This is a genomic window from Streptomyces sp. NPDC127190, from assembly GCF_042672505.1.
Taxonomy (GTDB): Bacteria; Actinomycetota; Actinomycetes; order Streptomycetales; family Streptomycetaceae; genus Streptomyces.
This window is the reverse complement of the sequence record NZ_JBHXVE010000015.1, coordinates 1-57,671: the sequence shown is the minus strand read 5'-3', so window position 1 is coordinate 57,671 and position 57,671 is coordinate 1. Positions and strand designations below refer to the sequence as shown.

General features: G+C 71.8%; 45 protein-coding genes and 2 tRNA genes (1 of these 47 running past the window's edge). 9 read left to right on the top strand and 38 right to left on the bottom strand.

The features are described 5' to 3' along the window. From ACFVIU_RS22875 to hrcA, 9 genes are all read right to left on the bottom strand, one after another. Positions 1-844 carry the 5' portion of a ribonuclease Z gene (locus tag ACFVIU_RS22875; protein WP_385844638.1) on the bottom strand. It extends 62 nt beyond the left edge of the window, so 844 of the gene's 906 nt are visible here — the first part of the coding sequence; the start codon lies at positions 842-844; its stop codon lies beyond the left edge, outside the window. Positions 845-850: 6 nt separating this feature from the next. Then, on the bottom strand, positions 851-1,204 hold the full coding sequence (locus ACFVIU_RS22870) for a histidine triad nucleotide-binding protein (RefSeq protein ID WP_385844637.1): 354 nt from the start codon (positions 1,202-1,204) through the stop codon (positions 851-853). A 75-nt stretch (positions 1,205-1,279) separates the two neighbouring features. Further along, the gene (locus tag ACFVIU_RS22865; protein WP_385844636.1) at positions 1,280-4,498 is read right to left on the bottom strand and encodes a S41 family peptidase; all 3,219 of its coding nucleotides are present in this window, start codon (positions 4,496-4,498) and stop codon (positions 1,280-1,282) included. Positions 4,499-4,559: 61 nt separating this feature from the next. After that, positions 4,560-5,081 carry a hypothetical protein gene (locus ACFVIU_RS22860; RefSeq protein ID WP_385844634.1) on the bottom strand — a complete coding sequence of 174 codons (522 nt, stop codon included), beginning with the start codon at positions 5,079-5,081 and terminating at the stop codon, positions 4,560-4,562. A 95-nt stretch (positions 5,082-5,176) separates the two neighbouring features. Beyond that, positions 5,177-5,569: a VOC family protein gene (locus ACFVIU_RS22855; RefSeq protein ID WP_385844633.1), complete on the bottom strand. Its 393-nt coding sequence runs from the start codon at positions 5,567-5,569 to the stop codon at positions 5,177-5,179. Positions 5,570-5,585: 16 nt separating this feature from the next. Continuing rightward, positions 5,586-6,332 carry a 16S rRNA (uracil(1498)-N(3))-methyltransferase gene (locus tag ACFVIU_RS22850; protein WP_385844631.1) on the bottom strand — a complete coding sequence of 249 codons (747 nt, stop codon included), beginning with the start codon at positions 6,330-6,332 and terminating at the stop codon, positions 5,586-5,588. Further along, on the bottom strand, positions 6,329-7,417 hold the full coding sequence (locus ACFVIU_RS22845; RefSeq protein WP_385844630.1) for a nitronate monooxygenase: 1,089 nt from the start codon (positions 7,415-7,417) through the stop codon (positions 6,329-6,331). The genes ACFVIU_RS22850 and ACFVIU_RS22845 overlap by 4 nt, the downstream gene beginning before the upstream one ends. 146 nt (positions 7,418-7,563) lie before the next feature. Beyond that, on the bottom strand, positions 7,564-8,700 hold the full coding sequence (gene dnaJ, locus ACFVIU_RS22840) for a molecular chaperone DnaJ (RefSeq protein WP_385844629.1): 1,137 nt from the start codon (positions 8,698-8,700) through the stop codon (positions 7,564-7,566). After that, complete coding sequence (gene hrcA / locus ACFVIU_RS22835) at positions 8,701-9,717, bottom strand: heat-inducible transcriptional repressor HrcA (RefSeq protein WP_385844628.1); 1,017 nt, start codon at positions 9,715-9,717, stop codon at positions 8,701-8,703. 162 nt (positions 9,718-9,879) lie between these two features. On the opposite strand from hrcA, the gene ACFVIU_RS22830 reads away from it, so the two are divergent. Together ACFVIU_RS22830 and ACFVIU_RS22825 are read left to right on the top strand one after the other, a co-directional pair. Continuing rightward, positions 9,880-10,602 (top strand): MBL fold metallo-hydrolase, encoded by a 723-nt coding sequence (locus tag ACFVIU_RS22830; RefSeq protein WP_385844626.1) that lies wholly within the window; start codon positions 9,880-9,882, stop codon positions 10,600-10,602. A gap of 34 nt (positions 10,603-10,636) precedes the next feature. Next, positions 10,637-11,500, top strand: coding sequence for a DUF3097 domain-containing protein (locus tag ACFVIU_RS22825; RefSeq protein WP_385844625.1), 864 nt, complete (start codon positions 10,637-10,639; stop codon positions 11,498-11,500). Positions 11,501-11,528: 28 nt separating this feature from the next. Here ACFVIU_RS22825 and hemW read toward each other — a convergent pair whose 3' ends face one another. The 4 genes from hemW to lepA all read right to left on the bottom strand — a co-directional run bounded on the left by hemW (position 11,529) and on the right by lepA (position 18,787). Next, a complete protein-coding gene (hemW, locus tag ACFVIU_RS22820) occupies positions 11,529-12,761 on the bottom strand; it encodes a radical SAM family heme chaperone HemW (RefSeq protein WP_385844624.1) in 1,233 nt (410 codons plus the stop codon). Positions 12,762-12,788: 27 nt separating this feature from the next. Beyond that, positions 12,789-14,600: a SpoIIE family protein phosphatase gene (locus ACFVIU_RS22815; protein ID WP_385844811.1), complete on the bottom strand. Its 1,812-nt coding sequence runs from the start codon at positions 14,598-14,600 to the stop codon at positions 12,789-12,791. A gap of 167 nt (positions 14,601-14,767) precedes the next feature. Continuing rightward, entirely contained in the window at positions 14,768-16,642 is a 1,875-nt protein-coding gene (locus ACFVIU_RS22810; protein WP_385844623.1) for an AMP-dependent synthetase/ligase, read from the bottom strand. Positions 16,643-16,912: 270 nt separating this feature from the next. Then, positions 16,913-18,787, bottom strand: a complete 1,875-nt coding sequence (lepA, locus tag ACFVIU_RS22805; protein WP_385844621.1) for a translation elongation factor 4 — start codon at positions 18,785-18,787, stop codon at positions 16,913-16,915. Between the two features lie 226 nt (positions 18,788-19,013). Here lepA and rpsT point away from each other — a divergent pair, with 226 nt between their 5' ends. Further along, positions 19,014-19,274, top strand: coding sequence for a 30S ribosomal protein S20 (gene rpsT / locus ACFVIU_RS22800; RefSeq protein ID WP_208900914.1), 261 nt, complete (start codon positions 19,014-19,016; stop codon positions 19,272-19,274). Positions 19,275-19,796: 522 nt separating this feature from the next. On the opposite strand, the gene holA is transcribed toward rpsT, so the two are convergent. The 9 genes from holA to leuS all read right to left on the bottom strand — a co-directional run bounded on the left by holA (position 19,797) and on the right by leuS (position 31,927). Next, entirely contained in the window at positions 19,797-20,786 is a 990-nt protein-coding gene (gene holA / locus ACFVIU_RS22795; RefSeq protein ID WP_385844620.1) for a DNA polymerase III subunit delta, read from the bottom strand. Between the two features lie 87 nt (positions 20,787-20,873). After that, the gene (locus tag ACFVIU_RS22790) at positions 20,874-21,119 is read right to left on the bottom strand and encodes a hypothetical protein (RefSeq protein ID WP_385844618.1); all 246 of its coding nucleotides are present in this window, start codon (positions 21,117-21,119) and stop codon (positions 20,874-20,876) included. A gap of 42 nt (positions 21,120-21,161) precedes the next feature. Then, entirely contained in the window at positions 21,162-22,043 is an 882-nt protein-coding gene (locus ACFVIU_RS22785) for a YceI family protein (RefSeq protein ID WP_385844810.1), read from the bottom strand. 126 nt (positions 22,044-22,169) lie between these two features. Beyond that, on the bottom strand, positions 22,170-23,009 hold the full coding sequence (locus tag ACFVIU_RS22780; protein ID WP_385844617.1) for an arylamine N-acetyltransferase: 840 nt from the start codon (positions 23,007-23,009) through the stop codon (positions 22,170-22,172). Between the two features lie 10 nt (positions 23,010-23,019). After that, on the bottom strand, positions 23,020-25,668 hold the full coding sequence (locus ACFVIU_RS22775) for a ComEC/Rec2 family competence protein (RefSeq protein ID WP_385844809.1): 2,649 nt from the start codon (positions 25,666-25,668) through the stop codon (positions 23,020-23,022). Between the two features lie 335 nt (positions 25,669-26,003). After that, on the bottom strand, positions 26,004-27,098 hold the full coding sequence (locus ACFVIU_RS22770) for a helix-hairpin-helix domain-containing protein (protein WP_385844616.1): 1,095 nt from the start codon (positions 27,096-27,098) through the stop codon (positions 26,004-26,006). Positions 27,099-27,260: 162 nt separating this feature from the next. Then, positions 27,261-28,106, bottom strand: coding sequence for a DegV family protein (locus ACFVIU_RS22765; protein ID WP_385844614.1), 846 nt, complete (start codon positions 28,104-28,106; stop codon positions 27,261-27,263). Between the two features lie 72 nt (positions 28,107-28,178). Continuing rightward, positions 28,179-28,838 carry a hypothetical protein gene (locus ACFVIU_RS22760; RefSeq protein ID WP_385844613.1) on the bottom strand — a complete coding sequence of 220 codons (660 nt, stop codon included), beginning with the start codon at positions 28,836-28,838 and terminating at the stop codon, positions 28,179-28,181. Between the two features lie 215 nt (positions 28,839-29,053). Then, positions 29,054-31,927, bottom strand: coding sequence for a leucine--tRNA ligase (gene leuS, locus ACFVIU_RS22755; RefSeq protein ID WP_385844611.1), 2,874 nt, complete (start codon positions 31,925-31,927; stop codon positions 29,054-29,056). Positions 31,928-32,292: 365 nt separating this feature from the next. Here leuS and ACFVIU_RS22750 point away from each other — a divergent pair, with 365 nt between their 5' ends. Next, complete coding sequence (locus tag ACFVIU_RS22750) at positions 32,293-33,573, top strand: cytochrome b/b6 domain-containing protein (RefSeq protein WP_385844610.1); 1,281 nt, start codon at positions 32,293-32,295, stop codon at positions 33,571-33,573. Then, complete coding sequence (locus ACFVIU_RS22745; protein WP_385844609.1) at positions 33,570-35,180, top strand: NADH-ubiquinone oxidoreductase-F iron-sulfur binding region domain-containing protein; 1,611 nt, start codon at positions 33,570-33,572, stop codon at positions 35,178-35,180. Before ACFVIU_RS22750 ends, ACFVIU_RS22745 begins: the two co-directional genes overlap by 4 nt. Before the next feature lie 118 nt (positions 35,181-35,298). On the opposite strand, the gene ACFVIU_RS22740 is transcribed toward ACFVIU_RS22745, so the two are convergent. From ACFVIU_RS22740 to ACFVIU_RS22700, 9 genes are all read right to left on the bottom strand, one after another. Beyond that, positions 35,299-35,371: transfer RNA gene (locus tag ACFVIU_RS22740), tRNA-Ala, on the bottom strand. A 155-nt stretch (positions 35,372-35,526) separates the two neighbouring features. Next, a complete protein-coding gene (locus tag ACFVIU_RS22735; protein ID WP_006136074.1) occupies positions 35,527-35,760 on the bottom strand; it encodes a hypothetical protein in 234 nt (77 codons plus the stop codon). Positions 35,761-36,087: 327 nt separating this feature from the next. Further along, positions 36,088-36,160, bottom strand: a tRNA-Ala gene (locus ACFVIU_RS22730). Between the two features lie 93 nt (positions 36,161-36,253). Next, positions 36,254-36,922, bottom strand: coding sequence for a histidine phosphatase family protein (locus tag ACFVIU_RS22725; protein ID WP_385844608.1), 669 nt, complete (start codon positions 36,920-36,922; stop codon positions 36,254-36,256). Continuing rightward, positions 36,922-37,365 carry a ribosome silencing factor gene (gene rsfS, locus ACFVIU_RS22720; protein ID WP_385844606.1) on the bottom strand — a complete coding sequence of 148 codons (444 nt, stop codon included), beginning with the start codon at positions 37,363-37,365 and terminating at the stop codon, positions 36,922-36,924. Before rsfS ends, ACFVIU_RS22725 begins: the two co-directional genes overlap by 1 nt. A gap of 101 nt (positions 37,366-37,466) precedes the next feature. Then, positions 37,467-39,182 carry an LCP family protein gene (locus ACFVIU_RS22715; protein WP_385844605.1) on the bottom strand — a complete coding sequence of 572 codons (1,716 nt, stop codon included), beginning with the start codon at positions 39,180-39,182 and terminating at the stop codon, positions 37,467-37,469. A gap of 16 nt (positions 39,183-39,198) precedes the next feature. After that, entirely contained in the window at positions 39,199-39,903 is a 705-nt protein-coding gene (gene nadD / locus ACFVIU_RS22710; RefSeq protein WP_385844604.1) for a nicotinate-nucleotide adenylyltransferase, read from the bottom strand. 56 nt (positions 39,904-39,959) lie between these two features. Then, positions 39,960-40,115, bottom strand: coding sequence for a hypothetical protein (locus tag ACFVIU_RS22705; RefSeq protein WP_385844602.1), 156 nt, complete (start codon positions 40,113-40,115; stop codon positions 39,960-39,962). Between the two features lie 144 nt (positions 40,116-40,259). Beyond that, positions 40,260-40,424, bottom strand: a complete 165-nt coding sequence (locus ACFVIU_RS22700) for a hypothetical protein (RefSeq protein ID WP_385844601.1) — start codon at positions 40,422-40,424, stop codon at positions 40,260-40,262. A gap of 103 nt (positions 40,425-40,527) precedes the next feature. Here ACFVIU_RS22700 and ACFVIU_RS22695 point away from each other — a divergent pair, with 103 nt between their 5' ends. Continuing rightward, the gene (locus tag ACFVIU_RS22695) at positions 40,528-41,616 is read left to right on the top strand and encodes a M48 family metallopeptidase (protein WP_385844600.1); all 1,089 of its coding nucleotides are present in this window, start codon (positions 40,528-40,530) and stop codon (positions 41,614-41,616) included. A gap of 4 nt (positions 41,617-41,620) precedes the next feature. Here ACFVIU_RS22695 and ACFVIU_RS22690 read toward each other — a convergent pair whose 3' ends face one another. The 7 genes from ACFVIU_RS22690 to ACFVIU_RS22660 form a co-directional block, all read right to left on the bottom strand. Beyond that, the gene (locus ACFVIU_RS22690; protein WP_385844598.1) at positions 41,621-42,688 is read right to left on the bottom strand and encodes a hypothetical protein; all 1,068 of its coding nucleotides are present in this window, start codon (positions 42,686-42,688) and stop codon (positions 41,621-41,623) included. 112 nt (positions 42,689-42,800) lie between these two features. Beyond that, positions 42,801-43,397, bottom strand: a complete 597-nt coding sequence (locus ACFVIU_RS22685; protein ID WP_385844596.1) for a hypothetical protein — start codon at positions 43,395-43,397, stop codon at positions 42,801-42,803. 94 nt (positions 43,398-43,491) lie between these two features. Continuing rightward, the gene (locus tag ACFVIU_RS22680) at positions 43,492-44,778 is read right to left on the bottom strand and encodes a glutamate-5-semialdehyde dehydrogenase (RefSeq protein WP_385844595.1); all 1,287 of its coding nucleotides are present in this window, start codon (positions 44,776-44,778) and stop codon (positions 43,492-43,494) included. Between the two features lie 70 nt (positions 44,779-44,848). After that, positions 44,849-45,277 carry a hypothetical protein gene (locus ACFVIU_RS22675; protein WP_385844593.1) on the bottom strand — a complete coding sequence of 143 codons (429 nt, stop codon included), beginning with the start codon at positions 45,275-45,277 and terminating at the stop codon, positions 44,849-44,851. 121 nt (positions 45,278-45,398) lie between these two features. After that, positions 45,399-46,526 (bottom strand): glutamate 5-kinase, encoded by a 1,128-nt coding sequence (proB, locus tag ACFVIU_RS22670; protein ID WP_385844591.1) that lies wholly within the window; start codon positions 46,524-46,526, stop codon positions 45,399-45,401. 104 nt (positions 46,527-46,630) lie between these two features. Next, positions 46,631-46,855, bottom strand: a complete 225-nt coding sequence (locus ACFVIU_RS22665; protein ID WP_385844590.1) for a hypothetical protein — start codon at positions 46,853-46,855, stop codon at positions 46,631-46,633. A 126-nt stretch (positions 46,856-46,981) separates the two neighbouring features. Next, on the bottom strand, positions 46,982-53,341 hold the full coding sequence (locus tag ACFVIU_RS22660) for an RHS repeat-associated core domain-containing protein (RefSeq protein ID WP_385844588.1): 6,360 nt from the start codon (positions 53,339-53,341) through the stop codon (positions 46,982-46,984). A gap of 455 nt (positions 53,342-53,796) precedes the next feature. Here ACFVIU_RS22660 and ACFVIU_RS22655 point away from each other — a divergent pair, with 455 nt between their 5' ends. From ACFVIU_RS22655 to ACFVIU_RS22645, 3 genes are all read left to right on the top strand, one after another. Then, positions 53,797-54,900 (top strand): Tat pathway signal sequence domain protein, encoded by a 1,104-nt coding sequence (locus tag ACFVIU_RS22655; RefSeq protein WP_385844587.1) that lies wholly within the window; start codon positions 53,797-53,799, stop codon positions 54,898-54,900. Positions 54,901-55,158: 258 nt separating this feature from the next. Beyond that, positions 55,159-57,462 carry a CDP-glycerol glycerophosphotransferase family protein gene (locus ACFVIU_RS22650; protein WP_385844586.1) on the top strand — a complete coding sequence of 768 codons (2,304 nt, stop codon included), beginning with the start codon at positions 55,159-55,161 and terminating at the stop codon, positions 57,460-57,462. Positions 57,463-57,492: 30 nt separating this feature from the next. Further along, positions 57,493-57,671, top strand: a 179-nt coding sequence (locus ACFVIU_RS22645) for a sugar phosphate nucleotidyltransferase (RefSeq protein ID WP_385844808.1), incomplete at its 3' end; no start/stop codon positions are given.

Genomic DNA, 57,671 nt, shown 5'->3' with positions numbered 1-57,671 from the left:
AGCCGGCCGCCCGGGCCTGCCGCTCGAACTCCTCCGGTTCGGAGTACCGCTGGCTGAAGTGGGTCAGCACCAGGTGCCGTACCCCGCCGTCCCGCGCCACCCGCGCCGCCTGGCCCGCCGTCAGATGACCGTGCTCCACGGCGAGTTCCTCGTCCTCGTCGAGGAAGGTGGACTCGATGACGAGCAGGTCGCACCCCTCGGCCAGCGCGTACACCCCGTCGCACAGCCGGGTGTCCATGACGAACGCGAACCGCTGCCCGCGCCGCACCTCGCTGACCTGCTCCAGGGTGACGTCCCCGAGCCGGCCCGCGCGCTGGAGCACCCCCACGTCCGGACCCGTGATCCCGTGCGCGGCGAGCCGGTCCGGCAGCATCCGGCGGCCGTCGGGCTCGGTCAGCCGGTAGCCGAAGGACTCCACCGGATGGGACAGCCGCCGGGCCTCCAGGGTGTACGACGGCGTGTCCGCGAGGACGCCGTCGGCCGCGACCGGGGCCTCGGTCAGCGAGACCGTCTCCCGGTAGGCCGTCGCGTACCGGAGCCGGTCGAAGAAGCGCTGCCCGGACCGCGGGTAGTGCGCGGTGACCTCGTGCGGCACCTGGTCGAGGTTGATCCGCTGGATCACCCCGGCGAGGCCGAGGGAGTGGTCCCCGTGGAAGTGCGTGACGCAGATCCGGTTCAGGTCGTGCGCGGCCACCCCGGCGCGCAGCATCTGCCGCTGGGTTCCCTCGCCGGGGTCGAAGAGGATGCCCTCGCCGTCCCAGCGCAGCAGATAGCCGTTGTGGTTGCGGTGCCGGGTCGGGACCTGGCTGGCGGTGCCGAGGACCACCAGTTCACGTACGGACACGCAGGCTCACCCGGGAGGCCATTCGAGGCCGCGGCCGCCGAGGACGTGCGCGTGGGCGTGCCAGACGGTCTGGCCGGCGCCGCTGCCGGTGTTGAAGACGGTGCGGTAGCTGTCCAGCTTTTCCTCGTCGGCGACGGCCTGGGTCTCGGCGAGAACGTCGGCGGCGAGCTGCGGGGCCTGCGCACCGAGTTCGGCGGCGTTCGCGTAGTGGGCCTTGGGGATCACCAGGACGTGGGTGGGGGCCTGGGGGTTTATGTCGCGGAACGCGATGGTCGTCTCGGTCTCGCGGACGACCGTCGCGGGGATGCTGCCTGCGACGATCTTGCAGAACAGGCAGTCGTCCTGGGGTTCGCCTGGCATGCGCGCCTCCTGTTGATCAAGTCCGTGGGCATCGTAGTCGTTCGGCGGCGGGCCGCACACGGCCGGCCGCGCCGCTCAGTCGGGCATTCCCGGCGGAGTTTTCGCGGGCCGCTCCTCCAGCGCCTCCAGCGCGAGCGCGACCGCCGCGTCCAGCTGGGTGTCCCGGCCCGCCGCCCAGTCCTGAGGCCGCTGTACGACCTCCACGTCCGGGTCCACGCCGTGGTTCTCGACGTCCCAGCCGGCCCCCTCCAGCCACATCGCGTACTTCGGCTGGGTGACCAGGGTGCCGTCGACCAGGTGGTAGCGGCTGTCGATGCCGATGATGCCGCCCCAGGTGCGGGTGCCGACGACCGGGCCGATGCCGAGGGCCTTGATCGCCGCGTTGACGATGTCGCCGTCGGAGCCGGAGAACTCGTTGGCCACGGCGACGACCGGTCCCCGGGGGGCGTCGGCGGGATAGCTGGTGGGGCGCATGCCGCGCGGGATGTCCCAGCCGACGATCCGGCGGGCCAGCTTCTCGACCACGAGCTGGGAGGTGTGGCCGCCGCGGTTCTCCCGGACGTCGACCACCAGCCCCTCGCGGGCCACCTCGACGCGCAGGTCGCGGTGGATCTGGGCCCAGCCGGGGGCCTGCATGTCGGGGACGTGCAGGTAGCCGAGGCGGCCGGCGGAGGCCGCGTGGACATGGGCGCGGCGGTCGGCGACCCAGGCGTGGTAGCGCAGCGGTTCCTCGTCGGCGACGGGGACGACGACGGTGTGCCGGGGTTCGCCGCCGCCCGCCGGGGAGATCGTCAGCTCGACGGGGTGGCCGGCCGTGCCGACCAGGAGGGGACCGGGGCCGAGGACCGGGTCGACGGGGTGTCCGGCGACGGCGATGACGGCGTCACCGGGGCGGACGGCGGCGCCGGGCGCGGCCAGCGGGGAACGGGCGTCGGGGTCGGAGGTCTCCGCCGGCAGGATCCGGTCGATGCGCCAGCTGCCGTCGGGGTGCCGGGAGATGTCGGCGCCGAGCAGACCCTGCCGGGCGCCGCCGCCGGCGCCGCCGCGCGGGATGACATAGGCGTGCGAGGTGCCGAGTTCGCCGTGCACCTCCCACAGCAGATCGACCAGGTCGCTGTGGGTGGCGAGGCGGCCGAGGAGCGGTCGGTAGCGGTCGAGGACGCCGGACCAGTCGACACCGCCGAGGTCGGGGCGCCAGAAGTGGTCCCGCATGAGGCGGCCGGTCTCCTCGTACATCTGCCGCCACTCCACGGCCGGGTCGACCGTCTGGCGGACCCGGGCGAGGTCGACGGTGATGCTGCTGTCGCCGTCGTCGTCGGTGCCGGTGCGGCGGTCGCTGGGGACGACCCGGAGCCGGCCGTCGGTCCACAGCAGGACCCGCTTGCCGTCGCCGCTCACCTCGAAGTGGTCGGCGTCGGAGGCGAGGTGCTCCAGGCGGCGCTGGGCGAGGTCGTAGCGTTCCAGCTCGGTGTGCGGGGCGGGGTCGTCGGGGTGGGCGCGGGAGGCGCCGAGGACGCCGTGCACGGGGTGGCGCAGCCAGAGGACGCCGTCCTTGGCGGCGCGCAGCGTGGAGTAGCGGCCGGCCTCCACCGGGAAGGGCACGATCCGGTCGCCGAGGCCCTCCAGGTCGATCCGGGTGGCGGGGGTGCCCTCGCTGTCCGGGGTCTCGTCCTTGTCGGCGGCCTCGAAGGGGCGGCCGTGGCGCTGCGGGCCGAACGGGGAGGGGGTGGTGGCGGCCAGGGTGATCAGGTGCGGGCGGGCGCCGACCACGAACGCGAGATCGAAGACGTGTTCGTCGTAGACCGGGTCGAAGGCGCGGTTGGAGAGGAAGGCGAGGTGTTTGCCGTCGAGGGTGAAGGCGGGCGCGTAGTCCTGGAAGCGCAGCGGGGTCGCCTCGGTGACCGAGAGGTCGGTGGTGTGGGCGATGCGGAGCTGGCAGAGCGGGCGCGGGCCGGGGTGGGACCAGGCGAGCCAGGCGGAGTCCGGGGAGAAGGCCAGCCCGGAGACCTCGCCGTCGTCGCTGCGGTCGACCTCGCGGACCTCGCCGGTCTCCCGCTCGACGAGCAGCAGCCGTCCGTCGTGGGCGGCCACGGCGGCCCGGCTGCCGTCGGGGGCCATGGCCAGCTCCAGCACCCGGCCGAGCCGGCCGGCGGCGAGCCGGCGCGGGGTGGCGCCGGGGGCGAGTCCGGTGGCCGGCGCGAACTCCAGGGCGTCCTCGCCCTCGGCGTCCGTCACCCACACCGCCCACTCCTCGCCCTCGGTGCGGAAGGTGCGCGGGAGCCGGGCGCGGACCCCCGGGGTGGCGGCGAGGGCGCGGGCGGGCCCGGAGCGGTGGGTGACCCAGTGGACTCCGCCGCGCACGGACACGGCGCTGCCGCGCGCGGTGTGGTCGGGGCAGGCGGCGCCGAACCAGCGGGCCGCGTTCACCGGGTACGGGCGCAGGTCCAGGCGGGGTCCGCCGAGCCGGATGCCGAGCGGGCGCGGCTCGGCGCCCTCCAGGTCGTCCAGCAGCAGGAGTTCACCGCCCGAGGCGTACACGACCCGGGTGCCGTCACCGGCCGCGTGCCGGGCGTAGAAACCCTCGATCGGGGTGTGGCGGCGCAGGTCGGAGCCGTCGGCGAGGGAGGAGTACAGCGCGCCGGTGCCCTCGTGGTCGGAGAGGAAGGCGATGCGGTCCCCGGCCCACACGGGGCACTCGATGTTCCCGTCGAGGTCGGCGTGGAGCCGGACGAACTCGCCGTCGCCCTCGCGGTCGATCCACAACTTGCCCGCGGTGCCGCCCCGGTAGCGCTTCCAGTGGGCGGCCTCGCGGCCCATCGGTACGGACAGCAGCACGGTGGCGGGGCCGGTGGCCACATCGCCGACCGGGCCGTACGGCAGGGTCTCGGCCGGTCCGCCGTCCAGCGGGACGGCGTGCGCCCAGGTGTGCCGGGAACTGGGCCGGCCGTGCGCGCCGAGCGCGAGGACCCGCCCGTCGGCGGTCCAGCCGCACACCTCGGTACGGCGGTTGCCCCAGTAGGTCAGCCGTCGGGCGGGGCCGCCGTCGACGGGGGCGACATGGACCTCGGGGGCGCCGTCCCGGGTGGAGGTCCAGGCGAGGAAGGCGCCGTCCGGTGATATCCGGGGCCGGGTCACCGGGACGTTGTCGGCGCTGACCCGCCAGGCCCGGCCGCCGTCGAGCGGGGCGAGCCAGACGTCGTCCTCGGCGACGAAGGTCACCAAGTCGCCGCGGAGATGGGGAAATCGGAGATAGCCCGGCACCGCCGCGGTCCCCGTCGAAGCACCCTGAGTCACCTTGTCACTGTACGCAGTGGCCGGTGTCCCCCGCTCCCGGTTCGGATCACTTCACGCCGTCTCATTTGCCCTGCACGGGCCAGCAGGTGGGGTCGCCCTTGCACCACAGGGTCCGGGTGACGGTGACCGTCACGGTGGGCCGGCCACCGGGCGCATAGGTGGGCGGCCGGTACGTCGGCCCGGGCGTGGCGGCGCAGTCGCCGAGCCCGCTGACGTGGAACACCTGCCGTCCGCCGACCTTCCCGGTCAGGTCCCCGCGCACACAGGCCCCGTCGACCGCCTTGGTCACCCGCCCAGTGACGGTGATCTTCCGGCCGTCCTTGGTCCGGCCCCGGCAGTCGACGGAGACGACGTCGGTCTCGCTCGGCGAGGGCGTCGCCGCCCCGGCGCCCCGACCGCCGTACCGTCCGGTGCAGGTGAGCCAACTGACCTCCACGTGCTGCTGCTTGAGCCTGGCCGTCGCCGTGGTGCCGGTGGTGTAGGCGGCAGTGGCGGAACCGAGCCCGCCGGGCTGGCAGCCCACCAGGGCACCGCCCGCCACGACAACGAGCGACACCGGCAGAATCCGTCTCAACGCCCCCATACAGGCAGCGTCCCACCACCGCGCCCGCGCCGGAAGGGCACATACGGCCACTCACCCGTTCGGGCCGGGGCAAGTGCCCGGCGAGGGCGCCTCGGTCAGCCGCGCAGCAGCAGCCACTCCTGGAGTTCCACCAGGTTGCCCTCCGGGTCCTTGAGGTGGGCCACCCGCATGCGGTCGGTCAGGGCGGCCGGGCCGTGCAGCAGGGCGGCGCCACGGGCGGTGATCTCGGCGCAGTAGGCGTCGAGGTCGTCCACGCGCAGCACCACCAGGGAGCGGTGGCCGGTGGCGACAGTGCCCAGTTCGGCGAGGACCTCGGCCATCATCGCGCGGTCCTGCAAGGCGATCCCGGCGGACCCGGTGTGCGGGCTGAACTTCTCGTACGGCCCCTCGGCCGCGCCGGACTGCGGCTTGAGGCCGAGGACCTCGGCGTAGAAGCGGTAGCAGGCGGCGAAGTCGGTGACGAGCAGGCGTACCTGGGCGAGTTCCATGGTGTCCCCCGGTGGGTCAGGACCAGCGGCCGGTGCGGCCGAGGAGCAGGGCCGCGGCGGCGGTGCCGGCGGTGGAGGTGCGCAGCACCGAGGGCCCGAGCACACAGGTCCTGGCACCGGCCTCCTCGAAGAGCGCCAACTCGTCCTTGGACACGCCCCCTTCCGGCCCGACGACCAGCACGATCTCGCCCTGTTCAGGGAGTTCGGCGGTCGCCAGCGGCTCGCTGGTGTGCTCGAAGTCGGAGTGCAGCACGGCGGCGAAGTCGGCCCCGGCGAGCAGTGCCGCGACCTGCTTGGTGGTCGCCGCGTCCGCGACCTCGGGGAAGCGGACCCGGCGGGACTGCTTGCCGGCCTCGCGGGCGGTGGCCCGCCACTTGCCGAGCGCCTTCAGCCCGCGGTCGCCCCGCCACTGGGTGATGCAGCGGGCCGCCTGCCAGGGCACGATCGCGTCGACGCCGACCTCGGTCATCGTCTCCACGGCGAGTTCACCCCGGTCGCCCTTGGGCAGGGCCTGTACGACGGTGATGCGCGGGCTGGGCGCCGGCTCCTCCCGGACGTCCGCCAGCTGGACGATCAGCCGGTCCTTGCCCTCGCTGCCGATCACCTCGCCGACGGCGTACCGTCCGGCGCCGTCGGTGAGGACGACCTCCTCACCGGGCTGAAGCCGCTTGACGGAGACCGCGTGCCGGCCCTCCGGCCCGTCCAGCACATAGCGGTGGCTGTGCGCGTCGACATGCTCGACCACGAAAACCGGGGCGGTCATCGCAGGTCACCTCCATGGTCCGTGACGTCCGACAACGCTGTCCGGGCGGCATCGAGTTCCTCGGCCAGCACCTCCACCAGCCGCCCGGCCGGCAGTTCCCGGGCCAGCCGGTGTCCCTGCCCCGCCCACAGCGCCATGCCCTGCGCGTCCCCGGCCTGGGCGGCGGCCTTGCGCAGCGGGACGGTGAGGTGGTGGATCTCCGGGTAGGCGGCGGGGGCGTACGGGCCGTGCTCGCGCAGGAACCGGTTGACCAGTCCGCGGGCCGGCCGGCCGGAGAAGGCGCGGGTCAACTCGGTGCGCGCGAACAGGGGGTTGGTGAGTGCCTGCTTGTGCAGAGGGTGCGCACCGGACTCGGGGGTGGCGAGGAAGGCGGTGCCGAGCTGCGCCGCACAGGCCCCGGCCGCGAGGACGGCGGCGATCTGGCTGCCGCGCATGATGCCGCCGGCGGCGACGACCGGGAGGCGCACGGCCTCGCGGATCTGGGTGACGAGGGACAGCACTCCGATGCCGGAGGCGTCGTTCTCCGTCAGATCCCGGTGCGTGCCCTGGTGACCGCCGGCCTCCACGCCCTGCGCGATCACCGCGTCCGCCCCGGCCCGCTCGACCGCGCGGGCCTCCTCCACGGTGGTGGCGGTGACCAGGGTGACGGTGCCGGCCCGGCGCAGCCGCTCGAGCGTCTCCTCGCCGGGTACGCCGAAGTGGAAGGAGACCACCGGCACCGGGTTGTCGAGGAGGACGGCGAGCTTGGCGTCGTAGCCGTCGTCCCGTCCGCTGTCGGGGTCGCCCAGCTCGGTCTCGTACCAGGCGGCCTCACCGGCGAGCTGATGGGCGTAGACCTCCACCGCGCCGGACTCCGCGTACTCCGGCTGCGGCATGAACACGTTCACGCCGAAGGGGCGGCCGGTGAGCCCGCGCAGCTGCTTGATCTCCTGGTACATCCCGTCGGCGGTCTTGTAGCCGGCGGCGAGGAAGCCGAGCCCGCCGGCCTCGGAAACGGCGGCGGCGAGCCGCGGGAGGGAGACACCGCCCGCCATGGGGGCCTGCACGATCGGGTGGGGCAGGAGATCGGTCAGCGCGGAGGACATGACCGCATGTTGTCACGTCCTTCGAACAGTTCCGAATCGGGGCATCCGACGGCATAGGCCGGGGGCATAGGGGGCCGAAGGCCCACTTTCGCGGGCCACTTCACCCCCACCCCCGGCACCGGATCAGCGGCCGACGACCGCGTCCGTCAGCGCCCGTTGAACGCATCCTTCAGCCGCGAGAACAGCCCCTGCTGACCCGGCTGGAACTGGCCCTGCGGGCGCTCCTCGCCGCGCAGCGCGGCCAGCTCGCGCAGCAGCCGCTCCTGCTCGGGGTCCAGCTTGGTCGGGGTCTGCACCTCGACATGCACGACCAGGTCGCCCCGGCCGCCGCCGCGCAGATGCGTGACACCGCGGTTGTGCAGCGGAATCGACTGCCCGGACTGGGTGCCCGGCCGGATGTCGACCTCCTCCATGCCGTCCAGCGTCTCCAGCGGCACCTTGGTGCCGAGCGCCGCCGCCGTCATCGGGAGGGTGACCGTGCAGTGCAGGTCGTCGCCGCGCCGCTGGAACATCGGGTGCGGCAGCTCGTGGATCTCCACGTACAGATCGCCGGCCGGACCGCCGCCCGGCCCGACCTCGCCCTCACCGGCGAGCTGGATCCGCGTGCCGTTGTCGACACCCGCGGGGATCTTGACGGTGAGCGTGCGCCGGGAGCGGACCCGGCCGTCGCCGGCGCACTCCGGGCACGGGGTCGGCACGACGGTGCCGAAGCCCTGGCACTGGGGGCAGGGCCGGGAGGTCATGACCTGGCCCAGGAAGGACCGGGTGACCTGCGAGACCTCACCACGGCCCCGGCACATGTCACATGTCTGGGCGGTGGTGCCCGGCGCCGCGCCCTCGCCGCTGCACGTGTTGCAGACGACCGCGGTGTCGACCTGGATGTCCTTGGTGGTCCCGAAGGCCGCCTCGTCCAGCTCGACCTCGATCCGGATCATGGCGTCCTGGCCGCGCCGGGTGCGCGAACGCGGCCCGCGCTGCGAGGCCGTACCGAAGAACGCGTCCATGATGTCGGAGAAGTTGCCGAAGCCGCCGGCGCCGAAGCCGCCAGCGCCGGCCCCGCCCGACTGCGAGAGCGGGTCGCCGCCGAGGTCGTAGACCTGCTTCTTCTGCGGGTCCGACAGCACCTCGTAAGCGGCGTTGATCTCCTTGAACCGCTCCTGGGTCTTCGGATCGGGGTTGACGTCCGGGTGCAGCTCGCGCGCGAGCCGACGGAACGCCTTCTTGATCTCATCCTGCGACGCGTCGCGGCGCACGCCGAGAACGGCGTAGTAGTCCGTGGCCACTTACGACTCCGCCAGGATCTGTCCGACGTACCGTGCCACTGCGCGTACCGCTCCCATCGTTCCCGGGTAGTCCATGCGTGTCGGTCCGACCACGCCGAGCTTGGCAACCGCCTCGCCGCCCGAACCGTAGCCGACCGACACCACGGACGTGGAGTTGAGTCCTTCATGGGCGTTCTCGTGCCCGATACGCACGGTCACGCCCGGATCCTTCGCCTCGCCGAGGAGCTTGAGGAGCACGACCTGCTCCTCCAGTGCCTCCAGGACGGGCCGGATCGTGAGGGGGAAGTCATGTCCGAAGCGGGTGAGATTGGCGGTACCGCCGATCATCAGCCGCTCCTCGTTCTGCTCGACGAGGGTCTCCAGCAGGGTGGAGAGCACCGCGGAGACAGTACCGCGGTCCTCGGCCTCGAAGGCCTCCGGCAGATCCTCGACCAGCTTCGGCACGTCCGCGAACCGGCGGCCGGCGACCTTGCTGTTCAGCCGGGCCCGCAGATCCGCGAGCGAGGCCTCCCCGAACGGCGCCGGGCAGTCGACCATCCGCTGCTCGACCCGTCCGGTGTCCGTGATCAGCACGAGCATCACACGCGCGGGAGCGAGCGAGAGCAGCTCCACGTGCCGGACGGTGGACCGGGTCAGCGACGGGTACTGCACGACGGCGACCTGCCGTGTGAGCTGCGCGAGCAGCCGCACGGTCCGGGCCACCACGTCGTCGAGGTCGACGGCGCCCTCCAGGAAGTTCTGGATCGCCCGCCGCTCGGGCGGGGTCATCGGCTTGACGCCCGCCAGCTTGTCGACGAACAGCCGGTAGCCCTTGTCCGTGGGGATCCGCCCCGCACTGGTGTGCGGCTGCGCGATGAACCCCTCGTCCTCCAGGGCCGCCATGTCGTTGCGGACGGTCGCCGGGGACACCCCGAGGTTGTGCCGCTCGGTCAGGGCCTTGGAGCCGACCGGCTCCTCGGTCCCGACGTAGTCCTGGACGATCGCGCGCAGTACCTGAAGCCTGCGTTCACTCAGCATTGCGCGCGCACCTCCAGCACGTCGTCCCCTCGGGTCCCTCGCCGTCGGCCTGGCACTCTTCCCACGCGAGTGCCAGCCTTCCCCGGCCCAGTGTACGGCTGTCGGGTACGGCCTGGGCAAGGTCGGTGCCGTCGGGACCGCTCGTGGAGCTAGCGTCGCGGTATGACGGTGGCTTGGGAAGAGCAGGGCTGGCAGCGGCTGACCGACCGGGTCGGGCGGTGCCGGCTGCCGGGCTGGGACTGTACGGCGGGCCTGGTCCTCGGGGCGGACACGGCGCTGATGGTGGACGCCGGTTCGAGCCTGGCCGAGGGCGCCCGGCTGCACGGCGAGGCGCGGGAACTGGCCGGCCGCCGTGTGACCCATCTCGCGCTCACCCATCCCCACTTCGACCACGTCTTCGGCGCTCCCGCGTTCGCCGGGGCCGAGGTGTACGCGGCGGTGGGCATGGACGCGGCCCTGACGCACGGGCGCGGGGAGCTGCGCGCGGACGCGGTCGGCAACGGCCTGCCGGCCGCCGACGCGGCCGAGGCGGCGGACGCCCTGGCCCCGCCGCGCCACCTGGTCTCCGGCGAGTGGACCCTCGACCTGGGCGGCGGGCACCAGGCGCTGCTGGCCAACGTGGGCCCGGGTCACACCGCGCACGACCTCGTGGTGCTGGTCCCCGGGGCGCCGGAGGTGGTCTTCTGCGGTGACCTGGTCGAGGAGTCCGGCGAGCCCCAGGCGGGCCCGGACGCGGTGCCGTCCCGCTGGCCGGACGCGCTGGACCGGCTGCTCGCCCTGGGCGGTGAGGACGCGCTGTACGTCCCCGGTCACGGAGCGGTGGTGGACGCGGCCTTCGTCCGTCGCCAACGGGACGCCCTGGCGGCCCGCTTCGGCGTGTCGTGAGCATCACCGCAACGCTTCTCCTATCGTCATCCGAATGCGCCCGCCCGTCTCCCGCCACCGCCCCTCCAACGAGGGCCCTTCGGGCCCACAGCGCCGTCTGTACTCCGCCGACCTGACCCCTCCGTGGAAGAAGCAGCAGCCCGCGCCGGAGGTGCCGGCCGAGCCCGGTCTGGTGGTGGAGGAGCCCGGCACCGGGTTCTGCGGGGCGGTGATCCGCTGCGAGGCGGGCACGGTCACCCTGGAGGACCGCTTCGGCAAGCACCGGGTGTTCCCGCTGGAGCCGCGCGGCTTCCTGCTGGAGGGCCGGGTGGTGACCCTCGTACGGCCGTCCGCCGCGGCCCCGGTACGGCCTTCCCGTACCGCCTCCGGCTCGGTCGCCGTACCCGGCGCACGCGCGCGCGTGGCCCGCGCCGGGCGCATCTACGTCGAGGGCCGGCACGACGCCGAGCTGGTCGAGAAGGTCTGGGGCGACGACCTGCGCATCGAGGGCGTGGTCGTGGAGTACCTGGAGGGCGTGGACGACCTGCCGTCGATCGTCGCCGACTTCGCCCCCGGCCCGGACGCACGCCTGGGCGTCCTGGTGGACCACCTGGTGCCGGGCACCAAGGAGTGGCGCATCGCCGAGTCGGTGACGAGCGAGCACGCGCTGGTCGTCGGCCACCCGTACATCGACATCTGGGAGGCGGTGAAGCCGTCGTCCCTGGGCATCCCGGGCTGGCCGAAGGTCCCGCACGGCCAGGACTGGAAGACCGGGGTGTGCCGGGCGCTGGGCTGGCCGGCGGAGAACACCGGGGCGGTGTGGCAGGCGATCCTGAAGCGGGTGGGTTCCTACAAGGACCTGGAACCGGAGCTGCTGGGGTGCGTCGAGCGCCTCATCGACCATGTGACCGTGGGCTGAGCGGCGCACCGGCCCCCGGGCCGGGCGGTCAGTCCACCAGGTCCCTGACCACCGCGTCCGCCAGCAGCCGTCCACGCAGCGTCAGTACGGCCCGCCCGGCGTCGTACGGCCCCTGCTGGAGGAGTCCGTCCGCCAGCGCCCGCCGGGAGGCCGCGAGGCCCTCGTGCTTCAGCAGCGCCAGCGGCACGCCCTCGCGCAGCCGCAGTTCCAGCAGGATCCGCTCCACCCGCCGGTCCTCGTCCGACAGGACCTCGCGCCCCGCGCCCGGTGACCGGCCGGCGGCCAGGGCCGCCGCGTACGCCCCCGGGTGCTTGACGTTCCACCAGCGCACCCCGCCCACGTGCGAGTGCGCGCCGGGACCGGCGCCCCACCAGTCGGCGCCCCGCCAGTACAGCTCGTTGTGCAGACAGCGGCCCGCCTCGGAGGTGGCCCAGTTGGAGACCTCGTACCAGTCGAAGCCCGCCCCGGACAGGATCTCCTCGGCGATCAGATAGCGGTCGGCGTGCACGTCGTCGTCGGTCGCCGGGATCTCGCCCCGGCGGATCCGGCGGGCCAGCTGGGTGCCCTCCTCCACGATGAGCGCGTACGCGCTGACGTGGTCCGGGCCCGCGCCCAGGGCGGCCTCCAGCGAGGCCCGCCAGTCGTCGTCGCTCTCCCCCGGTGTGCCGTAGATCAGATCGAGGTTGACGTGCGCGAAGCCCGCCGCACGCGCCTCCGCCACACAGGCCTCGGGGCGGCCGGGGGTGTGGGTGCGGTCCAGCACCTTCAGCACGTGCTGCCGCGCGCTCTGCATGCCGAAGGAGATCCGGTTGAAGCCGCCCTCCCGCAGGACCGACAGATACCCGGGGTCGACCGACTCCGGGTTCGCCTCGGTCGTGATCTCCGCGTCCGCCGCCAGCCCGAACTCGTCCCGGATCGCGCCCAGCATGCGGACCAGGTCGCCGGCGGCCAGCAGGGTGGGCGTACCGCCGCCGACGAAGACCGTGCGGACCTCGCGCGGGTCGTCGCCGAGCACCTTGCGGGCCAGCCGGATCTCGTCGATCAGCGTGTCGGCGTAGTTGTCGCGGGAGGCGAGCACCCCTGCGGTGCCGCGCAGCTCGGTCGCGGTGTAGGTGTTGAAGTCGCAGTAGCCGCAGCGGGTGGCGCAGTAGGGGACGTGCAGATAGAAGCCGAGCGGGCGGTCTGCGGCCCCGGCGAGCGCGGACGCGGGCAGCGCGCCGTCGGCGGGGACGGGCTCGCCGTCGGGGAGTGCGGAAGGCATGTCTTCCATTGTCCAGCACCCGGGCGGTCACTCCGCCTGGAGCACCAGCAGGGCGAGGTCGTCCTCCGGCAGAGTGCCCTCGCCGAAGTCGTGCACCAGGCGGCGGATCCTTTCGGCGATCTGCTCCGCGCCGAGCCCGGCGCAGCCGGAGAGGGCCGTGGCCAGCCCGTCTTTGTCGTCGAACTGGCGGGAGCCGCAGCGGCGCTCGGTCACCCCGTCGGTGACGCACAGCAGGCTGTCGCCGGGCCGCAGGTCGAGGGTCTCGCTGGTGTAGGTCTCGTCCTCGACCACACCGAGCAGGGTCTGCGGCCGGGCGACGGTGCGCACGGTGCCGTCGGGGCCGAGGACGAGGGGCAGCGGATGGCCTGCGGAGGCGAGGGTGCAGCGGACCCCGCCGCCGTACGGGGTCAGCTCGCCGTAGAGCAGGGACAGGAAGCGGGTCTGGGTGCCGTCGCCGCCCAGCAGGGTGTGGCCGCCGGCGGCGACCAGGGCGCGGGCGGCGGCGTCGGCGGCCTCCGTGGCGTCGTCCAGCAGGAGCTGGTTGAGCCGGTCCAGGACGTCGGCGACCCGGTAACCCTCGCGGGCGAGGAGCCTGAGCCAGGGCCGGGCGAGGCCGATGACGACGGCCGCCTCCGGGCCCTTGCCCTGGACGTCGCCGACGGCGAAGCACCAGCGGCCGTCGCCGGCCGGGAACAGGTCGTAGAAGTCGCCGCTGGGGCCGCCCTTGTCGCAGGGCTCGTAGACCAGGGCGCTGCGCAGCCCGGGGATCTCGGCGACCGCGCCGGGCAGCAGTCCGCGCTGGAGGACGGCGCTGATGGTGGCCTGGCGGGCGTACTGGCGGGCGGCGCCGATGGCGAGGGCGACCCGGCGGCTGAGGTCCTCCACGAGCCCGGTGACCTCGTCCGGGAAGCCGGCCGGGCCGCACCGGCCGATGACCAGCGTGCCCAGCGGGCGGCCGCCGGCGATCAGCCGGTAGGCGAGGGCGGTGCCGTGCGGGCCGAGCGCGGCGGCGGGCCAGGGGTACGGCTCCGGGCCGGACCTGAGCCCGTCCAGGGGCTGGGGCGGCTCCTTCTCCAGGGCGCGGTGCAGCTCCTCGATGCGGTCCTCGCTCGCGTGCCAGACCCGGGCGGGGCCGCCGCCGTCGCGGGCGCGTGCGGTCGCCTCGTCCTCCAGCCAGACCGCGCACCAGTCGGCCAGCCGGGGCACCACCAGCTGGCCGGTGAGCGCGGCGACCAGGTTCTCGTCCAGCTGCCCGGCGAGCAGGTCGGAGGCCTCGGCCAGGAAGGACAGCGCGCCCCGGCCGAGCCAGTCCCGGTCGCGTCCGGCGCCGTAGGCCTGCGGGGCGAGGACCTCGGCGATCTCCAGGGCCGGTTCCGGTCCGGGCCCCTCGGCCGTCTTGCCGCCGGCGGGCAGCCGCGCCCACACCGTCTTGGCGCCGGTGCGGTAGGTGACGCCCCAGGAGTCGGCGAGGGTGCCGACCAGCCGGAGGCCGCGTCCGTACTCCGGTGCCTCGTACGGCGGGGCGCCGGCGGTGTTGTCGCGCGGGGCGCGGGAGGGGTGCCGGTCGTGCACCTCGACCACGAAGGCGCCGGTGTCCTCCAGCCGCCAGTCCACCTCCACATCGGTGCCGGCGTGCACGACGGCGTTGGTGACCAGCTCGCTGACGACCGCCATCGCGTCGTCCAGCAGCCGTGGCGCGAGCCCGGGCACCTCGGCCAGCGCCGAGCGCACCAGGGCCCGGGCGGTCCCGGGGGCGAGCGGGCTGCCGGTCAGGGTGGCCCGGCCGCGCACCTTAGGCGCGTGGGCCGCACTCTCCCGCTGCGTGGGTATGGCCGCCATGTCCATGCGGCCAGGGTGACAGAGCGGTGGCACCCATAAGCGCCGAGTTACCGAAGTGGGCAGAAGAGGGCGCGTTTTGAACGCACGCGAGCACAATCACCCACCGGGCGCCGGGAACCGCGGGCCGCCACCTCCGACCCGCGGTTCTCCCTCGCCGGACCGGCCCCCTACTTCTCCCGGGTCCCGGCGTACATCTCGTCGATCAGGTGCCTGTACTCCCGCTCGACCACGGGCCGCTTCAGCTTCAGGCTCGGCGTGATCTCGCCGTGCTCCACGTCGAGGTCCCGCGGCAGCAGCCGGAACTTCTTGATCGTCTGCCACTTCTGGAGCCCGGCGTTGAGCTGCTGCACATAGCCGTCGACCATCTCGACCGTCTGCGGGGCGGCGACGATCTCCGCGTACGCCCTGCCCTCCAGGCCGTTCTCCTTCGCCCAGTCCAGGATCGCGAGCTCGTCCAGGGCGATCAGGGCGGTGCAGTAGTTCCGGTCGGCGCCGTGCACCAGGATGTTGGAGACGTACGGGCAGATGCCCTTGAACTGGCCCTCGACCTCGGCGGGTGCGACGTACTTGCCGCCCGAGGTCTTGATCAGGTCCTTCTTGCGGTCGGTGATGCGCAGATAGCCGTCGGGCGACAGCTCGCCGATGTCGCCGGTGTGGAACCAGCCGTCGGACTCCAGCACCTCCGCGGTCTTCTCGGGCAGCTTGTGGTAGCCCTGCATGACACCGGGGCCGCGCAGCAGGATCTCTCCGTCGTCGGCGATCCGGACCTCCGTGCCGGGCAGCGGCTTGCCGACCGTGCCGGTGCGGTAGGCCTCGCCGGGGTTGACGAAGGAGGCGGCGGAGGACTCGGTGAGGCCGTAGCCCTCCAGGATGTGGATGCCGGCGCCGGCGAAGAAGTAGCCGATCTCCGGTGCGAGCGCGGAGGCGCCGGAGACACAGGCGCGCAGCCGGCCGCCGAAGGCCTCGCGGAGCTTGGCGAAGACGAGGGTGTCGGCGACCTTGTGCTTGGCGGCGAGCCCGAACGGCACACTGCGGTTGCCGGTGCGGCGGAAGTTGTCCTGGCTGACCTTGGCGTACTCGCGGGAGACCTCGGCCGCCCACTGGAAGATCCGGTACTTGGCCGGTCCGCCCTCGCGGGCCTTGGCCGCGACGCCGTTGTAGACCTTCTCGAAGATCCGCGGCACGGCCGCCATGTACGTCGGCCGCACCACCGGCAGATTCTCGATGATCTTGTCGACCCGGCCGTCCACGGCGGTGACGTGCCCGACCTCGATCTGGCCGGAGGTGAGCACCTTGCCGAAGACGTGCGCCAGCGGCAGCCACAGGTACTGCACGTCCTCGTCGCTGATCAGACCGGTCGCGGCGATCGCCTTCGCCATGTACGCCCAGTTGTCGTGCGGGAGCCTGACGCCCTTGGGGCGGCCGGTGGTGCCGGAGGTGTAGATGAGGGTGGCGAGCTGCTCCTTGGTGAGCGCGCCGACCCGCTCCTTGATCAGCTCGGGGTGCGTCTCCAGATAGGCGGCGCCACGCTTCTGGAGCTCGTCGAGGGTGGTCACCCAGTCGCCGGTCTCCACCCCGGCCGGGTCGATGACCACGACCTTGATCAGGTCGGGCAGCTCCGCGCGCTTCTCCAGCGCCTTGGCGAGCTGGCCGGCGTCCTCGGCGATCAGCACCCGGCTCTCGGAGTCGGAGAGGATGAACGCGGACTCGTCGGCGTTGGTCTGCGGGTAGATCGTGGTCGTCGCCCCGCCGGCGCACATGATGCCGAGGTCGGCGAGGATCCACTCCACCCGGGTGGAGGAGGCGAGCGCCACGCGCTGCTCGGGCTCCAGCCCGAGTTCGATCAGGCCGGCCGCGATGGCGTAGACCCGCTCGGCCGCCTCGGCCCAGCTCAGCGACTTCCAGTCGTCGGGGCCCTCGCCCGAGGCGGGCGGGACGGGGTAGCGGTAGGCCTCGGCGTCCGGTGTGGCCGCCACGCGGTCCAGGAAGAGGGCCGCCACGGAGGGCGGACGGTTCTCGATCAGGGTCTGTGCGTCGCTCACGACATCCTCCGGGGCCCGCGACAGTGCGGCTGACTCGGTGCGGCTGGGTTTACTCACGGTGGGGGTACGGGCTCTTGTTTAACTCGCGAGTAACTATCGAGCAGGCATCAGAGTAAGGGGCGACCGGCCGCTGCGTAAGGGGCATCGGGCTGTCACTTTCCACGCAGAGCAAGGCTACGCACGCACCGGGGCCCGCCGCGCTTTCACACGACGGGCCCCCTTGTGCCCTTTTTACGGAGCCGGTTCGGCGTAACCGAGTGTTACCAGCGGTTACTTCTTGCCCTTGGTCGACCCCGCGCTGTCATCGCTCGACAGGACGGCGATGAAGGCTTCCTGCGGAACCTCCACGGAACCCACCATCTTCATCCGCTTCTTGCCTTCCTTCTGCTTCTCCAGCAGCTTCCGCTTACGGGAGATGTCACCGCCGTAGCACTTGGCGAGGACGTCCTTGCGGATGGCGCGGATGGTCTCGCGGGCGATCACCCGGGAGCCGATGGCGGCCTGCACCGGCACCTCGAAGGCCTGCCGCGGGATCAGCTCCTTGAGCTTGGCGACGAGCCGCACGCCGTACGCGTAGGCCTGGTCCTTGTGGGTGATCGCGGAGAACGCGTCCACCTTGTCGCCGTGCAGCAGGATGTCGACCTTGACCAGGGAGCTGGTCTGCTCGCCGGTGGGTTCGTAGTCCAGCGAGGCGTAGCCGCGGGTCTTGGACTTCAGCTGGTCGAAGAAGTCGAAGACGATCTCCGCGAGCGGCAGCGTGTAGCGGATCTCGACGCGGTCCTCCGACAGGTAGTCCATGCCGAGCAGGGTGCCGCGCCGGGTCTGGCACAGCTCCATGATCGAGCCGATGAACTCGGTGGGCGCGAGGATGGTGGCCCGCACGACCGGTTCGAAGACCTCGTTGATCTTGCCCTCGGGGAACTCGCTCGGGTTGGTGACCGTGTGCTCGCTGCCGTCCTCCATGACCACGCGGTAGACCACGTTGGGGGCGGTGGCGATCAGATCGAGACCGAACTCGCGCTCCAGCCGCTCCCGGATCACGTCCAGGTGCAGCAGGCCGAGGAAGCCGACGCGGAAACCGAAGCCGAGGGCGGCGGAGGTCTCCGGCTCGTAGACCAGGGCGGCGTCGTTGAGCTGGAGCTTGTCCAGGGCCTCGCGCAGCTCCGGGTAGTCGGAGCCGTCGAGCGGATACAGACCGGAGAAGACCATGGGCTTCGGGTCCTTGTACCCGCCGAGCGCCTCCGTCGCCCCCTTGCTCTGGCTGGTGACGGTGTCACCGACCTTGGACTGCCGGACGTCCTTCACACCGGTGATGAGATAGCCCACCTCGCCGACGCCGAGGCCGTCGGCCGGCAGCATCTCGGGCGAGCTGACGCCGATCTCCAGCAGCTCGTGCGTGGCGCCGGTGGACATCATCCTGATGCGCTCACGCTTGTTGAGCTGGCCGTCGATGACACGGACGTACGTCACGACACCGCGGTAGGAGTCGTAGACCGAGTCGAAGATCATCGCGCGGGCGGGCGCGTCGGCCACACCGACCGGCGCCGGGATCTCCTTGACGACCTTGTTCAGCAGCGCGTCGACGCCGAGACCGGTCTTGGCGGAGACCTTGAGGACGTCGTCCGGGTCGCAGCCGACCAGGTTGGCCAGCTCCTCCGCGAACTTCTCCGGCTGGGCCGCGGGAAGGTCGATCTTGTTCAGTACGGGGATGATCGTGAGGTCGTTCTCCATCGCCAGGTAGAGGTTGGCGAGGGTCTGCGCCTCGATGCCCTGGGCGGCGTCGACCAGGAGGATGGTCCCCTCGCAGGCGGCCAGCGACCGCGAGACCTCGTAGGTGAAGTCGACGTGCCCCGGGGTGTCGATCATGTTGAGGATGTGCGTCGTGCCCTGGTCCGGGCCCTCGGTCGGGGCCCAGGGCAGACGCACCGCCTGGGACTTGATCGTGATGCCACGCTCGCGCTCGATGTCCATCCGGTCGAGGTACTGAGCACGCATCTGCCGCTGCTCGACCACACCGGTCAGCTGGAGCATCCGGTCGGCGAGCGTGGACTTGCCGTGGTCGATGTGCGCGATGATGCAGAAGTTGCGGATCAGAGCCGGGTCGGTACGGCTCGGCTCGGGCACATGGTTAGGGGTCGCGGGCACGCAGGGTCCTGTCTCTTGAGGCGCCTTATGCCTCGGGTCGGATCGATACGTAGTCTCCATGGTCCCACGCGAAGGGACCGGCGGCCGTTTTGGGCCGGTCGCAGGGCCACTGGTACTGTAGATGGCTGTGCCTCATGCCCTCTCAGCGCGAGGCGCGTCAGAAAATTTATGGATCACCGGTTCGGGACCCGAGCGGCCCCGCGCCTGAACCTGAAAAGGCTCCTTCGTGGCGAACATCAAGTCCCAGATCAAGCGGATCAAGACCAACGAGAAGGCTCGGCTGCGCAACAAGGCCGTCAAGTCCTCCCTGAAGACCGCGATCCGCAAGGCCCGCGAGGCCGCTGCCGCGGGTGACGTCGAGAAGGCCACCGAGCTGCAGCGCGCTGCTGCGCGTGCGCTCGACAAGGCCGTCTCGAAGGGCGTCATCCACAAGAACCAGGCCGCCAACAAGAAGTCGGCGCTTGCTTCCAAGGTCGCGTCTCTCTGAGGTTCAGCCTCCTTCTGATCTGACCGCCGGAAGGACCCCGAGCGGGCCCTCTCTCATCCGCTCCCGTCCGGCACCCCGGATCCGTACGCGGCCTGCGTTCGCCACGCGGGTGCGGATCCACCAGCTTGAGCCCAAGGCCTCGGCGCTCTCCCTTCCCCAGGGCGAGCACCGGGGCCTTTGGCGTGCGGTCCGGGTCCGGCGTGCGTGCGGCGCTGGCATGCGTCCGGGGTTGGCATGCGCCCGGGATTGGCATGCGCCCGGCGGCTGCCAGGGGCCGGCTTCTCGCGCCCGGGAGTGCGGGGCCGGCGGGAGTGCGCGGCCGGCCGGCCGGCGGCCGAGTGGCTGTCCGCGGCCGGGGGTTGTCCGCGGCCGGGGGTTGTCCGCGGCCGGGGGTTGTCCGCGGCCGGGGGTTGTCCGCGGCCGAGGGCGGCTGTCCGCGGCCGGGAGCCGTGCGCGGCCGAGTGGCTGTCCGCCGCCGGGTGCTGTCCGCGGCCGGGGGCTGTCCGCGGCCGCGCCGAGCGGCTAGCCGCGGCCCCGTGAGCGGGCGGCTCGCGCCACCGTCACCACGGCCTTCTCCAGGGCGTACTCGGGGTCGTCCCCGCCTCCCTTCACTCCCGCGTCGGCCTCGGCTACAGCTCTGAGCGCCACGGCGACGCCGTCCGGGGTCCACCCCCGCATCTGCTGCCGCACCCGGTCGATCTTCCAGGGCGGCATGCCCAGCTCCCGGGCGAGATCGGCCGGCCGGCCGCCCCGCGCGGACGACAGCTTCCCGATGGCCCGCACCCCCTGGGCCAGCGCGCTGGTGATCATCACCGGCGCCACTCCGGTGGCCAGCGACCAGCGCAGCGCCTCCAGGGCCTCCGCCGTACGCCCCTCCACCGCCCGGTCGGCGACCGTGAAGCTGGACGCCTCGGCCCGCCCGGTGTAGTAGCGCCCGACGACCGCCTCGTCGACCGTGCCCTCCACGTCGGCGACCAGCTGGGAGACCGCCGCGGCCAGCTCCCGCAGATCACTGCCGATGGCGTCGCACAACGCCTGGCAGGCCTCCGGCGTCGCCGACCGTCCCGCCGCCCGGAACTCCTGCCGGACGAAGGCCAGCCGGTCCGCCGGCTTGGTCATCTTGGGGCAGGCCACCTCGCGGGCGCCCGCCTTGCGTGCCGCGTCCAGCAGCCCCTTGCCCTTGGCGCCGCCCGCGTGCAGCAGCACGAGGGTGATCTCCTCGGCGGGGGAACCGAGATACGCCTTCACATCCTTGATCGTGTCGGCGGAAAGATCCTGCGCGTTGCGTACGACCACGACTTTGCGCTCCGCGAAGAGCGAGGGACTGGTCAGCTCGGCGAGCGTGCCGGGCTGCAACTGGTCCGGGGTGAGGTCGCGTACGTCCGTGTCGGCGTCGGCGGCCCTGGCGGCGGCCACCACCTCCCGCACGGCACGGTCGAGCAGGAGGTCCTCCTGGCCCACGGCGAGTGTCACCGGGGCGAGAGGGTCGTCATTCGCAGTCTTCCTGGCCATCGTCTACAGCATCCCACGCGGCACCGACATCGAAGCGGCTCGCTCACCCTGACCGGTCCCGGAGCGCACCCCGAGCGCGTCTCGGGGTCACGGCTCCTCGCGCCAGCCGTCCCACTCGCCGGCGAACGCGTCCAACTCCTCCGGGTCCAGCCGCTCGCCCTCGTCCCGCAGCACGACCAGCCACTGGGCGTCCTCGGCGTCGTCCTCCCCGGCCAGGGCGTCCCGGACGATCCGGGGCTCCTCGTCGACGCCGAACCGCTCGGCGAGCACCTCGGCCACCTCCTTTGCCGCGTCCCGGTCGGGCAGCACCAGCACATGTCGCACATCGTTCACGCGCCCCATTCTCCGGCACCGCTCCGGACGCGAAGGGGCAGGTCAGCCCCTGGGCACGACCTGCACGTCGAGGTCGACCCGGATGCTCGGACCGACCGCCGCGATGCCGCGCGCCAGCATGGACTGCCAGCTGACCGTGAAGTCGTCCCGGTGCAGTTCGGTGGTGGCGCGGCAGGCGGCCCGCGCCTCGCCCTGCATGCCGCTGCCGAGCCCGAGGTACTCGGTGTCGAGCGTCACGGTCCGGGTCACCCCGTGCAGCGACAGCGCCCCGACGACCGCCCACCGGCTGCCGCCCTTGTGCACAAAACGCTCGCTGTAGAACTCCAGCGTGGGAAAGCGCCGCACGTCCAGAAAGTCCGCGGACCGCAGATGGTCGTCGCGCATCCGCACCCCGGTGTCGATGGACGCCGCGTCGATCACGACATGCATCGCCGACCGCTCCACCCGGTCGCCGATCCGCACCACGCCGGCGAAGGAGTTGAACCGTCCGTGGATCCGGGCCAGCCCGATGTGCCGGGCGGTGAACCCGATCGAGGAGTGCAGCGGCTCGATCTCCCAGTCGCCCGGCGCCGGCGGCTGGGGCGGCTGCGCGACCTGGAGGGTCACATCGCCCAGCGAGGCGAGGGAGTTCTCGCCGACCAGCGCGGGGGCGCGGTAGGGCAGGTAGCCCTCGGCGGACACGGCGAGCCGGTACTCCCCCGCCGGCACCGTTACCAGGAACGCCCCGTACGGATCCGTGCCGCCGCTCACCACCGTGCGCCCCGTGAGGTCGCTGACCGCGAACTCCGCGCCCACCACCGGCTCGTTGACCGGGTCGACCACCCGGCAGCTGAGCACCCCGGCGTCGGGCGGGGTCCGAACCGCCGCCAGCGGACCGGTCGGTTGCACTCGGTTCGTCCGGTTTCCCAGCCAGCGGCCGACCATCCACGACACCCCTGTACGCCTCGACACCACCCGTTGCCGAAGGTTCATTCGATCACTGACGCGGCTTTCGAGGCAACACGGACCCACATCGTGGGAATCCGGCATATGCGCCGGGCCTGGGCCGAATTAAGAGGTACGGTTCCGGTTTCTCACCGTCGGCACACGGTCCAGCTCGATCCCGAACCGCTCCCGGTACACGGCCAGCACCTCCGTGTCCGTCTCCCACTCCCGTGTCGTGCGCATACCGTCGGCGGCCGTCGTCGTCAGCGTGCGTCCGCCGAGCGTGATCCTCCCCCCGTCCTCGGTGACCCGTGAGCAGACCAGCGAGCGGGTGAAGTGCGACAGCGGCGAGGTGCTGTGCCACCAGGCACCGGCCGCGAAGTCCGCGAGCGCCCGGGGCCGCGTCTCCAGCCGGTACTGCGCCCTGCCGTCGCGTACGACGTCCAGGTCACCGTCCTCCCCCGAGTCACCGCCACCGCGCGTCCCGGCCGTGTCCGCACCGGCCGCCACCACCTGGAACACCCCGCCCGGGTCGGTCTGTTCGCCGCGCTCCCGGTAGGCCAGCGGATAGTGGCTGTGCGCCCCGAACCCGACGTCGGCGAGCCGGTCCTCGCCGTCCGCCGTCCGTACCCGCAGCGCGAGATGGTCGTACGGGATCCCGAGCCGCCCCTCCTCGCCGTACACCCGCGCGGCGAGCAGGTCGACCTCGTAGCCGAGGGCCGTGAGCAACGCGCCGAACGCGCCGTTCAGTTCGTAGCAGAAGCCGCCACGCCGCCTGTCGGTGATCTTCTCCAGCAACCGGTCCTCCGCCAGTTCGATCTCCTCACCGAGGTGAACCGAGAGGTTCTCGAAGGGAACCGTCCGCAGATGGCACAGATGCAGCTCCCGCAGAGCCGCTCCGGTGGGCCGTGGCGGGCGGGAGGCACCGATCCGGTGGAGATAGGCATCGACCTGGCGTGAGTTCATACCCCCAGTCTCAGCCCCGCACCACCCGCACCTCCCCTCCCGCCCCCGACGGACCGCCGACCGCGAGGGCACCGTCCTGGTCGGTGCGGAGCACCCTCGCTCCTGCGGCCCGTAGTGCGGCCACGGTCGAGGGGGCCGGGTGGCCGTAGGGGTTGCCGGTTCCGCAGCTGATGAGGGCCAGGCGGGGGGCGGCCAGCCGGAGGAGCCGCGGATCCTGGTGCGCCGAGCCGTGATGGGCCACTTTCAGGACGTCCACCCCGGCCAGCTCGGCCGCTTCCGGGGAGTTCAGCAGGGCCTCCTGGGCCGGGGGTTCGAGGTCGCCGAGCAGGAGCAGCCGCAGTCCGCCGGTGCGGACGAGCAGCGCCACGCTGGCGTCGTTGGGACCGTCCGGTTCCGGGACGACGCCCGGCCAGGACGGCGGTAACCATGGGCCTGTCGGCGATCCGGTGCCCGGCGGCGGCCACAGGACCCGCCAGGCGAGCGGGCCGGTGCGCCCCTCCTCCCCCGTCGCCGCCCGGGTGACCGGGATGTGCCGGGCGGCCGCCTCCCTGCGGACGAACTCGGCCTCGTCCGCGGGTTCGGCGAGCCCCGTGGTCTCGATGGCGGCGACCGAGCGGCCCCGCAGCACCCCGGGCAGCCCCGTCACATGGTCGGCGTGGAAGTGGGTGAGGACGAGGAGCGGGATGCGGGTGATGCCGAGCCGGCGCAGACAGCGGTCCACGGCCGCGGGATCGGGTCCGGCGTCCACCATCACTCCGGCTCCGTCGCCCGCCGCCAGCACCGTCGCGTCGCCCTGCCCGACGTCGCACATCGCGAACCGCCAGCCGGGCGGCGGCCAGCCCGTGATCACCCGGGTCAGCGGCACCGGCCGGACCACCACCAGCACGAGCACCAGCCCGAGCAGCCCGCACCACCACGGGTGCCGGAGCAGACGCCGCCCGGCCAGCACGACCGCCCCGGAGACCACCGCCAGCAACAGCGCCCCGGCCCAGCTCCCCGGCCAGTCCACCCCGGCGCCCGGAAGCGCCGCTCCGCTGCGCGCCACCCCGGCGATCCAGCCGGCGGGCCAACCCGCGCACCAGGCCAGCGCCTTGGCCACGGGCATCGCCACCGGCGCCAGCCCGAGCGCCGCGAACCCCAGCACCGTGGCCGGTGCCACCGTCATCTCGGCCAGCAGATTGCACGGCACCGCCACCAGGCTCACCCGGGCCGACAGCACCGCCACGACCGGCGCGCACACCAGCTGCGCGGCGGCGGCCGCCGCGAGCGCCTCGGCGAGCCGCGGCGGCACCCGGCGCCGGCGCAGCGCCTCGCACCAGCCCGGCGCCAGGACCAGCAGCGCCCCGGTGGCCAGCACGGAGAGCAGGAAGCCGTAACTCCGGGCCAGCGACGGGTCGTACAGCACCAGCAGCAGGACGGCCGCCGCCAGCGCCGGGACCAGGGATCTGCGGCGACCGGTGGCCAGGGCCAGCAGGGCGACCACCCCGCAGGCGGCGGCCCGCAGCACGCTGGGGTCGGGGCGGCACACGATCACGAACCCCAGCGTGAGTCCCCCGGCGAGCACGGCGGTCGTCCGCAGGGAGAGGCCGAGGCGCGGGGCCAGACCGCGGCGCTCGGCCAGCCGGGCCAGGCCGGGCGGCCCGACGAGCAGGGCGAGCAGGACGGTGAGGTTGCTGCCGGAGACGGCGAGGGTGTGCGCCAGGTCCGTCTCCTCGAAGGCCGCCTCCAGCTCCGGTGTGATCCGCGAGGTGTCCCCGACGACGAGCCCGGGAAGCAGTGCCCGCGCATCCCCCGGCAGGCCGTCCGTGGCCTCCCGCAGCCGGGCCCTGAGACGCCCGGCGAGCCGCTGCGGCCCGCTCGGTCCCGCCACGATCCGTGGCCCCGGCCGGCCGCGCACCCGCAGCACGGCGGCGGTGCGGTCACCGCCCGCCAGAGCCGGCGCCAGCCGCCCGGTGACCCGCAGCCGCGTGGACGGCAGCACCCCCAGCCACTCGGCACGTCCGCGCTGCACGCCCGGTCCGGCCGGACCCGCCGGCCACCCGGAACTCCGCCCGTCCGTTCCCTCCGGCACCTCCCGGCCGCCGCTCCGCGTCGGTGCCGGGACGCCTCCGTCGACGACCAACAGCACCGGACTCCGGGTCCGCGTCCTCCTTCCGTCCCTTTCCTCGACACACAGCACCTCGGCCCGGGCCAGCACCGCGACCGGTGCCGTGTGGTCGCCGCGCACCCGGGGCCTGCTCAGCCAGGGGTCGCCGCTCACCTCGACCTCCGCGGTCACGGTCGCGAACCGCCGGGCCAGCTCCGGCACCGGCCCACGCCGTACGTCCGCCCCGTGCAGCCCGGCGGAGGCGGCAGCGGCGGCGGCGCAGAGCAGCACCGCCGCGGCCGAGGTCCGGGCCCAGGCGAGCCGCCCCCGTGCCCTCGGCGCCGCTTCCGCCCTGTGGCCGTACCGGGCAGCTCCCCTCTGGCCGGGCCGGGCAGCTCCCCTCTGGCCAGGCCGGGCAGCTCCCCCTTGTCCGATGTGCCGCGTCGCCAGCAGCACGGCCCCGCCGATCAGACAGCCGGCCACGATCCCGGCGGTCCAGCCCGCCGGCGCGTCCAGCGTCAGGGCCGCCATCAGCCAGGCTGCGAGTGCGGGCGGCACCAGGCGCAGATCCATGGGGGCCGCCGGATCGCCGTCCACCGGTCCGCGCCGCTCGTCGTCCGCCGGCCTGCGTGGCTCATGGCCGCCGTCCACCGGCCCGCGCCGCCCGCCGGCCACCGGCCCGCGTGGCTCATGTCCGGCGCCCGCGGTGCCCCGCGATGCCCTCCGCCCCTGTCCGGCGCCTGGGGCGCCCCGGGATACCGTCCGCCCCTGTCCGGCGCCCGCAGTGCCCCGCGATGCCCTCCGCCCCTGTCCGGCGCCTGGGGCGCCCCGGGATGCGGCCCGGCCCCGTCCGGCGCCCGCGCTGCCCCGCCCGTCGGTCTCCGGCGGTCCGCCGCTGTGCGTCCGGATCATGGCCGTACCAGATTCCGCAGATCGCCGAAGCGGCGGTCGCCGATGCCGTTGACCTCGCGCAGCTCGTCCACCGAGCGGAAACCGCCGTGCTGGGTGCGGTAGTCGAGGATGTGCCGGGCCAGCACCGGGCCGACGCCGGGCAGGGTGTCGAGTTGGTCCGCCGTGGCCGTGTTGAGGGAGACGGGGGTCGCCGGTCCCGAGCCCGCCGGGCTTGTGGCCGCTCCGCCGGGCGGGCCCGCGGGCACCGGCACCGCGGCGGGTGCCCCGACGGCGACCTGTTCGCCGTCGACCAGGAAGCGGGCCCGGTTGAGCCCTGCGATATCCGTGCCCGGGCGGACACCGCCGGCCGCCCGCAGCGCGTCGGCCACCCGGGAGCCGGCCGGCAGCCGCTGGATGCCCGGCTTGCGGACCTTGCCGCTGACGTCCACGACGATCTGCCCGCCCGGCGTCACCGGGGCGCCGGTGACACCACCGGGCTTCGCCTCGTCGCTCCTCCTCGTGGGCGTCTCGGCGCGCACCACCTGTGGGGCGCTGACGGTCTCGGTCCTCCCCGTCCAGTACTGCTGTGCGGCGAACCCGGCCGCGGCCACCAGCACCACCGCGAGCGCCATGACTCCCCTGCGCTCCACCGCGCACCGTGTCTGCAACCAGACCGGCATCCGCTCCCGCACCGCCGGCCCCAGGCGCTGGCGCAGCCCCACGGCGAGGGGTTGTTCCGGCGCCAACCGGGGCTCTCGGCCGACCTGTTCGGCATCAGCCGGTTCGGCGTCAGCCGTGGGCGCCTTCCCTCTCCGGCCCATCCCCGGCACCGAGCCGGTGGCCGTCGCGGTCGCCGCCGGCTGCGCGGGCGCCTCCGCGTCCGGTGGTGCGTTCCCCGACTCCCGCCAGTGCGCGGCTCGTTCGCCGAAGAGGAGTTCCGCCCGGCGGCGCAGTTCCTCGGCCGGTGCGGGCGGGCGGTGGCGGGAGCGGCGTCGGTCGGTGCCGGGGCGATGTCGGAGACGGAGACCGTCGCCGTGCCGGCCGTCGGAGCCGGGAGCGCGGCCGGGACCGCTGGTCGCACGAGTGCTGCGGGAGCGTGATCGAAGTGCCATGCGACGAGGATGGGTCATCCCGCCGATTCGCGATGATCTTGGTCAATTCCCGGGGAGAACCACCCCGTTGTGGAAAACTCCGCCACCCGCACGAGTGAACCGGAACCCGCGGACACGGGCCGGAACCCGCGGACAGGGGCTGGAACCCCGTGCCCACCGGGGTCAGCGGGGTGAGACCACCGCTCCCAGCAGTCCGGGGCCGGTGTGTGCCCCGATCACCGCACCGACCTCGCTGACATGCAGGTCGGCCAGGCCCGGGACCCGGGCCCGCAGCCGGTCGGCGAGGGCGGCGGCGCGGTCGGGGGCGGCGAGATGGTGGACGGCGATGTCCACCACGGCAGTGCCCGCCCGCTCCGCGGCGATCTCCTCCAGCCGGGCGATCGCCCTGGAGGCCGTGCGGACCTTTTCGAGCAGGTCGATGCGGCCACCGTCCAGCTGGAGCAGGGGTTTCACGGCGAGCGCGGAGCCGAGCAGGGCCTGGGCGGTTCCGATGCGGCCGCCGCGGCGCAGATAGTCGAGCGTGTCGACGTAGAAGTAGGCGGAGGTGCCCGCGGCCCGTTTCTCGGCGGCCGTGACGGCCTCGTCCACCGTGCCGCCGGACTCCGCCACCTCGGCCGCGGCGAGCGCGCAGAAGCCGAGGGCCATCGCGACCATCCCGGTGTCCACGACCCGCACGGGCACCGGCGCCTCCCGGGCCGCGATGACCGCCGCGTCGTAGGTGCCGGACAGTTCGGCGGACAGGTGCAGGGAGACGATGCCGCCCGCGCCGGACTCGGCGACCCTGCGGTAGGTCTCCGCGAACACCTCGGGGCCGGGGCGGGAGGTGGTGACCGGGCGCCGCTTCTGAAGCGCCTGGGCCAGCGAACGGGTCGAGATCTCGGTGCCCTCTTCGAGCGCCCGGTCGCCGAGGACCACGGTCAGGGGTACCGCGGTGATGCCATGGTGCTCCATCGTCCGGGGCGGCAGGTAGGCCGTTGAATCGGTGACGATCGCGACATGGCGGGACATGAGCTGGAGGTTACCTGGCGTGGCGGGCACGCGGCAGCCCGGCCCCTTTCGTGTGCCTTTGCAGTGGGCCGCTCATGCGGTGCTCTCCGGGCGGGGCTGCTTCTTCTGCCAGGGGTAGGTGGGCCGCGGCGTCGGCGGGGTGACCTCGGGCGCCTCGCGCCGTGGCGTGGAGGTCTGCGCGGGCTCGGCCGGCGCCCAGTGGCGCAGGGCGTCCGCTTCGATGCCGATCTGGCTGCTGAGCGCGTCGAGGTCGTCCTCGGCGAACCGGCGGGCCCGGTCCCGGACCGCCCAGCGCAGCGAGTCCGCGGACGTGGTGATGCGCTCGGTGCGGACGCGCAGGTCGGGCAGGCGGGCGGCGAGCGTGGCCCGGTCCGGCTCGGACTCCAGGCGCTTGAGATCGGCGTCCAGCACCTGTCCGTGTCCGCTGAGCCGCTCGAAGAGGCCCACGGACTCCTTCAGCGACTCGTCCTCGGCCACGCCCGCCGCCAGCGCGTCCTGGGTGGCGCGCATCGAGGTGCGCAGGGCGAGCCGCAGCTGGGCGATCTCGGCGGCCGGTCCGATCTGGGCGAAGGACTTGGCGCGCAGGGTGTGGTCCTCGACCGTGCGGCGGGCCTGCGCGATGGTGCGGTCCACTCCGCGTTTGGCCGCGCCCACCGCCTTGACCGTGGCGTACGTGCCCAGACCCACGAAGAGCAGGAAGAGCAGGGCCAACACGGCGAACACTGCTTCCATGACGCTCCTCCTCCGACCGGTACGGCTGGCACGACGCAAGCCGCTGCGCTCTCCACGGTAAACGCAGCGGGCAGGCCCGGAGTTCCAGAAGAACCCCGAACCTGCCCGTAGGGGACTACCCCGAGTCGGCCGGCACCCCGGCCGTCACGCCGGGCCGGAGCGAGCGGAAGCCCTCCGTCCCACTCCGGAGGACCCGAGCCGCCGCGGGCCCTGCGCTACGCCGGAACGATGTTCACCAGCTTCGGCGCGCGCACGATCACCTTGCGGATGCCCGCGCCGGCCAGTGCCGCGACGACCTTCTCGTCGGCCAGCGCCACCTTCTCCAGCTCCTCCTCGGAGATGGCCGGCGGCACCTCCAGCCGCGCCTTGACCTTGCCCTTGATCTGCACCACACAGGTCACGGTCTCGTCCACGACGTACGCCGGGTCGGCGACCGGGAAGTCCTGGTGGACGACCGAGTCGGTGTGGCCCAGCCTGCGCCACAGCTCCTCGGCGATGTGCGGGGCCAGCGGGGCGACCATCAGCACCAGCGGCTCGGCGACCGCGCGCGGCACGGCCGTACCCGCCTTGGTCAGGTGGTTGTTCAGCTCGGTGATCTTCGCGATGGCGGTGTTGAAGCGCAGGCCCTCCAGGTCCTGGCGGACGCCGTCGATCGCCTTGTGCAGGGCGCGCAGCGTGTCCTCGTCGGGCGCCGCGTCCACCACCGTCACCTCGCCGGTGTTCTCGTCGACGATGTTGCGCCACAGCCGCTGGAGCAGCCGGAACTGGCCGACCACCGCGCGGGTGTCCCACGGGCGGGAGACGTCCAGCGGGCCCATGGCCATCTCGTACAGGCGCAGGGTGTCCGCGCCGTACTCGGCGCAGATCTCGTCCGGCGTCACCGCGTTCTTCAGGGACTTGCCCATCTTGCCCAGCAGCCGGCTGACCTGCTCGCCCTGGTGGTAGTAGGCGCCGTCCCGCTCCTCGACCTCGGCGGCGGGCACCGCGATGCCCCGGCTGTCGCGGTAGACGTAGGCCTGGATCATGCCCTGGTTGAACAGCTTGTGGAACGGCTCCGCGGAGGAGACGTGCCCCAGGTCGAAGAGGACCTTGGACCAGAAGCGCGCGTACAGCAGGTGCAGCACGGCGTGCTCGGCGCCGCCGACGTACAGGTCGACACCGCCGTGCGGCCGGCCCTCGCGCGGGCCCATCCAGTACTGCTCGATCTCGGGGTCGACCAGCTGTCCGGCGTTGTGCGGGTCCAGGTAGCGGAACTCGTACCAGCAGGAGCCGGCCCAGTTGGGCATGGTGTTGGTCTCGCGGCGGTACTTCTTCGGGCCGTCGCCCAGGTCCAGGGTGACGTTGACCCAGTCCTCGTTGCGCGACAGCGGCGTCTCGGGCTGGGTGTCCGCGTCGTCCGGGTCGAAGGTGCGCGGGCTGTAGTCCTCGACCTCGGGCAGCTCCAGCGGCAGCATCGACTCGGGCAGCGCGTGGGCGACGCCGTCCTCGTCGTAGACGATCGGGAAGGGCTCGCCCCAGTAGCGCTGGCGGCTGAACAGCCAGTCGCGCAGGCGGAAGTTGACGGTGCCCTCGCCGATGCCCTTGCCCTGGAGCCACTCGGTGATGCGGGCCTTGGCCTCGACGACGCCCAGGCCGTCCAGGGACACCTCGTCGCTCGCCGAGTTGACGATCTTCGCGTCGTAGGAGGCGAAGGCGTCGTCCCAGGTGGACGGGTCGGTGGAGCGGCCGTCGCTCGGCTCGACCACACAGCGGATCGGCAGCTCGAAGGCGCGCGCGAAGGCGAAGTCACGCGTGTCGTGCGCCGGGACGGCCATGATCGCGCCGGTGCCGTAGCCCATCAGGACGTAGTCGGCGATGAAGACGGGGACCTGCTCGCCGTTGACCGGGTTGGTCGCGTACGCGCCGGTGAAGACGCCGGTCTTGTCCTTGGCCTCGGCCTGGCGCTCGACGTCGGACTTGGCGGCGGCCTGCGCGCGGTAGGCGGCGACGGCCTCGGCCGGGGTGGCGTGACCGCCGGTCCACACCGGGTGGGTGCCCTCGGGCCAGGCCTCCGGGGTGAACTTCTCGACCAGCGGGTGCTCGGGCGCCAGCACCATGTAGGTGGCGCCGAACAGGGTGTCCTGGCGGGTGGTGAAGACCGTGATGTGCTCGCCGTCGATCGGGAAGTCGATCCGGGCGCCCTCGCTGCGGCCGATCCAGTTGCGCTGCTGGAGCTTGATGGCCTCGGGCCAGTCCAGCTCCTCCAGGTCCTCCAGCAGCCGGTCGGCGTAGGCCGTGATGCGCATGTTCCACTGGCGCAGCTTGGACTTGAAGACCGGGTAGTTGCCGCGCTCGGAGCGGCCGTCGGCGGTGACCTCCTCGTTGGCCAGCACGGTGCCCAGGCCGGGGCACCAGTTGACCGGCGCGTCGGAGGCGTAGGCCAGCCGGTACTCGCCCAGGACGTCGGAGCGCTCGGCGGCGGTCAGCTCGCCCCACGCGCGCGTGGTGCCCGGGATCGCGCGCTCACCGGACTCGAACTGGGCGACCAGCTCGGAGATCGGGCGGGCCTTCTTCGCCTCCGTGTCGTACCAGGAGTTGAAGATCTGGAGGAAGATCCACTGGGTCCACTTGTAGTAGTCCGGGTCGATCGTGGCGAAGGACCGGCGCTTGTCGTGGCCCAGGCCCAGCCGGCGCAGCTGGGCCTTCATGTTCTCGATGTTGGCCTCGGTGGAGACCCGCGGGTGCGTGCCGGTCTGCACGGCGTACTGCTCGGCGGGCAGGCCGAAGGCGTCGAAGCCCAGGGTGTGCAGGACGTTGTGGCCGGTCATGCGCTGGAAGCGGGCGAAGACGTCGGTGGCGATGTAGCCCAGCGGGTGGCCGACGTGCAGGCCGGCGCCGGAGGGGTACGGGAACATGTCCATGATGAACTTCTTGGGCCGGGCGGCCAGCTCCGGGTCGCCCGCCAGATCACCCTTGGGGTTCGGCGCAGCGTAGGTGCCGTCGGCGTCCCAGAAGTCCTGCCAGCGTGCCTCGACCTCGGCTGCCAGGGCGGCCGTGTAGCGGTGCGGCGCGGCCACCTCGGCGGTGCCGGCGGGGTTCGTCTCGCTCATGATCCTCAAAGCTCCATCGATCGTCTCTGCCTGCGGCTGCGACATCCAAGAAACGAAAAAACCCCTCGCACAGGAGGGGACGCCGCGCCGATGCCGACCTCACGGGTTCGACCGGGGGTCGGTACTGATCAGCGCGGCCCGCTAAGCAGAAGGCGTACGGCACGCATGGCGCTAGGGTACCGCAGCCCTTGAGCAAGCCGCGACGCGCTTCCGTATCCCTTGTGGACATGCCATACATCCACGCCGACCCCATCAGATTGTCCGTTGATAACAGCGCAATAACCGAAACCCCGTACTGATCGGTATGGCGCCACCTAGAGTTCGGCAGCGGGACCGCTTTCCCGAAACTGCTCGGAGTTGCCCCCATGAACCCTCGTCGTAGTACCAGCTCCCTCCCCAAACCGGGCCGCTCGGCCTATGGGGTGGCAACGGCTGTCGTCCTGCTGCTGATACCTGTGAGCGTGCTGGTCGGAGGCAGCCAGTTCCGCGATTTCCTCAACTTCGGCGCGGGCGTGATGTGCCTGGTCTCGCTGAGCTGCTCGGTGATCTGGGGCCTGTTCGCACAGGACCGGATCTTCCTCAACACCCGGCAGCGGATCATCGGCCAGGCCGTGCACCGCACGACCGCGGTCGCCTCGATCGCCTTCCTCCTGCTGCACATCACCATCAAGCTCGCCCTCGACCACACGCAGCTGATCGGCGCGATCATCCCGTTCTCCCTGGGCGTCACCGGGATCGGCGGCCTGATCGGACTGGGCTCGCTGGCCGGCCTGCTGATGATCTTCGTGGGCGTCACCGGCGCCCTGCGCAGCAACTTCGCCACCCCCGCCCCGGTCGCCGCCCGCTGGCGGGCGATGCACATGCTGGCCTACCCGGCCTGGTGCGCGGCGCTGGTGCACGGCCTGTACGCGGGCCGCCCGGTCAAGAGCCCGCTCTTCACCTACCTGTACGCGCTGTCCCTGATCGTGGTCATGGCCGCCCTCGCGCTGCGCGCCGCCCCGCGCCCGTTCAAGCGCAAGGTCACCAACCGGCTGGTGGCGCTGTTCGGCAGCGCGGAACCGCCCGGCATCGAGGAGCTGGAGGCGAGCCGGTCGCGGGCGGCCGAGCAGTCGCCCGCGGGCTTCCCGCGCCGCGGCGAGCCGGGACTGTCCGACGCCGCCACGGCGGCCTCCCCCCTCTACCAGACCCCCGTCTCCCCGGCCCCCGGGTCCGCCCCCGGCTTCGCGGCGGCCTACCGCGCGGTGTCCGTCCCCGGCGGCCGCTCCGAGCAGCCCTTCGGGGCTCCCCAGTCCTTCGCGGCCGACCGGACCGCCCGCATGGATCTGCCGCCGGAGCCGGCCGCGCCCTCCGGCGCAGCCGGCAGCTGGCCGGTCCCGTCCCCGCCGCCGGTCGGGGAGGCCCCGCCGTCCGCGTACGACCCGCTCCAGGACACCGGATACACCATCCCCGCCTATGGCAATCCGGGCGCCGCCGGATACGGCGGACGTGATGTGTACGACACCGGTGAGACAAACGGCCGCTACGGCACGTACAACGCGGGCAGCACGTACGACAGCGGTCCCGCCACCGAAACACTCTCCGGCACGTCCTTCGACGCGCCGGGTTCGGGCGAACCTTGGAACACGCCTTCCGGAGGCTTCCAGTGAACGAGGCCCTGCCCGATGTCCCCGAAGTCCGCGTCGTCGGACTTCCCCAGCTCACATCGGGTTTCGACCTTGTGGAACGGCTCGACCTGCCCATGCACCTGAAGGTGCACGGGCCGCTCGACCCGCTGGGCGGCGAACAGCTCGCCCAGCTCGCCGAACGCATCAACCTCAGGGGCCGCGGCGGCGCGGGCTTCCCCTTCCACAAGAAGCTGCGCTCGGTCGCCGAGTCGGCGATCAAGCGCGGGGTACGGCCGGTCGTGGTCGTCAACGGCAGCGAGGACGAGCCGGCCTGCCGCAAGGACACGGTGCTGATCAACCGCGCCCCGCACCTGATCCTGGACGGCGCGCTGCTGTGCGCCGAGGCGCTGGGCGCGCGCACCCTCGTCATCGGCGTCACCCGGGAGTCCACCCAGCGCTCCATGGAGGCCGCGCTCGCCGAACGGGGTCTGAACAACAGCCGCCGATCGGCGCTGCGCGCATGGGTGCAGCGCAATCCGGTCCGGATGGTCACCGGTGCCGCCGCCTCGCTGATCCGCTCGATCGACGGCGGCCCGGCGATCCCGCCCGGCCGCAAGATCAGCGCCTCGCAGAGCGGCGTGGGCGGCGCACCCACCCTGCTGTCCAACGCGGAGACGTTCGCCCAGCTGGCCATCGCCGCCCGCATCGGCCCGGAGCGCTACGGCAACACCGGCCTGTACGACGAACCGGGCACCGTGATGCTGACGGTCTCCGGCGCGGTCGCCCGCCCGATGGTGATCGAGGTCCCCACGGGGGTGCCGTTGCGCTACGTGCTCCAGCTGGCGGGCGCCCCGCCGGTGCCGCAGGGGGTGCTGACCGGCGGCTACCACGGCAAGTGGATCGACGCGGCCACCGTCGACGAGGCGATCGTCTCCCGCAACTCGCTGGACCAGGTGGGCGGTTCACTGGGGGCGGGCGCGATCCTGCCGATCAGCCAGGAGACCTGTCCGCTGGGCGAGTCGCTGCGGGTGGCGCAGTGGCTGGCCGAGGAGAGCGCCGGCCAGTGCGGCCCCTGCTACCTCGGACTGCCCGCCGCCGCGCGCGGCATGGAGGACATCCTGAACGGCGGCGGACCGGCCGCCCTGGAGGCGCTCAAGCAGGTCGCGAAGAACGTCAAGCGGCGCGGCGCCTGTTCGCACCCGGACGGCTCGGCGATGTTCCTGGAGTCGACCATCAAGGCGTTCACCGACGACCTGGCCGCCCATGTCCTCGGCAACGGCTGCGGACGGCCCGTGGAGGGCGTTCTGCCGCTCTTCGAGGGGGGCAGGGCCCCCACGGGCATCCCGGGCGGCGGAGAGCCCCAGGAGACCGGCGCCAGCCGCCAGAAGATCTACGTCGACTGGACGCTGTGCCGGGGCCACGGTCTGTGCGCCGACATCCTGCCCGAGGTGTTCGAACTCGGCGCCGACGGCTTCCCGACGGTCGCCCAGGCCCAGGTGCCGCGCTACGCGGAGGCGAAGGCACTGCGCGCGGTGCGCCGCTGTCCGGCACTGGCCCTGCGCATCGAGGAGGACACGCGCGGGCAGGCGCCGGCGCGCAATCTGCCGGTGCTCTCGCAGGGCCGTGGCCGGCGCGCGCTCGGCCGCTGAGCGACGAACGGCGGGTCACCCGGATCGGGTGGCCCGCCGCCGTCATACACCTGCGCCTGACGATTCCCCAACACGCCGAAGGCGGACCATCCATCGGATGGTCCGCCTTCGATTTCTGTGGAGCTAAGGAGAATTGAACTCCTGACCTCCTGCATGCCATGCAGGCGCTCTACCAACTGAGCTATAGCCCCTTGTTTAGTTTGTCCGCCCGGTTTCCCTCTCGGTTCCCCCGGCGACGTCGTAAACATTACAGGCCCTGCGGCGCAGCGCCAAATCCGTTCCTTCCGCGCCCCCGTTCGACGACCAATGTCCGGTTTGTCAGGCTGCGCAGGGCAGACCGTGCAGGTCAGGCCGTGACGAACGAGTAGAACCTCTTGAGCGTGCAGTGCTCCTCGAGGAGGCGGCCGTAGATCGGCTCGCCCTCCAGCTCCCGGTACGTCTCGATGGGGTCGCCTTTTATGATCAGCGCCCGCGCGCATTCCTCGCACCAGTACTGGTAGTCGGGGTTGATCGGCTCCATGTCCCGCACGATGGGCGTGCCGCTGCCGCACCAGTCGCACTTCCGCCTGTGTGCACCCATCGATCAGCTCCAGGAAGGGCGGCCGAGCCGGGTGGCCGTGTTCCGTATCAACGCTGCACCGAGGAGGTCGCCGCCCTCCTCGAGGATGCTCGCAGGCATCGCCACTCCCTCCCGTCGGGCCGCGCCCCCTTCCGGCCGTTTGATTCTGCCACGGCCGGGCCAATACGGTCAGCGACGCCTCAGTACCGGTCCGGACACGGCGCCCGCCGCGAGCGCCGCCGCGGAGGTATACGGGCACGGGACCCGGGCGACTCAATCAGGCGCGGACAGCGGACAGGCCGGACAGCAGAAGATCCCGCCCCCTGAGGGACGGGATCTTCTTCACTGTGGAGCTAAGGAGAATTGAACTCCTGACCTCCTGCATGCCATGCAGGCGCTCTACCAACTGAGCTATAGCCCCTTACGTTCTTCCCGCTCGGCGGGGCGAACAAGAAGAACTTTAGCCTGCGACCTGCCAGAAAGTGAAATCCGGGGTCCGGGAGGCTCCTGGCGCTCAGTCGTCGTCGCCGAGGACGGGCTCCGGGAGGGTGCCCGCGTTGTGCTCCAGCAGGCGCCAGCCGCGGCCGCCCTCGCCGAGCACGGACCAGCAGCAGTTGGAGAGGCCGCCGAGGCTCTCCCAGTGCCGGGGCTCCAGTCCGAGGAGCCGGCCGATGGTGGTGCGGATGGTGCCGCCGTGGCTGACGACGACCAGGGTGCCGTTCTCGGGCAGCTTCTCGGTGTGCCGCAGGACGACGGGGGCCGCCCGGTCGGCGACCTCGGTCTCCAGCTCGCCGCCGCCCCGGCGGACCGGCTCGCCGCGCTTCCAGGCGGTGTACTCCTCGCCGTGGCGGGCGAGGATCTCCTCGTGCGTCAGCCCCTGCCAGACGCCCGCGTACGTCTCCCTGAGGCCTTCGTCGTGGGTGACGTCGAGGCCGGTGAGCTCGGCCAGCTCGGCGGCGGTCCGCGCCGCCCGCTGGAGGTCCGAGGAGACGATCGCGTCGGGGCGCAGGGAGGCGAGCAGCCGGGCGGCCCGGCGGGCCTGGCCGAGCCCGGCCTCGGTCAGCTCGACGTCCGTGGAGCCCTGGAACCGGCGCTCCACGTTCCACGAGGTCTGGCCGTGCCGCCACAGGATGATGCGGCGGCCGCGGCCGGTGCGGTCGGTCACCTCACCTGTGGCGCTCATCACCACTCCCCGCCCGGCTCCTGGTCGGCCTCGGCGGCCTGCATCCGGGCGTGCTCCTCGGCCTTGCCGCGGGTGGCCTTGGCGTCGGCGGACAGCTCGATCTCGGGGCAGTCCTTCCACAGCCGCTCCAGGGCGTAGAAGACCCGCTCCTCGCTGTGCTGCACATGGACGACGATGTCGACGTAGTCGAGCAGGATCCAGCGGGCGTCGCGGTCGCCCTCGCGGCGGACCGGCTTGGCGCCGAGCTCCTTCTGGAGGCGCTCTTCGATCTCGTCGACGATGGCCTTGACCTGGCGGTCGTTGGGTGCGGAGGCCAGCAGGAAGGCGTCCGTGATCGACAGGACGTCGCTGACGTCGTAGGCGATGACGTCGTGGGCGAGCTTGTCGGCCGCCGCCTGGGCGGCGGTGTTGATGAGCTCAAGGGAACGGTCGGTGGCGGTCACTACATGGCTTTCCGTCGGCGGTCACTGAACCTCAAGGGTCTCACGGACCGCCGGGGGCACCCAGGTGATTACCGCGTCACCCGGGGTGCCCCCGGTCGTGCTCAGGACGAGGACGGCTTGTAGTCCTGGCCGAGGACCACCGAGACGTCGGCACCGGAGGAGACGGAACCCTTGGTCACCGAGGCGGCGGGCAGGCCGAGGGTCTTGGCGACCTCGGCGGCGTTGTCCTTGTCCGCCGCGTCCGCGTAGACGACCTTGGAGGCGGTCTCGGTGCCGGCGGCGGTGCCGCCCTCCAGGAAGGTGAAGCCGCCGTTGAGGAGGACCACGCGGGCCTTCTGGGTGTCGTCCTTCACACCAGTGGCGTTCTGGACGGAGACCCGGACCGCGGAGCCGGCGTCGGGGCTCTTGGCGGCGCCGCCGAGGATGTCCTTGACCACGCTGTCGCTGGTCCTGGCGCTCAGCGTGCCGTCGGCCTGCACGGGCAGCAGGGCGGTCTTGTACGCGCCGGTCTTGGCGAGGTCGGCGAGCTTGGCGAGGAAGGCGCCGAGGTCCTTGTCGGTGAGCGAGGGGTCGAGGATCTGCGCGAGGGTCTGCACGGTCGTGGTGGCCGAGGAGGGGTCGGAGGACATCTTGCGCAGCACGCCCTGCACGACCTGGCCGAACCGCTCCAGCTGGGCGGTCTGGGACTCGCCGGGCGCGCGGTAGGTGGCGTAGGCGACGGCCATCTTGCCGCTGAGGGTCTGGCCGGTGCCCTTGTGGACGAGCGGCTCGGCGCCCTTCTTCTTGCTGTCCGGGTCGGGGACGTCCGTGTTGGTGTCGATGTCGATGTTGCCGACCAGTTCGACCAGGTTCTGGAGGTAGGGGGTGTCCAGCCGCCAGGTGCCCTGGATGCTGGTGCCGAGGACGGTGTCGAGCTGGTCGCGGGTGCCGCTGGAGCCGTCGTCGGCCACGGACTTGGCGAGGGTGGTGGTGGAGCCGTCGCCGTCGGTCAGGGCGAGGGAGTTGGGCAGCAGGACGGTGGTGCCCTGCTTGGTGGTGGTGTTGTCGACCAGCAGCACGGTGGAGGTGCCGCCCTTGCCGGTGTTGTGCAGATGGACGACGATCACGTCCCGTTTCTGCGCGGCGACGGGCGTGCCGGTGCCGGCCGTGCCGCCGGAGGACGACAGGCCGGGCAGCTTTCCGGCGTACCAGAGGTAGCCGACGCCGCCGACGGCCACGAGGGCGAGGACGACGAGCAGGGCGACGATCCGGCTGCGGGCGCGGCGGCGGGCCTCCTCGCGGCGTTCGGTGCGGTTCTCGGTGAACTTCAGCCAGTCGATGACGTCCTCGGAGTCACCGTCCGGCTCCTCGACGAAGGCGAACTGCTCGGTGCGGTAGTCCGGTTCACCGGGGGCGTGCCCGGTCTCCGCGGGGGCCGGCGGGTCCTCCGCGGGGCCGGCCTGCTGCGGGATGTAGGGGGTCTGTTCGGCGACCCGGGGCTGCTGGCCGCTGCTCGCGGCCTGCCCGTAGGGGTCGTGACCGGGTGCGCCCTGCGGGCCGGCGGCGGTTCCGGCGCCGGTGCCGTGCGGGGCGTACGGGTCGTACGGGGACGAGCCGTAGGGGTCGTACGGCTGGTGCCCGGACCCGTACGACGGGGTCTGCTGCTGGTCCGTGGCGTAGGGGTCGTAGCCGTAGCCGCCCTGCTGGGCGTACGGGTCGTAGGTCTGCTGCGGTGCCTGCTGTGCCGGGACCTGCCGGTACACGGGCTGTCCGTACTCGTCGTAGCCGACGAGTTCGTAAGGGCCGTCCCCGTACCCCGCGTCGTATCGCTCGTTCACCGGTGCCCCTCTCGGCTCACTCGCCGCGGTACAGCTCGCGCTTGGCGATGTAGCGCACGACCCCGTCCGGCACCATGTACCAGATGGGTTCGCCCTTGGCGACCCTCGCGCGGCAGTCGGTGGAGGAGATGGCCAGCGCCGGCACCTCGACGAGCGAGACGCCGCCCTCCGGCAGGCCCGGGTCGGTCAGGTGGTGGCCGGGGCGGGTGACGCCGATGAAATGCGCGAGAGAGAAGAGTTCCGCCGAGTCGCGCCAGGTCAGCAGCTGCGCGAGGGCGTCGGCACCGGTGATGAAGAAGAGGTCGGTGTCGGGGTTGAGGGCGCGCAGGTCCCGCAGGGTGTCGACGGTGTAGGTGGGGCCGCCGCGGTCGATGTCGATGCGGCTGACGGAGAACTGCGGGTTCTCGGCGGTGGCGATGACCGTCATCAGATAGCGGTCCTCGGCCGGGGAGACCTTGCGGTGGGACTTCTGCCAGGGCTGGCCGGTGGGGACGAACACCACCTCGTCCAGCTGGAACTGCGCGGCGACCTCACTGGCCGCCACCAGGTGGCCGTGGTGGATCGGGTCGAAGGTGCCGCCCATGACGCCCAGGCGTCGCTTGCCCTCGTGGGCGGGGCCGTGGCCCGGCTGGTACTGCCGGTACTGCGGATGCTCGACCGTGGTCTCGGCGTTCTCGGCGCTCGCGTGCGCCGGACCGGTAGGCATGTCCTGCTCTCCCATGCGTGCAGACCCTACCGGCCCGGCTTCGGGCTCCCTGCCGGGGACGGCCTCGCGGCTCAGCGGTCGCGGTTGAAGCGGGTGGTGATCCACAGCAGAAGCAGCAGGATGACGAGGGCGCTGCCACCGGTGACGGCCGGGTTGAGGCTGTTGTGGTTGCCGCCCTCGCTCTCGGCGAGGGTGACCAGCTGGGCTGCGGCGCTGTGAAGGCTCATCTTCGGCAGGACCTATCGCGTGTGGGCGGGATAAAGATGTCGGCCCATCGTAAGCGGGCGGTCCCGAGGCGATCACGCCGACTCCGCCGTTGGGGAGGAGCGGTGCCCGTCCCGGGGCCGGCGGCGGGGAACTTTCCCCGGCGATCAGTCGTCCTTCCGCTTGTAGCCGCGCAGCAGGAACCAGGCGGTCAGTGCACAGCCCAGGACCATGACGACGAGGACGATGCGGAGCAGATTCCCCGCCCCGTGCTGCTGGACGGCGCTCGCGGCGGCCTCGGTCAGCCAGGTGGCTGCGGGGTGGTGCTCCATCACGTGGACTCCTTCGGCTGTACTGCCCGTCCACCGTAACTCGGCCTAGGCTGGGCCCTGCCTCGGGGGCGCACCGGGTTCTGACACGCACATGGGGGAAGACATGTCCGACGACGGCCACCAGCAGACGGGGCACGAGCGGGTGCCCAGCCGGCAGCGCAGGCGCTTCCCGGGAATCTCCTCGCGTGCGTACGAGCATCCGGCCGACCGCTCGGCGCTGGTCGCGCTGCGCAAGCTGAGCGGGTTCGACACGGTGTTCAAGGCGCTCAGCGGGCTGCTGCCGGAGCGGAGCATCAGGCTGCTGTTCCTGTCCGACTCGGTGCGGGTCTCCGAGCGGCAGTTCACGCATCTGCACGACATGCTGCTCGACGCCTGTTACATCCTGGATCTGGAGAAGGTCCCGCCGATGTACGTCACGCAGGATCCGCAGCCCAACGCGATGTGCATCGGGCTGGACGAGCCGGTCATCGTGGTGACGACCGGGCTCGTGGAACTGCTGGACGAGGAGGAGATGCGGGCGGTCGTGGGCCACGAGGTGGGCCACGCGCTGTCCGGCCACTCGGTGTACCGCACGATCCTGCTGTTCCTGACGAGCCTGGCGGTGCGGGTCGCCTGGATCCCGCTCGGCAATCTGGCGGTCATGGCGATCGTCACGGCGCTGCGGGAGTGGTTCCGCAAGTCGGAGCTGTCCGCCGACCGGGCCGGGCTGCTGGTGGGCCAGGACGTCCAGGCCTCGATGCGGGGCCTGATGAAGATCGCGGGCGGCAATCATCTGCACGAGATGAACGTGGACGCGTTCCTGGAGCAGGCCGAGGAGTACGACTCCGGGGGCGATCTGCGGGACTCGGTGCTGAAGATCCTCAATGTGCTGCCCCGCTCGCACCCGTTCACCACCGTGCGGGCGGCCGAGCTGAAGAAGTGGTCCGAGTCGCGGGACTACCAGCGGCTCATGGACGGTCACTACCCGCGGCGCAGCGAGGACGCGGACGCCTCGGTCAGCGACTCCTTCCGGGAGTCTGCGGCGAGCTACGCCAGCGATGTGAAGGACTCCAAGGATCCGCTGATGAAGCTGGTCACGGATCTCGCGGGCGGCGCGGGGGAGCTGGGCGGCCGGTTCCGGCGCGGTTTCAACGGCTTCACCAGCCCGCCCCCGGCCAAGGACGCGGACGCTCCGCCGGAGGACGACGAGTAGCGGTTCAGCCCGTCGGGCGGGTGCTCTGCGCCAGGGTTCCGCACAGTGCCGGGGGGTTGTCCGTGTCGTAGAGGTTGGTGCCCGCGGGGCCGCCCGCCCTGGCCGTCTGGCCGGCCAGCAGGGGCCGCAGGTAGCTGGTGGAGTCGTCGGCGCAGGACAGCGGGCCGGCCTGGGTGTGGGCCGTGACCAGCTGGGCCTGGCGGGTGCGCAGGTCGTCGCGGTCGAAGCGGAAGGTCAGCTCGCGGCGGACCATGAAGAGGGAGGCGGGCGCGTCGGCGGCGGCGTGGGCGGGGCGCAGGGCGTAGACGAAGAGGTGGTCGGCGGTGACCTCCAGCGTCGCGGAGTCGGTCTCGACGGCCGTGAGGTCGCCCTGGACGCGGATGCGGTCGTCGGCCAGCTGGACGCGGGAGGGGTCGAGCCGGACCAGCCAGCCGGTCGGGGCGTGCCGTCCGTCGGCCGCCGGGCGGGCGAAGCTCTGCTCGAACTGGTCGAGCTGGTCGGGGTCGATCAGGGCGCGGGCGGGGCCGGTCTGCCGGCCGGTGAGCACCTCGGGGTAGAGCGAGGAGCGGACGAGGTAGTCCTTGGCGATGCTGAGCGCGGCCACGATCTGGCTTTCGGAGAAGTGCGCGGTGGCGCGGGAGGCGGGCAGCGGTATCCCCTCCGCGCCGATCTCGAACTGTGCTGCGGGGCTGTGTGCGTACAGGTGCTCGGCGTCGGGGTCTCCGGGCACCGTTCCCTGGGGGGCGAGCGGGACGACCGTCATCCGCAGCGGCTGCACCGGGCGCCGGGCCTCGGGGGCGTACGGGTGGCGGACGCCCATGTAGACCGCGGTGGCGAAGGCGACGGCGATCAGCACCACGAGGACCAGGAGCTGCCGGGTGAGTCCGCGGGACAGCGGCGGACGGCGGCGTACGGCGGGGGCGCGGTCGGCCATCCGCTCCTCGGCGGAGTACTCCCGGAGCCGGGCAGCGCGGACGAACGACTCGTCGAAGACGACGGATCGGTATTCGTCCTCCGCACCTCCGGGGCCGCCCTCGGGTGTCCCCTCCGGTGGGTCTCCAGGCCCGCCCATACTTTCAGAGTAGGTCTCGGGAGCCCCGGGTAAACGCCCTGGTACCGACAACTTCTGACAGGTTCTCAACAGGTGCCGGGCGCCGGTTCCCCGCGGGCGGCGGGGCCGGGGTTCAGGGCGAGCGCGGAACGGCGGAGATGGCGGGCCGGTCGGAGTCGGCGGACACGGAGGGGGTGGCGGCGGCGCCCTGTTCCAGGCCGGTGGGGGCGTGGGCGGGCACCCGGTCGCGGGTCCCGCCGGAGGAGCCCCGGTAGACCGCGGCGAAGGCCAGCGCGACCATGCCGATGCCCATCACGACGGCGAGCACCCAGGCGACGGGGCGGTGCCAGCGGACCTGCTTGCCGTGGCCGAAAGGGGCGTAGGGACGGTCGAGGAGGAAGGTGTCCTCCAGGTCGTCGTCGTCCGGGTCGTGGCCGAGGTCGGTGCCGTCGGGGCTGTACCGCTCCTCGTAGCGCTCGCCTCGGGCGCGGGCGCGGCGGGCCTCCGCCTCGGAGGCCTCGGCTCTGGCCTGCGCGGCGGCCACGAGGCGTTCCACGGCGGTCGGCTCATGGACCGTGGCCGCCTGGACGAAGGCCTCGTCGAAGACCACGGAGGCGAACTCTTCGTCCGACACCCCGTGGTCGTGGTCGTCGTCGGGCTCCCAGCCGTCAGGGAACGGCGTGCCCCCCACGTCCTCCGGCACGGATCCAGAGTAGACCTGGGGGGTCAATTTGGGCAGACGGTATGGAAGTTCGTCTGACTGGTGAGACACCTTTTCGGCCGTGTGCCGCCCTTTACGGACATACGGCCGATCGGGTGAAACCTCAGGGGCGTACGTGTCCGTCGCCGGTGACGATGTACTTGGTGCTGGTCAGCTCCGGCAGGCCCATCGGGCCGCGGGCGTGCAGCTTCTGGGTGGAGATGCCGATCTCGGCGCCGAAGCCGAACTGGCTGCCGTCGGTGAACCGGGTGGAGGCGTTCACGGCGACGGTGGTCGAGTCGACCAGCTGGGTGAAGCGGCGGGCGGCCGCCTGCGAGGTGGTGACGATCGCCTCGGTGTGGCCGGAGGTCCACAGCCGGATGTGCTCGACGGCCTTGTCCAGGGAGTCGACGACGGCGGCGGCGATGTCGTAGGAGAGGTACTCGGTCTCCCAGTCCTCGGTGGTGGCCTCCACCACGGTGGCCTTGGAGTCCTTGCCGTAGGCCATGACCCGCTCGTCGGCGTGGACGGTGACGCCGGCCTCGGCGAGGGCGTCCAGGGCGCGGGGCAGGAACTCGGCGGCGATGTCCTGGTGGACCAGCAGGGTCTCGGCGGCGTTGCAGACGCTGACCCGCTGGGCCTTGGAGTTGATCAGGATCTCGATCGCCGTGTCGATGTCGGCCTGGGCGTCGACGTAGACATGGCAGTTGCCGGTGCCGGTCTCGATCACGGGGACGGTGGACTCGTTCACCACCGTCTGGATGAGGGAGGCGCCGCCGCGCGGGATCAGCACGTCGACCAGGCCGCGGGCGCGCATCAGCTCGCGGACGGAGTCGCGGCTCTCGCCGGGCACCAGCTGGACGGCGTCGGCGGGCAGCCCGGCGCCGCCGACGGCGTCGCGGATCACCCGGACGAGGGCGGTGTTGGACTCGTAGGCGGAGGCGGAGCCCCGCAGCAGGACCGCGTTGCCGGACTTCAGGCAGAGGACGGCGGCGTCGACGGTGACGTTGGGGCGGGCCTCGTAGATGATGCCGACGACGCCGAGCGGGACCCGGACCTGGCGCAGGTCGATGCCGTTGGGCAGGGTGGAGCCGCGGACGACCTCGCCGACCGGGTCGGGCAGCTTGGCGACGTCGCGGACGTCGGCGGCGATGGCGCGGACCCGCTCGGGGGTGAGGGTGAGCCGGTCGACGATGGCCTCGCTGGTGCCGTTCTGCCGCGCCTTGGCCACGTCCTGGGCGTTGGCCTCGACGATCTCGGCGGTCCGGACCTCCAGGGCGTCGGCGATCGCGAGCAGCGCGTCGTCCTTCACGGCACGCGGCAGCGGCGCGAGGTCGGCGGCGGCGGCCTTGGCCCGGTACGCGGCCTGGGTGACTGGGGACATCGAGTCGTACGGCGAGAGCGTGGTCATGAGGGAAGGGTAGTGCGCCGGGGCGGGCGGTCCGGTGACCGTCCCACACCCCGAGACGGGACGAAACCCCTCAGAAGGGGTGCACGCCCACCGGGGTCGCGGGTGCCGGTCCGTAGCCCTTGGCGATGCGCTGGTGGTAGGTCTCGCGGTCGATGACCTCCAGGCCGACGATCTCCCAGGGCGGCAGTCCGGCGCTGTGCCGGTGCTCGCCCCACAGGCGCAGCGCCACCGCGGCGGCGTCGTGCAGGTCGCGGGCCTCTTCCCAGTACCGGATCTCCGCGTGGTCGGTGGCGTATCTGCTGGTCAGCAGGAAGGGGTGGTCGTGGGCGAGCTGTTCCAGGGCCCGCCGCAGCTCCGCCAGCGGGACCTGCTCGCCGGAGACGCTGAGGGTGACATGCCACAGGCGGGGCAGGTCCACGGGCTCGTCGTAGGCGTCCCCGGCCGCGACACTCGTCAGAGCACCGCGGGACGCCGCCTGCCCAGGGCGCACTCGTCTCACGACGGCCTCCTTCACAACCGCTCGGGAACATGTTCCTGAGTTCTCAGTTGAGCAGGCCCTATGGGTTTGTGGGGCGGTTTTACGGAACGTCCCCCACCGGGGGCCGTCGTTACGCCCCGGTTTACGCGTGCAGCAGCACCAGGTCGTCCCTGTGTACGACCTCGCGTTCGTACGCCGGTCCCAGCTCGCGGGCCAGCTCCCGGGTGGAGCGCCCGAGCAGCCGGGGGATCTCCTTGGCGTCGAAGCTGACCAGTCCCCGGGCCACCGCGTGACCGGCCGCGTCGCGCAGCTCGACGGGGTCGCCGGCGCTGAACTCGCCCTCCACGGCGGCGATTCCGGCGGGCAGCAGCGACTTGCGGCGCTTGACGACCGCGTCCACCGCGCCGTCGTCCAGGGTGAGCGCGCCCTGCGGGGTGGAGGCGTGCTGGAGCCAGAGCAGCCGGTCGGCGGAGCGCTTGCCGGTGGGGTGGAACCAGGTGCCGGTGTCGCCGCCGCCCAGGGCGTCGGCCGCGTGCACGGCGCTGGTGAGGACGACCGGGATGCCGGCGGCGGCCGCGATCCGGGCGGCCTCGACCTTGGTGACCATGCCGCCGGTGCCGACCCCGGCCTTGCCGGCGCTGCCGATCTCGACGCCGGCCAGGTCCTCGGGCCCGCGCACCTCGGCGATCCGGGAGGTGCCGGGCTTGCCGGGGTCGCCGTCGTAGACGCCGTCGACGTCGGAGAGGAGGACGAGCAGGTCGGCGTGGACGAGGTGGGCGACGAGGGCGGCGAGACGGTCGTTGTCGCCGAAGCGGATCTCGTCCGTGGCAACGGTGTCGTTCTCGTTGACGATCGGGAGGGCGCCCATCGCCAGCAGCTTGTCCAGGGTGCGGGAGGCATTGCGGTGGTGGGCGCGGCGGCTCATGTCGTCGCTGGTCAGCAGCACCTGGCCGACGCGGACGCCGTAGCGGGCGAAGGAGGCGGTGTAGCGGGCGACGAGCAGTCCCTGGCCGACGCTGGCGGCGGCCTGCTGGCGGGCCAGGTCCTTGGGCCGGCGGCGCAGGCCGAGGGGGGCGAGACCGGCGGCGATGGCGCCGGAGGAGACGAGGACGATCTCCCGCTCTCCCCCGCTGCGGCTCTTGGCGAGGACGTCGACGAGCGCGTCGACCCGGTCGGCGTCGAGGCCGCCGGCGGCGGTGGTCAGCGAGGAGGAGCCGACCTTGACGACGATCCTGCGGGCCTTGGCGACCTGATGCCTTGCCGCTGACACGTGCTTCCCTCCACCCTCGCGCCCACGTCCCGTCGGGCGTGGCCGTAGCAATCTACGCGATGTGCACGGAGCGTGCCCGGACGGTCCACAGGGCGGACCGGCGGTCAGAGGTGGGCGAGGTCGTTGACGAGCGCGCCGAAACCGATGAGCGACCCGATTCCGGCGACGATCCTGAACCGGTCGGGTGTCATTCTCGGATTCCGTGCCGCCGAAGTCATGGATTCCAGGAGATCGAAGACCCGGAGCCCGAAGTTGCGGTAATCGATCGCCACGAAAAAGAAGAAGAAAGCGGGGACCGCGGAACAGAGAATCCGAATGATCTCGGGCATGCGGATCCTCCCTGGCCGTCGGTGGTGAACCCGCACAACGTACCAGCCCCCTGCCCCCCCGACCAGGGGGAACAGGGGGCTGGATCTCATTGATCAGCGAATTCGGCCGATGCCTTTACCGAAGGGCTACCAGAGGGCGTGCCAGAGCTTTCCGAGGGTCAGCGACCCCACGAGCTTCGGCATGTCGGCGACTCTGGTGATACCGGTGGTTCCCGATCCGAAACTCGCGCCGAGTCCCATCTGGAGACCCCAGCCGCCGGAGAAGGAATTCACCGTGTCACCGCGGGCGTTCTTCGTCGCGTACGTGCCGCGCCAGCCACCGCTGAACGGACCGAACTGGCCGTCGATGCCGGACCCCATGCCGCGCAGCTCGTTGAGCGAGTCCGCGTTGCTGAACAGGCCGCTCAGGCTCAGACCTGCTGCGGCCTTCGGACCGACCGTGTCCTCCTTGGTGTAGGTGAAGGCCCACGCTGTCTTGCCCTTGGCCGAGGTGGTCCGGACGAGACAGATACTGCGGGACTTGCCGAAGGCGATCGCCGCACCGGCGGTGCCGCAGATACCCGTGGTGTTGGTGTAGCTCCCCAGGTAGTTGCCGATCTTCTTGATGGCACCCAGCAGATCCGGGCCCTTGCCCATCTGTCCCGGCGCCAGGGTGATGGCGTTCTGGACGGACGTGTTGATGGTCGGGATGAGCTTCTTGATCAGCGCCTTGGCCTGCTGGATGGCGTCCTGCTTCGCGACCGAGCCGGTGTCCACCAGGGCCCAGCTGCCCTGCGGCTCGTCGGGCCCGGTGTCCACCAGGGCCCAGCTGCCCTTGGGCTGCTCCGGGGGATCGAAGTCCGGCATGTGCATCAGCCCGGTCGGGTCGCTGTAGTTGACCGGGTTGTTGCCCGAGTAGCTGTAGCCGCTCAGCGCCTGGGGGTCGTACGGCTTGATCAGTTCGTCGGGACTGATGAACCGGCCCAGTGCCGGGTCGTACATCCGCGCGCCGAGGATCGACAGCGAGGTGCTGTCGTCCTCCGGCTTGCCGAGGAAGCCCCGGTCGAGGTCGGACGGCAGGGTGCCGCCCACGCTGCGCTGCTTGCCGAACGGGGTGTAGCGGCGGCGGATCACCGCTCCGCCCATGGCGATCAGCAGGGACGTGGACGCCTGGGCGTCGTCCGCCAGCCAGGTCAGCTTGCCGTTCGCCGAGCCGTCGCCCTCGCGCAGCGCGACCGTGGTGCCGGCCGCGGAGTACAGCCGCGTCGCCTTCACGCCCTGGCCGGCGGCCTTGTGCAGCTCATGGCCGTCCAGGTAGAGGACGTTCTCGTCGTGCGAGGTGCGCAGCAGCAGGTTGCCGGCCGGGTCGTAGACGTAGCCGGACACCTGGTCGCCGGTGGACTTGTGCACCGTGATCTGGCTGACCCGCTTCTGGGCGTCCCAGCCGATGGTGGAGCTGACGCCGTTGACCGTGCGGGTCTCCATCTGGCCCGCCGCGTTGTAGCCGAAGCTGTCGGATCCGGCCTTGGTCGCCGCGTGCGGGTGGGCCTGGCCCGCCGTGTACGTGGTGCCGTCGGCGCTGTAACCGGGGTAGCCGTACTGCTTGGTCGTCGACCCGCTCGCCGTGGTGTCCGTGACGGACATCAGGTTGCCCAGTTCGTCATAGGTGTACGACTGGTTGTACGGGTCCAGGCTGCTGCTCAGGTCGGGCGTGGCCGCGCCGGTGCAGCCGTCGGTGGCCTCGGTGGTCCACGCGTGGCCGAGCCGGTTCAGCTCGTCGTACGTGAAGCACTCGCTCTGCTTGGCCACACCGTCGGTGACACCGGTGACCTGGCCGCCCAGATCACGCGTGAAGGTGTCGTCCTGCGCGGTGCTGGTGGTGCTGCCGCTGGTGACCGTTGTCTTGATGTTGGACAGCAGGCCGCTGCCGTCGGTGTCGTTGTAGGCGTAGGCGCGGTTCACCGTGGCGTCCGAGCCGCCGGCGCCGAACGCGCGGCCGTTGAGGCGGCCGAGACGGTCGTAGCCGATGTTCGACTGGTAGGTGGCCAGCGGCGAGGAGACCTGGGACGGCAGGCCCTGGGCCGAGTACGTCGTGGTCACCGTCTCCGCGGGCAGCTGACCGGCCGACGCGTCACCTATCTGCGGGTAGCTGACCGACGTCATGTGGTTGGCGAGGTCGTAGCCGTAGCCGAAGGTGTAGGTGCCGGCCAGACCGGAACCGTCGTCCGGGATGACGTACTTCCGGCCCGTGATCCGGCCGCGGGCGTCGTAGCCGGTGATGCTCTCGGTGTACGCCTTGCCGTTCGCGTACGTGGTCGACGCGGCCAGCTGGCCCACACCGCCGGGGGCGGTGTCGTAGTCCAGCCTGGACAGGACGGTCGTGCCCTGCGAGAGGGTCGTCTGCCGCTGGAGGTTGTCGTACTGGTAGGTGAGCGTGGTGCCGTTGTCGGTCTGGGTGCTCTCCTTGCCGTTCTCGTCGTAGGTCGTCGAGGTCGATCCGGCGTCGGGGTCGACCGCCGAGGTCCGGTCACCGGCCCAGTTGTAGCCGTAGGTGGTGACGTTGCCCTTGGCGTCCGTGATCGTCTTCAGCTTGCCGCTGCGCGTGTACGTGTACGACGTGCTGCTCGGGCCGGTCGGCCCGTACTGGACCACCTTGGTGGTCTGGCCGAAGACGTCCGTGTAGGTGTCGCTGCGCTCGCCGGTGGCGGGCACGGTCGTGGTGTGGTCGCCGTAGTAGTACGTACGGCTGTGACCGGTCGCCTGCGCCGTGCCGTTGACCAGGATCTGGGTCTGCGTGGCGCGGCCCGCCCAGTCGATGATCGGGTCGGTGTACGACGGCAGGTCGGCCACCGTCGGCAGCACCATCCCGGAGCCCGCCGCGCTGGAGTTGTAGAAGGCGGTGGAGACGCCGGTGACGTTGCCGGAGGTGTCGTAGCGGGTGGAGACCACGTCCCGGCCGGTGCCGTCCGGCGCCGTCGTCTGGGTCTCGCGGGCGCGGCCGAGGCCGTCGGAGTACGCGTAGGAGTTCACGTACGTCGTCCCGGACTGAAGGACGCTCGACGTCACCAGCGCCGGGCCGGTGACCGAGTCGGGCACGCCGTCGCTGTTGGTCGCGGTCGGGATCGTGTAGGTGAACTTCATCGACGGGCTGCCGTCGGGGTAGTTGCCGATCTCGGTCGCCTTGAACACCTGGCTGGTGCGGCCCACGGAGTCGAGGACGATCCGGGTGGTGTGGCCGTTGGCGTCGAGGATCCGGTACGGGACGCCCCACAGCCGGGAGGAGTAGGTGGTCGAGGACGCGGCGGTGCCCGGTCCGCTGCCGTCCGGGTCGGGCGTGGTGACGGTGACGCCGCTGGTCGGCCAGGTCGTGTTCGGCGAGTAGACCGTCGTGGTCTTCTGGCCCTTGCCGTCGTAGGAGGCGGTGACGCGGCCGGCGCCGTCGTAGTCGTACCGGGTCGAGCGGTGGGTGCTCGCGTCGGTGTAGACCTGCTTCTCCGTCGGGTTGCCGTCCACCAGGGCCGCGTCGTTGTTCGCGACCGAGGTCGAGCCGTCGTACAGGGTGACCTTGTACGAGTCCTGGTTGGCGGAGCCGCGTGAGGCGCAGTCCGCCGCGTAGTGGCGCTCCTCGTCCTCGAAGACCATCCAGCGCTTGACGTCCGAGTTGGGGAAGTTGGCCGTGTTGTAGGCGCGGCCGTAGGTCGTGCAGCGGTTGTCGTCGACGTTGACCTCGCCCCAGTCGTTGGTGCGCAGGGGCAGACCGTAGGTGGTGCTGGTGGAGGAGGTGTCGTCGAACTCGTTGTTGACGACGTGCTCGCGCCAGCCCGTGGAGGTCAGGTCGTCCGTCGTGGTCTTGCTCTCGCGCACGAAGCGGGCGTCGGGCAGGCCGTCGTAGTGGGCGGTGTCGTGGACCCAGTACTCCTGGCGGACGCGCTGGTGCGAGTTGCCGTCGCCGTCGCGCTTGGAGTACTCGAGGTTCCGGCCGGCCAGCCAGGCGGAGTCGGTCCAGGAGGTGCCGTAGCCGTCGGTGACCGAGACGCTGCGGGTGGCGGAGGAGTCCGTCTTGGAGGTGCGGTCGCCGTCCAGGCCGCGGTAGAGCCAGTAGTAGGTGGAGGCGGCGTTGGACTTGGTGCCGGAGAAGACCTCGACCTGCTGGTAGCCGCGCCAGTCGTTCCAGGTCTCGTCGGAGTCCGGGATCAGCGGGTCGTTGGTGTACCGCCAGCCGGCGCCACCGTGGTACTGGTACGTCGTGGTCATGACCGGGTCGCCGTCGGAGTTCGCGCCCTGGCCGACGCCCGGGTCCACGGAGACCTGGGTGACCAGGTACTTCTTGAACCAGCCGGTCTTGTTGGTGGAGGAGCCCTCGGGCGTCCACTTCTGCCAGAAGCAGTCCTCGGTGTTGGAGGACTCGCTGGGCAGGTTGTTGATGTCGCAGGCGTCCGGCTGGCCGTAGGTGACGCTGGTCACCGAGCCCAGGTCGCCGTAGATCTTGTTCACCCGGCGGAAGTTGAGGGTGGAGGAGCCGACCTGGTTGTCCAGCCACTCACCGTTGAAGTTGATCACCGGCAGGCGCTGGTCGGGGCCGTCGCCGTAGCCCTTGCGCTGGACGTAGTCCAGCCACAGGGTCTTGCCGACGGTGCCGTCGGGGTTCGGCAGGCCGTACTTCATCTGGTACTGCATCGCCGGGTCCCACGTGGTGCCGCCGTCGTCGCTGACGTAGGTCTTGATGTCCCACAGCATGTCGGTGCCGAAGAACGTGGGGTAGTACGTCTTGCCCGCGCAGTAGTTGTCCGCCGAGGTGCCGTCGCACATCAGGTCGGTGGGGACGTCGGGGTAGGAGTCGGGGTTGGAGGAGATGCCCGGGCAGGCCGCGGGCTCCTTGCCCAGCGGGTCGGCGTCGCTCATCCGCTCCACGCAGCGGCCCACATGGCTCAGCTCGACCTTGGCCGGCAGCAGGGCGTTCGGGATCTGGGAGGCCCAGCCGTACTCGATGCGGGTCAGGTAGCTCCCCGCGTCGTAGGCGCGGGCCTGGTCGGTGTTGATCACCGAGCGGTAGTGGTTGACGAACTTGTCGTAGAAGTAGGCGTTCTCGACCTCGTTGGGGTCGACCACGCGGTCCAGGTTCCAGCGCCAGGCCTGGGTGCAGGGCTCGGGGAACGTGGAGTGGCAGGGCTCGCCGGTGTCGTCGCCGGCCACCGGGACGGTCAGCACGGAGTGGGTCGCGTCACCGGTGCGCTCGGCGCGGCCCCAGCCGAAGTAGTAGCGCATGCCGTCCTGGCTGGAGATCACCCAGTACTCGTCGTCGGCGCCGTGGCCGCCGCTCAGGTGCTGGACGCGCCAGCCCGGGTCGTCCTGCACGTGGTAGGAGCCGGTGCCGTTGCCGTCCTGGACGAGGGCCGAGTTCACGCCGTTGAGGCTGATGACGTACTCGGCGCCGTCCGGCTCGGTGCTGGGGTTCGGCGACTGCCAGCACAGGTCGCCGACGGTGTTGTTCACGTCCTGCGAGCAGTTGCGGTAGACGCGCTGGATGTAGCCGACGTCCAGATTCCAGCCCATGCCGGCCCAGGACGCCTGGTTGTTCGTCGCCGAGGTGCGGCCGTCCACCGACTGGGAGTCGTACGTCAGCGACAGGTCCGGCGTGGTGCCGAAGGGCGCCTTCGGCAGGGTGACGGGCAGGTCGTAGGTGAAGTCGCCGGAGCCGGTCGACACGTCCCACTTGCCGGTCGGGCTGAGCGTGGAGGCCCGGTAGTCGCCCGCGTCCGAGGACGAGCCGGTGGTCAGCGTCGTCACCGTGGAGGTGGTGGCCGCCATCGCCATCATGCCGGACGACGGGGTGCTCGCCGTGGTCGCCGGGTCGGCGTCGGCGTAGACGGTCGCCGTCAGCCTGCCGGACTTCACGTCGTTGTGGACGGGCAGGTAGCGGCGGGTGTCCGGGGAGCAGCCGCGCTTCTTCGGCGTGGTGAGCGCGCACGCGGGCATCTGCACCAGGCGCAGCCGGGAGGCGAAGTCACCGCCGTAGGCGTACTTGAAGGCGTTGTAGTCGATGGTGACGCCGACCGGCCCGGGGGCGGGCTTGTGGTCCTTGCGGGTCAGGCGGAGCGCCATGCCCACGCCGCCGATCGACTTGATCTTCTTGCGGTCCAGGACCTGCACGTCGACGTCGCCGGGCGTGGAGCCGGACGGGGTGAAGTCCCGGCCGCCGGTGAGGGCGTCCTTGGCGGGCTTCTGGCCGAGGGCGAACGCCGTCTGCGGTGGCAGACCCGCGGTGCGGACCTGGGCCGCCGTCGGGGTCCGCACCGCCACCACGGCGGCCTTGGCCGCGGCGCCGCCGGCCGAGGCGTCGACGACGGCGCCCGAGGGCGACACGGCCAGGGAGTGCCCGGACCGGGCCTCAGCGAGGTGCACCCGGGCGCTCACCCCCTTGGGCCAGGTCACCTTCGGCGCCTTGGTCATGGTCGGCTCCGCCTGCTGCTCAGGCACCTTGTCGCCCTTGCGTGCCGGCACGCTCACGGTCCTGTCCTTGGGCTTCGCCACGGCAACCGACGCGGCGAAGGCAGGGGCGGACAGGAGAGCGGACAACAACGCACTGGAGACCGTCACGACGAAGCCGCGTCTGTACGACGCAGGTATCACAACGCCCCACCCATCTGGCCGAAAATCGACCCCAAAACGGTCAAAAAGAGCGTGCCGCGACACGAAGGCATCACAAGGCCGACGCATAGCGATCACGCGTAGGCGGGAGACTAACCAGATCTTTAATCGCGCCAATACCGGGCAAAGTGGATCGCTACCCACCAAATTCCGGGGCCGCTTGAGGGAAGCTTTGCGCTGCCATGACCAACGGAACATTCGATTCCGTCGTCTCTACCGCAATCGATTCCCAGGTGCTTTAATTACCGGCCAGCAATCCAGCCAACTCGGACATTGGCGCTTTTTCTTTTCTCACCCAGGGGGCTTCCGTCACCATGCTCGATCGCAGACGCTTTCTGCGCACAGGAGGCGCCATCGCCGGCGCGGCGGCCGTTCCCCTCGTCGCCGTCGGCGCCGCCGAGGCCGTCTCGCACGCCCGGCGGACCTCCGCCCGGCAGGACGACGCCACGCCCGGCTCGGTCACCGCGAGCAAGCGGTTCGACCTGACCGACCCGTCCGACATGCTGCTGCGCGAAGTGCAGTTGACCGGCACCCGGGTGCTCCAGTCCTTCGCCTTCGACAACACCCGCGGGCATCTCTTCATCGTGCAGCTGGTCGACGGCGGAATCCCGCTCCCCGGAGAGACGCAGACGTACTCGGGCGCCGACCGCGAGGCCAACGGCGACCTCGTGCTGACCCGGCTGGACCTCTCCGGGAACATTCTCGGCTCGATGTATCTGCGCGGATTCGGACACGGCGTGCAGATAGGCGTCGAATCCACCGCGTCCGGCTCGTATCTGTGGACCGAGACGCACAGCGTCCGCTCCGCGAACACCGATGGCACCTACACCGGCTGGGGCGACCGGCTCGCCCGGTTCAAGTTCGCCAACGGCACGTTGCTCACCGCGGACTCCCCCGCGCTCACCCCGTACACGCTGGAGAGCGGAGTCGACCGCACCACCTGCACCATCGACCCGGTCAACAACCGGCTCGCGGTCCGCTGCCGGGTCAACGGCGCCTTCCGCTTCCGGCTTTACGACCTCGCCGCCTTCAAGTCGGGCGGCCGGACCACCCTCGCCGACGTCGCCCAGCCCGCCGACCTGCAACCCGGATACACCGACGTCTTCCAGGGGTTCGCCAGTTACGGCAGCTACCTCTACCTGCTGGCCGGTTCCGCCTACGGCAGCAACGGATCGGTCTCGCCGGACGGCAACACGTTCATCACCACCGTGGACTGGAACACCGGTTCGGTCGTGGAGCAGAAGCTCACCAAGGCCGCCTACTCCCTGCTCTACCGGGAGCCCGAGGGCATGGCCATCCAGATCCCCGACCCCGCCAACCCGTCGGCGGTGCGGCTGTGCAGCGGCTTCGCGTCGTACACCTCGGACACCGACCAGAGCAAGCGGGCCAGCATTTACTACAAGGACGCGCTGATCTGATACCAAGGCGTACGGCCCGGGCGGGCCGGAGGTGAGCTCCGGGTGTGCCGGGTGAGCTCCGGGTGAGCCGGGGTGAGCCTTGCCACACCCGCGCTGACCAGCGGCGGACGGAGCGGGGTAAGAACATCACACCGGTCGCGTTGGGGTACGCTTAAATCAACGTTAACCTGGCACTTCTTGTGCCTTCTCGCGTCCGCGTCCCGCAGGCCAGCCAGCGGGGCGCGGTTGCGTCTGACCGACAGTCCAGGAGCCCCAAGCATGCCCCTCGCGAATGGAAGCGCTTCGCCGAAAATAAGCGTGGTTGTCCCTGTTTATAAAGTTCAGGGGTATCTGCGCGCGTGCTTGGATTCCATCCTCTCCCAGTCCTTCGAGGACTTCGAGATCGTCGCCATCGACGACCACTCCCCCGACGCCTGCGGCCGCATACTCGACGAGTACGCCGCCCTCGATAACCGGGTCATACCGGTGCACTTCGAGGAGAACCGGGGCATCGGCAAGGCCCGTGACGCCGGTGCGCTGAAGGCCCGCGGCGAGTACATCCTGTTCCTGGACAGCGACGACACCCTCGCCGAGGGCGCGCTCCAGGCGATCGCCGAGCGCCTCGAGGTGACCGGCAACCCGGACATCCTGCTCCTCAACCACGTCCGCACCTACTGGACCAACCGCGTCCAGGCGAGCGCGGCCGGCGAGATGCTCGCCGCCGCCGGCACGGACGTCTTCACGGCGCTGGAGCGGCCCGAGTACCTCGGGATGTTCGCCGTGGTGTGGAACCGCGCCTACCGCCGCGAGTTCTACGTCGACCGGCACAACTTCACCTTCACCGACGGCATCTACGAAGACGCGCTCATGGTCTACAAGACCATGCTGACCGCGGAGCGCATCGCCGCCACCGACCACGTCTGCGTCGAGTACCGCCAGCGCCGCCAGGGCAACTCCATGCGGACGCCGGGCCGCAAGCACTTCGGCATCTTCGAGCAGTACGCCCGTCTCTTCGAGTTCCTCGACGAGCGCCCCCACCTGGAGCCGGTGCGGGCCCTGCTGTTCGAGCGCGCGGCCAGCCACTACCTGTTCACCCTGGCCCGTGAGGACCGCATCGTCCCGAAGGACCGCGCGGAGTTCTTCAAGCTGGCGGCCGCCAACTACAAGCGCTACAAGCCGAAGGGCTTCGTGCTGCCGGAGGGCTCGCAGGGCGTCCGGTTCCAGCTGCTGGAGCGCGGCTCCTACACCGCGTACGCGGCGGTGACGGCCGCCGGCAACACCCGCCGCCAGGTGATCAAGCGGGCCACCAAGGTCAAGACCAAGATCGGCAAGGCGGCCTACAACCGCCTGTACCAGCTGCACCTGCGCCGCCCGGTCGACGAGAACCTCGCGGTCTACGCGGCCTACTGGAACCGCGGTGTCGCCTGCAACCCCGCGGCCATCTACCACAAGGCCAAGGAACTCGCCCCGAACGTCCACGGCGTGTGGATCGTGAAGCGCGACGCGGTGGACACCATCCCGGCGGGCGTCGACTACGTGGTGGCGAACTCGCCCCGCTACTGGGAGGTCATGGCGCGCGCCAAGTACCTCGTCAACAACGTCAACTTCCCGAACAACTTCGTGAAGCGCCCGGAGCAGGTCCACCTCCAGACCCACCACGGCACCCCGCTGAAGCAGATGGGCATCGACCAGCAGCGCTACCCCGCCGCGGCGAAGGGCATGAGCTTCGGCAAGATGCTGGAGCGGGCCGACAAGTGGGACCTCAGCCTGACCTCCAACCAGCACTCCACGGAGATCTGGGAGCGGGTGTACCCCTGCGCCTTCGAGGCGGTCGAGTACGGCTACCCGCGCAACGACGTCTACTTCCGCGCCACCGGCGACGACGTCCTGCGGATCCGCCGTGAACTGGGCATCGAGGACGGCAAGAAGGCCATCCTCTACTGCCCGACCGTGCGCGACTACCAGAAGGGCTACGTCCCCCGGATCGACCTGGAGCGGTTCTGCCGGGAACTCGGCCCGGACTACGTCGTCCTGGTCCGCACCCACTACTTCTACGGCGCCGACCCGCGGCTGGCCGTGCTCCAGGAGCGGGGCCTGATCAAGGACGTGTCGCGCTACCCGGTGGTGGAGGACCTCTGCCTGGCCGCCGACGCGCTGATCACGGACTACTCCTCGATCATGTTCGACTACGCCTGCCTCGACCGCCCGATCGTCACCTACGCCGACGACTGGGAGGTCTACCGCAAGGCCCGCGGTGTCTACTTCGACATCCTCTCCGGCAAGCCGGGCGAGACGCCGGGCGCGACCGCGACCACCGAGGACGAGCTGATCGAGGTCTTCCGTTCCGGCGCCTGGCAGAGTGACCGGGCCGCGGAGCTGCGGTCCGCGTTCCGTGAGCGGTTCGTGCAGTTCGACGACGGCAACGCCGCCGAGCGCGTCGTACGGCGGCTGTTCCTCGGCCAGGAGCCCACCCCCGAGGTGCTGCCCCTGGACGAGCGCACCCCGGCGCCCTCGCCGGCCGCCATCGCCGCCGCGCACATCCCGCTTCAGCCGACCGGTGAGCGCGGTCTCATCGGCGCCTGAGACATGCAGAACGAGAGAGACGAGCACCACATGGTTCCCCGCCCCGCCGTGACGAAGGCCGTCATCCCGGCGGCGGGCCTCGGCACCCGGTTCCTGCCGGCCACCAAGGCCACGCCCAAGGAGATGCTGCCGGTCGTCGACAAGCCGGCGATCCAGTACGTGGTCGAGGAGGCCGTGTCGGCGGGGCTCGACGACGTCCTGATGGTCAC

Bases quoted from the DNA above. Each gene is read 5' to 3' on its own strand.
- ACFVIU_RS22870 (WP_385844637.1), bottom strand. From the start codon at position 1,204: ATGCCAGGCGAACCCCAGGACGACTGCCTGTTCTGCAAGATCGTCGCA.
- ACFVIU_RS22860 (WP_385844634.1), bottom strand. From the start codon at position 5,081: ATGGGGGCGTTGAGACGGATTCTGCCGGTGTCGCTCGTTGTCGTGGCG.
- ACFVIU_RS22855 (WP_385844633.1), bottom strand. From the start codon at position 5,569: ATGGAACTCGCCCAGGTACGCCTGCTCGTCACCGACTTCGCCGCCTGC.
- ACFVIU_RS22850 (WP_385844631.1), bottom strand. From the start codon at position 6,332: ATGACCGCCCCGGTTTTCGTGGTCGAGCATGTCGACGCGCACAGCCAC.
- ACFVIU_RS22845 (WP_385844630.1), bottom strand. From the start codon at position 7,417: ATGTCCTCCGCGCTGACCGATCTCCTGCCCCACCCGATCGTGCAGGCC.
- hrcA (WP_385844628.1), bottom strand. From the start codon at position 9,717: ATGCTGAGTGAACGCAGGCTTCAGGTACTGCGCGCGATCGTCCAGGAC.
- ACFVIU_RS22830 (WP_385844626.1), top strand. From the start codon at position 9,880: ATGACGGTGGCTTGGGAAGAGCAGGGCTGGCAGCGGCTGACCGACCGG.
- ACFVIU_RS22825 (WP_385844625.1), top strand. From the start codon at position 10,637: ATGCGCCCGCCCGTCTCCCGCCACCGCCCCTCCAACGAGGGCCCTTCG.
- hemW (WP_385844624.1), bottom strand. From the start codon at position 12,761: ATGCCTTCCGCACTCCCCGACGGCGAGCCCGTCCCCGCCGACGGCGCG.
- ACFVIU_RS22815 (WP_385844811.1), bottom strand. From the start codon at position 14,600: ATGGCGGCCATACCCACGCAGCGGGAGAGTGCGGCCCACGCGCCTAAG.
- holA (WP_385844620.1), bottom strand. From the start codon at position 20,786: ATGGCCAGGAAGACTGCGAATGACGACCCTCTCGCCCCGGTGACACTC.
- ACFVIU_RS22785 (WP_385844810.1), bottom strand. From the start codon at position 22,043: ATGGTCGGCCGCTGGCTGGGAAACCGGACGAACCGAGTGCAACCGACC.
- ACFVIU_RS22780 (WP_385844617.1), bottom strand. From the start codon at position 23,009: ATGAACTCACGCCAGGTCGATGCCTATCTCCACCGGATCGGTGCCTCC.
- ACFVIU_RS22775 (WP_385844809.1), bottom strand. From the start codon at position 25,668: ATGGATCTGCGCCTGGTGCCGCCCGCACTCGCAGCCTGGCTGATGGCG.
- ACFVIU_RS22770 (WP_385844616.1), bottom strand. From the start codon at position 27,098: ATGGCACTTCGATCACGCTCCCGCAGCACTCGTGCGACCAGCGGTCCC.
- ACFVIU_RS22765 (WP_385844614.1), bottom strand. From the start codon at position 28,106: ATGTCCCGCCATGTCGCGATCGTCACCGATTCAACGGCCTACCTGCCG.
- ACFVIU_RS22760 (WP_385844613.1), bottom strand. From the start codon at position 28,838: ATGGAAGCAGTGTTCGCCGTGTTGGCCCTGCTCTTCCTGCTCTTCGTG.
- leuS (WP_385844611.1), bottom strand. From the start codon at position 31,927: ATGAGCGAGACGAACCCCGCCGGCACCGCCGAGGTGGCCGCGCCGCAC.
- ACFVIU_RS22750 (WP_385844610.1), top strand. From the start codon at position 32,293: ATGAACCCTCGTCGTAGTACCAGCTCCCTCCCCAAACCGGGCCGCTCG.
- ACFVIU_RS22735 (WP_006136074.1), bottom strand. From the start codon at position 35,760: ATGGGTGCACACAGGCGGAAGTGCGACTGGTGCGGCAGCGGCACGCCC.
- ACFVIU_RS22725 (WP_385844608.1), bottom strand. From the start codon at position 36,922: ATGAGCGCCACAGGTGAGGTGACCGACCGCACCGGCCGCGGCCGCCGC.
- nadD (WP_385844604.1), bottom strand. From the start codon at position 39,903: ATGGGAGAGCAGGACATGCCTACCGGTCCGGCGCACGCGAGCGCCGAG.
- ACFVIU_RS22705 (WP_385844602.1), bottom strand. From the start codon at position 40,115: ATGAGCCTTCACAGCGCCGCAGCCCAGCTGGTCACCCTCGCCGAGAGC.
- ACFVIU_RS22700 (WP_385844601.1), bottom strand. From the start codon at position 40,424: ATGGAGCACCACCCCGCAGCCACCTGGCTGACCGAGGCCGCCGCGAGC.
- ACFVIU_RS22695 (WP_385844600.1), top strand. From the start codon at position 40,528: ATGTCCGACGACGGCCACCAGCAGACGGGGCACGAGCGGGTGCCCAGC.
- ACFVIU_RS22690 (WP_385844598.1), bottom strand. From the start codon at position 42,688: ATGGGCGGGCCTGGAGACCCACCGGAGGGGACACCCGAGGGCGGCCCC.
- ACFVIU_RS22680 (WP_385844595.1), bottom strand. From the start codon at position 44,778: ATGACCACGCTCTCGCCGTACGACTCGATGTCCCCAGTCACCCAGGCC.
- ACFVIU_RS22665 (WP_385844590.1), bottom strand. From the start codon at position 46,855: ATGCCCGAGATCATTCGGATTCTCTGTTCCGCGGTCCCCGCTTTCTTC.
- ACFVIU_RS22655 (WP_385844587.1), top strand. From the start codon at position 53,797: ATGCTCGATCGCAGACGCTTTCTGCGCACAGGAGGCGCCATCGCCGGC.
- ACFVIU_RS22650 (WP_385844586.1), top strand. From the start codon at position 55,159: ATGCCCCTCGCGAATGGAAGCGCTTCGCCGAAAATAAGCGTGGTTGTC.